Source organism: Streptomyces sp. P3 (genome assembly GCF_003032475.1).
Lineage (GTDB): Bacteria > Actinomycetota > Actinomycetes > Streptomycetales > Streptomycetaceae > Streptomyces.
The window spans coordinates 3,895,212-3,952,882 of record NZ_CP028369.1 but is presented as its reverse complement, the minus strand read 5'-3'; the positions used below and the strand labels follow the sequence as shown (position 1 = coordinate 3,952,882).

Sequence of the window (57,671 nt, the reverse complement as noted above, 5' to 3'; positions counted from 1 at the left end):
TCTCGGCGGGCGCCGACTCGGTGTTCTTCGCCGGACTGCCCGACCGGGGCGCGCTGATCGCCGCGGCCTTGCGGCAACGGTCCTTCCAGGGTGCGCGGGTGTCCGGCCCGGCGCTGCTCGACGCCCGGTTCCTGACCGCGGCTCAGCAGGCCGCCGAGGGCTGGACGATGGTGGCTCCGGTCATCGACGCCTCCCGCAAGTCCGAGGCGAAGAAGTTCGCGGCCGCCTACCGCGAGCACTTCAAGGAGGCCCCGCCCCGCTACGCGGCGGAGTCCTACGACGTGACCGGGATGCTGCTGAAGACTTTGTCCGGGCTGCCGGCGAAGAGCCGCACCCGGGAGAACCTCCATGAAGCCGTGCTGACGGGGAAGTACCAGGGCATCACCAAGCAGTTCGCCTTCGATCTGACCACCCCCCAGTTGGCCAGGTCCGGCCTGATGGCCGTCGACGGCACCGGCGGCTTCCTCTGGCGGGTCGAGAAGGGCGACTTCGTGTACGGCGGCCCCGCGCCGCTCACCGTCTGATGGAGCCGCTGCGCGCCGGCGACCCGTCCCGGCTCGGCCGCTACCGACTGCTGCGACGGCTGGGCGCCGGCGGCATGGGCGTCGTCTTCCTGGCCCGCGCGCCCGGCGGGGCGATCGCCGCGGTCAAGACGGTGCGTGCCGCATACGCGGAGGAGCCGGGCTTCCGGGTCCGGTTCCGCCGCGAGGCACAGGCCGCCCGGCAGGTGCACAGCCCCTGGGTGGTGCCGCTGCTGGACGCCGACGCGGACGCGGAGACGCCGTGGCTGGCGACGTCGTTCGTGCCGGGCCCGTCGCTCTCGGAGACGGTGGACGTCTTCGGACCGCTGTCCGTCGCCTCCGTGCGGGTGCTGGGGATCCGGCTCAGCGAAGCCCTGGAAGCGGTCCACGCGGCAGGGCTCGTGCACCGCGACGTGAAGCCGGGCAACGTCCTGCTGGCCCCGGACGGGCCGCGGCTCATCGACTTCGGCATCGCCCGCGCCCCGGAGGCCACGGCGCTCACGTCCAGCGGCGTCATCGTGGGCTCGCCCGGCTTCCTCTCGCCCGAGCAGGCGCGGGCCCGCGGCGGGGAGATCGGCCCGCCCAGCGACGTGTTCTCGCTGGCGTGCGTCCTCGCGTTCGCCGCGACCGGCGTGCGGCCCTTCGGCGAGGGCGGGGCGGCGGGCGTGCTGCTGCGCACGGTCTACGAGGAGCCGGACCCGGCAGCTTTCCCGGACGCGCTGGCGCCCCTGCTGAAAGCCTGCCTGCACAAGGACCCGGCCGCCCGCCCCGACCTCGCCCGACTGCGGGCGGAACTCGAGGCGGGCGTCGACCCCGGCCCTGGCGGCACGGCGGGCTGGCTTCCCGAGCCGGTCGCCCGCCTGATCAACGACCGGTCCGCCGCCGTGCTCGCCCTCGACGCCGTCGAGCCGACCCAGGTGTCCACGCCGGCCGGCACGGTGTCCCCGGACGCCGCGACGATGACGACCGTCACGGTGTCACCGTCCGCCTCGCCCGGAATTCGCCGTCGCAGCTTCCTGCGCCTCGGATCGACGGCCGGGGTCCTGGCGGCCGGCGGCGGCGGTGCCTGGTGGTGGAGCACCCGCCGCGGTACGCCGACGACGCCGCCCGGGGCGGCCCCACGTCCCGAACTGCTCGTCGCGTTCCAGGGTGATCTGACCGGGCCCGCGAAGGACAGCGGCAACGCCCAGCTCAACGGCGCCCGGCTGGCCGTCGAGCAGGTCAACGCCCAGAGCGGCCGTCCGCTTCGTCTGAAGCTGGTCCCGTACGACGACGGCGGCGACCCGGCCCGGGCCGCGAGCCTGGCCGGACGCCTGGTGAAGGACGCCGGTGTCCTCGCGGTGCTGGGGCCCACCAGCGACGCGTGCTTCCTGCGCACCGAGGCCGCGTACACCAAGGCGGCGATGCCGGAGGTCACCGTGTCGGTCGACGTCGGTCTCGAGGGCAGGTCGTTCGGCTACAGCCAGTTCCGCTCCCACGCGGCACTGCACGTCGAGAGGACGCTCCTCGCCGCCCCCTGCGTCCGCTACCTCAGCAACCACGTCGACGCGCGCAAGGTGTTCCTGGTGGACGACCGTGCGCAGGGCGACACTGTCTGGGAACTGTGCGACCGGACTCAGCAGGCACTGCGGAAAGCGGGCCGTGAGGCCACGCTGACCAGCGTTCCCGCCGGGAGGATCGACTACAGGGCGCTGGCCGCCTCGGTGATGTCCGCGGGCGCGGATGCGGTCGTGTGCACGGGCGACGCGGCGCGGACCGCGGGACTGGCCTCCGCCCTGAAGGCGGCCCGCTTCAACGGCACCTGCATGGCCACGGAACAGGCCTTCGGCCCCGGATTCCTCACCGCCGCCGGCGCCGCCGCGACCGGCTGGGTCTTCGCGACCTCGTTCACCGACCCGACCGTCCACCCGTCCGCCCGCGCCTTCGCCGCCGCCTACCGCGCCCGGTTCGGCGCCGCCCCCGGCCGGTACGCGGCCGAGGCCTACGACGCGGTGATGTTCCTGGCGGCGGTCTGCGCGAAGGACGGGACGGCCCTGCGGGAGCGGGGCGCGATCGCCCGCCGGCTGCCCGAAGTCGCGTACACCGGGATCACCCGTACCGTCCAGTTCCGCACGGGACTCGGCTACAACAACAACGCGATGTTCCTCTACCAGGTCGCCGACGGCACGTTCCACTACCTCGGCCAGTACATGGAGGCGGCGGTCTCCTGAGCGGAGGGCGTCTCCTCCCTTCCTTCAGGGAATCGCCGGGCAGGACGAGCGGCGGCCGCCGTCGCGGCGCTCACTCCGCGTCGGCGACGACCGAGCCGACCCGGTCGGCCAGGCCCGGGTCGCGTCGGACCAGGAGCGTCGCGTAGCAGACGGCCGCGACGAGGGTGGCCAGCGCCGCGTACGGGAACCAGCTGTACGGGGCGGGCTGTCCCGGCTTGGCGAGGTAGTACAGCGGGACCAGCACGGCGAGGGCGCCCGCCGCGGGCAGCACCACGTGCCGCACGATCCGGAACTCCTGCGGACGGTACCTGCGGTAGTACAGCGGCAGCGCGATGTTGGACGCGAGGTAGACCAGCAGGATCAGGATGGCGCCCAGGGTCGACGACTCGGCGAAGAACACCACCGGGTTCATCTGACCGCCCTCGGCCCCGAGCACATGCCCCAGGCCCCAGCCGAGGATGATCAGCAGCGCGGTCGCGGCGAAGGTGACGATCGCGTTGTTCGGCGTACGGCGCGTGGGGTGCACGTAGCCGAAGAAGGACGGGAGAAGCCCCTCGCGCCCCGCGTTGAAGACCAGCCTGGCCTGGGAGTTGATGCCGGCGATCAGCGCGCCGAGGGTGGAGGTCAGGCCGCCGACGTAGGCGAGGAGGGCGAGCGCCCCCAGCGTGTGCTGGGCGACGTCGATGAAGGGGATGCGGGAGTCGCCGAGCCGCTGCACGTCGTAGCCGAAGCCGGTGACGGTGGCGTAGGCGAAGAGGATGTAGCTCACCGTCATGATCGCGACGGACGAGAACACGGCGCGGCCGACGTTGCGCCGCGGGTTCTCCGTCTCCTCGGCCAGCGCCGCCGAGTTCTCCCAGCCGATGAACAGGTACACCGCCAGCGGGAAGCCCGCCGCGAGACCCTTGACGCCGTGGGTGAGATGGGAGGGCAGGAACGGTGCCGCGGAGAGATCGCCGCGGTGCTCGAAGACCGCCGCGACCGACACCACGACCAGGACGAGCATCTCGACGACGAAGAAGTAGCCCGCCCACTTGGTGGAGACCACGATCCCGCGCAGCATCAGCACCACCGACAGGCCGGTCAGCAGCACCGTCCAGATGATCCACGGCAGGTCGACGCCGGTGTAGTGGTTCAGGGTGATCTGCATGAACCCGCCGGAGATCGCGATGACGGAGGCCATGGCGATGATGTAGCCGAGTCCCGCGAGCAACGCCGTGGTCACCGCGCTGACCGGCCCGAAGGTCTTGCCCACGAAGGTGGTGAAGCTGCCCGCCGAGGGGTGCGCCCGGGAGAACTCGGCCAGCGTGTTGCCGAACAGCGCGACCGCCGCGCCCGCCGCCATGATGGTCAGCGGGGAGGCCACGCCCGCCGTGGTGGCGAGGAAGGCGAAGCCGAAGAAGAAGCTCATGGCCGGGCCGACGTTGGCCATCGTGGCCGCGGCGATGTCCGCCATGCCGAGGACGCCGCCGCGCAGGCGCTGGGGCGTGCCGTCGGCGCGGCCCGAAGCCGGCGACGGTCCGGCGGTTCCGGACTCGGCCATGGCGCCAACTCCCTTCCGAGAAGTCGGTTCGGTTCGGTTCGGCTCTGCAAGGTCAGTTCGGTGCGGCTGCGGGGTACGAGCGGTTCGGGTCTATGGGGGTCCCTGCGGCTCGGGTCTGCGAGGGTCCCTGCGGTTCGGGTCTGTGGGGTCAGTCCGGTTCGGTTCTGAGGGGCGAAGCCGGTTCGGTTCTGAGAGGCGAAGCCGGTTCGGCGTGCCGGTGTGCCTTCACCGCCCCTACCGCCGGGGCCATCGCGCCGCGGCCGAGTTCGTCGAGCAGGTCCAGGTGGCAGCGGTTGCGGGCCCGTACGACCGCGGGGTCCGGCGCGGGCCCCAGCAGGCACTGCTTGCCGAGCAGGTCAGCGGCGAACTCCCTGATCCCGGCGCCGCCGAGGGTCTCCGCGAGGTCGAGGTGGAAGCGGGTCTCGAGTTCGAGCAGCCGGGCCGGGTCGTCGGCCAGGTCCATCTCCTCGACGAGTGCCCGCAGCCCGTCGAGCCGGCCGTCGGGCAGCTCGCCCGCGGTGTGCGCGACGAGCCCGCATTCGAGCAGCAGCTGGAAGGAGTCCAGGGCGGCCGCCTCGTCGGCGTCGTACATCACGGCGACGACCGCGTCCCAGTCGGCGGCGATGAAGGTCCCGCCGGCCCGGCCGCGACGGCGGTCGAGCAGGCCGTCCTGGCACATGACCTCCAGCGCGCGTCGCACGGTGATCTCACTGATCCCGAGCTCCTCGGCGAGGACCCCCGCGTCCGGCAGCCGGTCCCCCGGCGAGACGGACCGCAGCCGCACCCGCAGGGCGATCCGGGACCGGACGAGCTCCGCTCCTGTGGGACCCCGGCCGGCCAGGACGCGCGTGTCCCAGCCGCTGTAGGGGCCGAACTTGCCCGGTGCATTCACCACGGCGCCACCTTAACGGCCTGGCGAGCGGGGTCACGGTGTGGTCCACAGAGGCTCCCGGAAGAGAGGGTTCCGCGCTGCACGAAAAATAGAGCAAGGTGAACAGTTAAACAAGTCTTGTTTTTTTCGATCGTACTGAACTAATTTCCAGACGCTCCTGGTCCGTCCTCCCTGTCCGTTCTCCCTCCATGGATGTCGAGATGACCACAACCGTCCCCAAAACCCCTCCCGCCGAGTCCGGCGAGCCCGGCGGCTCCGGCGGCTCCGGCGGCCTTCAGGCCGGGCTCAAGAACCGCCACCTGTCGATGATCGCGATCGGCGGTGTCATCGGCGCCGGTCTGTTCGTCGGCTCGGGCTCCGGCATCGCCGCCGCCGGCCCCGGCATCCTCGTCTCCTACGCGCTCGTCGGCGTCCTCGTCGTCCTCGTGATGCGCATGCTCGGCGAGATGGCCGCGGCCAATCCCACCTCCGGTTCGTTCTCCGCCTACGCGGACCGCGCGCTGGGCCGCTGGGCCGGGTTCACCATCGGCTGGCTGTACTGGTTCTTCTGGGTCGTGGTGCTCGCCGTCGAGGCGACCGCCGGCGCGAAGATCCTGGCCGGCTGGATCCCCGCGGTGCCGCAGTGGGGCTGGGCCCTGATCGTCATGATCGTCCTGACCGCCACCAACCTGGTCTCGGTCAGCTCCTACGGCGAGTTCGAGTTCTGGTTCGCCGGCATCAAGGTCGTCGCCATCGCCGCGTTCATCGTGCTCGGCGGCCTGGCGATCTTCGGACTGCTGCCCGGCTCCGACCACCCGGCGAGCGGCTTCTCCAACCTCACCGCACACGGCGGCTTCCTCCCCAACGGCCCCGGCGCGATCCTCACCGGCGTCCTGATGGTCGTCTTCTCCTTCATGGGCAGCGAGATCGTCACCCTGGCCGCGGGCGAGACCGCCGACCCGCGGGCCGCCGTCACCAAGGCCACCAACAGCGTGATCTGGCGGATCGCGGTGTTCTACCTGGGCTCCATCCTGATCGTGGTGTCGCTGCTGCGCTGGGACGACCCGGCGATCCTCAAGGACGGGTCGTACGTCGCCGCCCTCAGCTCCATCGGCATCCCGCACGCCGCCCAGATCATGAACACCATCGTGCTGACCTCGGTGCTGTCCTGCCTCAACTCGGGCCTCTACACCGCCTCGCGCATGGCGTTCTCGCTCGGCCGCCGCAACGACGCCCCGGCCGCCTTCGGACAGACCACGGACCGCGGCGTGCCCCGCACGGCCATCCTCGCCTCGGTGGTCTTCGGCTTCGTCGCCGTCGCCTTCAACTACCTCTGGCCCGACACGGTCTTCCAGTTCCTGCTCAACGCCTCCGGCGCGATCGCCCTGTTCGTCTGGCTGGTGATCTGCTTCTCCCAGCTGCGGATGCGCAAGATCATCGAGCGGGAGTCACCGGAGAAGCTGGTCGTCCGTATGTGGCTCTACCCCTACCTGACCTGGGCGACCATCGCCCTGATCACCTTCGTCCTCGGCTACATGCTCACCGACACGGCCGACGGCGGCGGCCGCGACCAGGTGGTCCTGTCCACGGCGGTGGCCGCGGGCGTGGTGCTCTTCGCGGTGGTGCGCGGTCGCCTGTCGGCGAAGACGAAAGCGCGGGAAACCGCCGACCAGGCTCCCCCGGCCTGACACACCGAATACCGAACAGGGGGACTCCTCCCGTCCGGTTCAGGCCCCCGGCGGACTGCCGTCCGCCGGGGGCCTGCTCCGTCTGTTGTCGACGACTTCCCGAGGACCGACACGAACGCGACGGGCCACGCGACCGATCGTGCAACCGACCCTGCGATCCAGCGCTGCGACCGATCCCGCAACCGTTCCCGCAAGCGGTCGACCCCGGTTGTGCGCGACTGGTCAGGACCCTGTGCCAACCGGGCCACGGGCGGAGCGGCGAGGTTCCGGCGCACAGCCCACCAGCGGCATGATCGACTGGCTGTTCGAGATGACGGACCAAGGGGGAACAGGTTGTCTTTCGAAGAGGAACGGGCCCAGTTGAAGGCCGACGCCCTGGCGCGTCAGCAGAGCGGCACGCACCCCGGCATGCAGATCGACCAGATCCCGGCGGACGGTGGCGGCGGAGCCGGCTCCCCGGCCGCCGATTCAAGCGCCTCCACGACATGCTGGTGGCGGTCGACCCGTCCGCCGAGCGGGCCGAGAAGCACACCCGGTGGAAGAGCGAGGGCAGTCAGCACTACGAGGCCCGGCTCACCGAGGGGCGCAAGCTGCTCGCACAGCTCGCCGAGGGCTACGACAAGGCCGCCGGCGCACTGCGCGGTTACGCGTTCGTGCTCCAGGTCGCCAAAGCCCACTACTCCAACAGCAAGGCGAACGAGCAGTCCCTCGCGGACCTGATCCACACCAAGGGCACGGTGATCACCCGGGACGCCCATGAGGCGGAGCCGATGCGCCAGTGGGAGGACATGGCGGAGAGCGAGTTCGCCGACGTGCCTGCCGAGGAGATGACACCGGCCCAGTACCAGGAGCTCGCCGCCCGCTACGACGGCGGACCGTACTGGCGGACCGAGGACGCCCAGGCCTACGGGCGCGGATTCGCGAACGACCTGACCGACGCAAGGAACGCACTGCGCTGATGACCACTCCTTCCCCCGTGGACGACGACCGCGGCTGCCTCCGCGCGGTCCTCGCCGTCCCCCTCACCCTGCTCACCCTGATCGCCGCGTACTTCTGCCGGACGGCGCTGACCATCACGCCGTCCGGCCCCTGGGACGACGACGCCTACGCCGGGATCACCCTGTCGTGCGTCCTCACCCTCGCGTCCGCCGCAACCGCGGCGGCACTGTGGCTGGCGCCGTCGATACGCAGAACCCTGCCCTGGTGGTGGCTGCTCCCAGCCCTGCTCCTGGGCACGGTGGCGGCAGCGCGGTGGGCGACGGGCGGCTAGAGGCCGACCGCACTTCGGCTCGGGGGCTTGCGAATCTGCCGTCGCACTGACAGCGCGACGGCAAGTTTCCACCACGTCACTTGTCCACGAAGGGGACGGTTTCCTGCACGACGCGGTCCGTCGTCAGAAGATGATGGTGCGCTTCCTGGAGGACGCCCAGGCGTACGCGCACACGGCCGACCGCGCTCATTCCGGGGAGGCCGCGGACGCGTTCCGCGCCTACTTCCGAGGATTCGTCGGCTTCGCCGAACCACCCGAACGGGCCCAGCCCGACGAGACGTTGGTCGCCAACCTCGTGGCGGCGTGCAACCAGCTCGCCAAGGCCTGCGACCGGTATGCGGATCACGTCGAAGCGGCGAAGCGGAAGATCACCCGGAACAACCTGGACCCCTTCCACGTCGAGATGACCTGGAACCAGCCGATGTTCGGCGGCAACGGCGACGACGGAGGGCTCCTCGACACGGTGCTCGGCGATCCCTGGATCCACCAGCTCGGCGATATCGCCCATGCCCTGGACTCGTCCGAGAAGCGTGTCAAACTCCCCCAGGGGTCGGATGCTCCTCCTGGACTTCACGTGCCGCCGCTTCTTCCGGTGCCCGTTCCCATACCTGTGCCGCTGGTCGTCGCCTCCTTCCACGTCCAGCCGCCGGCCATCCTTCCTGCGATCAACAGGGTCGATCCATCCATTCCCGGGCAGGACCCCATCTTTCCGGTGCCCGGCACGACCCGTCTGCTCACACCGGGACAGCAGCCGGCGTTCCGTACCTGGCTGAACTCGCTCAACACGGGGGGATTCGCCGGCGGCGGCGGCACCACGAACCCCGACAACGCCTATCAACTGCGCGTCTCGGGCTACCCGGAGCGCGAGGTGCCGCTGGTCGGTCGCAAACAGGGGCTCATGGTGGACGGGATACGCCCCGTCGACGGCTACCTCGTCGAGGCGAAACACGTCCGCGACCCGGACTGCGCGAAGCGCAGCTTTCGCAGCATTGAGCGCGTCAACGAGACACTCGCAAAGCCCGTGAAGGTCGATGACAAGGGGAACCCGAAGTGGGACCCGCTGATCGACGGCATGTACCGGGGTGACGAGTCGGAGCTGCGCCGGTACAAGAGCGCGATGGCCAACCCGGCGAACTCGGAGATCCGCGGCCTTGAGATCGTGACCAACGGCAAGGACAACGCGGCCTACTGGGAGTCGATGATCGCCATGAACGGCGTCACCGGTTCCGCACGGTACGTGCCCTGAGAGTGAAGGACTTCTGTGGCAGTCGAGCACACGTTGCGGTCGAACTTCGTCTTCGCACCTCCCGAGGACACCCCAGCCGCATGGCAGACGAGTCTGGAGACGTTCAGGGACGCGCTGGAGCGGGCTTTCCCCGATGCCTTTCTGGAGACGAACACCTCCGGCCTCCGTGATGTGCCTGTCCTGGACTTCGAGATCGAGGTGGCGCCGGAGGTCTTCGTCACGGGTACGGCTGCCATGCCTGCCTCGGACTACGCCCACGTCAGCATCATCGACGTGACCGCCGACACGGCCGCCTTGTTCGCCCACTGGCTCCGCGACTCGTACGTCCCGTCCCCCGCGAGTGTGCGATTCCTGAGCAGTTTCGTGATGGAGAACGGTGACGAGACACCCTGGGCAGTCCCGTCGACGGGCAACGCCGCAGAGATCGCGGCTGTACTGCGCAGCCACCTGGCCGCGGCCGACGCTTGACAGCCTTTCCCAGGCAAAGCCCCGGACGGCCTGAGATCGGTCCGAAGATCGGTAGCGTGATGTGAGACGCGAGCCATGTAGGGCCATGAGAGGGAGACCGCCGGCCTTCGGCGCAACTTTCGCAGCGAGTACGGCCTCCCTCGACTGGCGAAAGCGAAAGCGTCACTCGTTGTCATCCCCGTCATCGTCCGCCAACCGCGAGAGATGCAGGATGAGGGGCATGCCCAGGCCATCGCGGGCCTCTCGGTAGTCCTCGCTGAAACGCTGCTGGTGCACGAACGCCGCCCAGGCCCATCCGCGGCCATCTCCGGTTCCGTACCCGCGCTGTTCGCCGTCCTACAGCCGACGACACCCAGCGTGACGCATGAACCGTCACACCGTCCTCGGAATGTGCTCGTATGCTGACGCAGCGTACGGACCGCACCTCTGGAACGCGCCCACGCGCACCCGACACCGTGGCCCCATGAACGCGACTGAACGCGACTACACCCGAACTCGCCGCCACCGTAGACACGTTCGCCCAGCTCCTTTCATCCACCCGTCGCGGAGCCCGGCTCGCTCGTCTCCTCGCCGCCGAGCAGCTCCGCGCGTGGCCGGTGCCACCCGGCGTCACCGAGCGTGGCGAGCAGATCGTGGCCGAACTCGCCGCCAACGCCGCCCTGCACGGTCGCGTCAACAGCCGCGACTTCCGGCTCACCCTCACCCTCGACACCACAGCCGGCCTGCTCCGTATCGCCGTCACCGACGCCCGGGGCGAGCAACTCCCATCGCCGCCTGCGGAATGCGGTACGCCCCTGGACGCCGGGTCCGACCGCGGCCGCTTCCTGGTCACCGCCCCCGCCGACCGCTGAGGCGTCGAGCCCTACCCGCCAGGCGGCAAGACGGTCTGGGCCGAATGCGCCTGCGAGACCCCCGGCCCGGACACACACAGCGGGCGGCGCTGACCACGACACAGCTGGGCGTGGGGGTCGGTCAGGGCGTGACGAGACGGTATGCGCCGATACGGCGCCCCTGGGAGGTGCTGACAGTGATCTCGCAGTCGATGAGGCGGACCGCAGCGCCGAGTCTCGACAGATAGGAGCTGTGGAAAACGCTCCAGAACTGGCTGCCTGAGTGGGAGACTTGGGACCGAACGACCCAAGGAGCCCAAGGCATGACAACAGCCGCCCCCGACGAGCCGGATCCGGCAGCAGCCGTACGTGGGCAGCGAGTCCTCGCCCTCCTGGACAAGGCAATCGACAGCCAGAGCCTGCTGGTGCGCAAGAACATAGCCCGGGCCCGTCAGCGGAACCCAGAGGCGACACCAGCACAGGTAATCCGCAATCTGGAGCGGATGTACGTCAGCGCCTTGACCGGCACTGGTGCCGCAGTGGGAGGAACCGCGGCCGCGCCCGGCGTCGGTACGGGAGTCGCACTGGCGCTGTCGGCAGGCGAGGCTCTGTCATCTCTTGAGCTGAGCGCCCTCTTCGCGCTTTCGCTCGCCGAAGTCCACGGAGTCCCCATCGACGAGGTCGAGCGCCGCCGAACGATCGTGATGGGGATCATGCTCGGCGGGAGCGGCTCCACCACCATCACCAAGGTCGCCGAGCGTACGGGGCAGCACTGGGGACGTCAGGTGGTCGCCAAGGTGCCAGTCGAGACGTTGCGTCAGATCAACAAGGTCCTGGGGAGGAACTTCGTCACGAAGTACGGGACCAAGCAGGGAATCATCGTTCTCGGTCGCGTGGCACCGTTCGGTATCGGCGCTGTGATCGGTGGTGGCGCCAACGCTGCCATGGCCACTCTGGCTGTGCGGGCCGGTCGTCGCGCCTTCGGCCCACCTCCGACGTCCTGGGATGACTGACGCGCAGCACACCGCCGACGTCCGAGAACTCGCCTGGCTGACCCTCGGTGCACTGAAGGGCGTCCTGCACCCTGCCTCCGCCACCGAAGTCGACCACGGCACCTGCACCCCGCCGCGCGACACCTGATGGAGCTCCGACCAAGGGGGTGCTTGTGGGCGGCGGAAGGTTCAACCGCACGTGTTTGAAGTGCCGCAACTCCATCAAGGTCGACCAGGACGGCCGCGTGGTCGCCCATGACAGGCCACTGAGTCGTCTCCCCTGCTACGCCTCCGGTCGGCTCGCCACGCTCGTGTCGGTCGAGTGGGGGCCCGGGCCACGACGCAGCCGACAGATTTCGGGTGGGAGCAAAGGACGCAGGCGTGACCGGCGGGAAAAGACCGAGTACATCAAGCCCCCTGAGTGGATACCGAACTATCGGGGTGAGCACCTGCCGACCATCGGCTTGCCCGCCAAGGGGTGGTTCGGCGTCTGGTTCCCGGCTCACACGATGTGGGAGCACGAGCGGAAACTCTCCAGCTGGGTCGGAAACGATCGATCGTTCCGGTGGGACGGCCGCGAGGGGTGTTGGACGGTCGCCAGCGCTCACTTCCCCGGCGTGAGCCGGGAGCTGCTCCGCAGGCACCCGAGCGTCCTCATCGGCCGTGAGTACAACCCGCGTGAAAGCTGCAACTCGTCCTGCCAGAACGCCCAAGGCTTTCTGTGCACCTGCTCCTGCCGTGCCAACTACCACGGCCGTGGCAAATGGCGAAGCGGGTGGAGGACGCTCGGCGAGTTCAACGGTCGGCGCGCGGGGAAGCCGTGGCACTGGATGGCCGTCAGCGTTTCCGGCTGATCGTTTCGGCACGGCTCGCGGAGCGAGCCTGCGAAGTACCGAGCCCCGAGCGCCCCGCCCTACCGACGACTCGTTCACCGCCTGCGCGACCAGCTGGGTGGGGCGGAGCGCAGCTCCAGAGCCTCAGACGGCAACCACGTGCACGTCCGTCGGCGCGAGGACCGTCAGGTAGGCGTGGATGTCCCCCGGGTCGGTGGTGAAGATCACCGCGCTGCCGTGTCGGGCCGCGGCCAGGGCCACCCAGGCGTCCACCGCGTCCGGGCGCTTCTTCGTCGGCAGGGCCGCCCGTCCCAGAGCGGTGCCGATGCGCCGCCAGTCCGCGAGATCCGGGCCCGTTGCGCAGGCCAGACACTCCGGACGGCCCGCCTTCGTCTCCCGCATGGGCGGCTCGGACGTACGGGCCTGAGGGACCGTGCAGTCTTTCAGGACGCCGGACAGGGCGTGCACCAGCGCCGGTTGGGGGCGCCACACCTGGGCGAGGACCGGTCCGAGCACCAGTGCCCGGTGCGGGACCGTGCGCAGTCCCCCGTGGAGAGCCACCGCCTTCGCCTTGCGGTCCGCGAGTGCGATGAGCATGCCGGTGTCGTAGACCGGCACCCGTGCGCTCACGCGGCGTGTCCCGGACGGCGGCCTTGCCTGTCCCGGCCCTGGACGAGGCCAAGGGCCTCCTCGACCTCGCGGCGTTCCCGCTCCGTCAGTTCCGCGGCCGGTTCCGGGGTGGCTTCGGCGGACAGTCCGTCCGCTGCCCGCTCCGCGCGGGCGATGAGTTCGTCCACCTCGGCGAACTGTTCCTCTATGGCATCGCTCTCGGCCATCTGGCGCGTCGCGGCATGCACCAGGTAGGCCGAGACGTCCATGCCCGCCCGCTCCGCATGCTGCCTGATGCGTTCGGCCTGGTCCTGCTCCAAGCTGATACTGATGCGCGTCTTTGCCACGAAGGCATCGTAATACGCGTATGACGGCGGTGCGAGTGCGGTCGAGGTGGGGAACCGCGCATGCCTCCTATCCCCGGCGCCCCGTCCCGTACCGCCCCGCCCGCGTCTGCCGACGTCCGTTCCGCGCGGCTGACCCGCGGTCCGCCCGGGATCCGTCACCGCGTCCGGGGTGCCAAGGCTTCGATCACCCGCTCGACGTCCTCCCACCATGCACACAACTCCGCCTGCGTGCGGGCCAGTTCGTACCCGTGATAGTGGCAGGCCCGGCTGAGGCCGGCCCAGGTCACCGACCAGCGGCGGGCCGTGTCGGGGTCGGCGTAGGACTCCAGGCACAGGGCCTGGGCGGGCAGCGGGCCAGCTGCGGCGCAGGGCCTCTTCGAGGGCGTGGCGCAGCAGGAGTGCCACGGCGCGCGGCCAGACGCCGGTGGTGGAGGCGGTGGCCGTGGCGAGCAGCCGGTCCGCGCCCTCGAGCAGTTCCTCGGGCGTCGAGGTGGACGGCGGCGGAGGCGGGAGGGCCGCGGGGAGCCGGGGCGGGCGGACGGGCCGGGTGTGGCCGGGCGAATCGTGGTCACAGGGATCGCACCGCCTTCGCGAGGTCCGCGGTGCGGCGGATGATCTCCTCCACGTCGTCCACGGGCACGGCTCCGTGGGAGCCCCTGTTGCACCACCGGATGTGGTCGGTGGCCTGCTGGCCGTAAGCCCGGGTGAGGTCGGTCAGGGCCTCGCCCACCCGGTCGGTCTCACCGTAGAGGGCGAGGGAGACCAGCTCGGTGAGCTTGTGCGCCTTGGCGATGCGTCGCTCGATCTCGTCGTGGGGCAGGCCCGTGCCGAGGAGCCGGCGGCGGGCCGGTTCGAGGAAGGCTGCCTCCAGGGCTGTGCGGCACAGGCCGGCCAGGACCCGCGCCACGACGTCGCCGGGCAGGTCGCGGGTCGGGCGAGCGCCTTCGCGTCGTGCAGCCTAACGCGGCAAGCTCCTGAAAGACCGGAAAGGACCCTCCGACGCAGTTCAGAGGTCCTTCCCAGGCAGAGCTACGGAAGCGGCACACGAGTCGGGCTGTACGCCGGGTTCTGTTCCGCTCAGAAAGCGATCACGCTCTGACCTGCATGTTTGCGGGTATCCGGCGGCTGATCCAACCCTCTGGGACTTCTCAGGGACTTTCGGCCGAGTCCGTGAACCACGCCTCGATGGCGGACAGCCCCCGGGCGCCGGCCTGCGGCATGAAGTGCGTGTACGTCCGGAGCGTGAACGCTGGGTCGGAGTGCCCCATCCACTTCGCGAGCGAGACGATCGACTCACCGGCTTCGAGCATCACCGAGGCGTACGTATGGCGCAAGACGTGGAAGCCGTGCTCGCGACTCGGCTCCCACACGCGCGACGGCTTCTCCCCCGGCTGCCGCTCGGGCAGCGGCGGGATGACTCCCACGTCGGCGAGCGCGGGCTTCCACGCCTTGGTGTTCCAGGTGGTGCGGTTGATCGCGCCGCGCCGGCCGGTGTACACGAGCAACGGGACGGTGACCTTCCGCCGGTCCTCGCGCGCGAGGTCAGGCTCCTCGGGGTCCAGCCACGGCAGGGTGACGTCGATTGGTTCGAAGCGTTCTTGGTGAGTGAGGAGTCGCTTCGCGAGCGTCTTCGGCAGCGGCACATCGCGTTCCTTACCGCCTTTGGGCGGACCGAAGTACAGCCGTGACTTGTACATGAGAATCTGCCGCTCCACGTGGACGAAGTCGCCACGGATATCACCTGGGCTGAAGCCGAACGTCTCACCCTGTCGAAGTCCGCATCCGACGCCGAGGTCGAGCGCGATCTGGTAGCGGTCGGCCAGCGCCTCCCGCACCGCGTCGACACGGTCCTGCTCCCAGGCGCGAGCCTTGCGCTCCGGCTTCTTCGGCGGCTTGATCGAGCTGTTCCCCTTGCACGGGTTGCGGTACAGCCGCTTGTCCTCGACCGCGGCCTGCATGATCGCCTTGAGGTACACCCACGCGACATAGGCAGTGCTCGATGCCACCGCCCTCTGCACGTCGGCCGACCACTTGCGCAGCTCCGCGACGCCGATGTCCCTGAGCGCCAGATCTCCGAGCTGCGGCAGCACCTGCCCCCAGATCCGGTGCCTCATGCTTTCCAACGTCTGAGCGGGGTGCACCTGGGAGGGCCACCAGTGCTTCTCGACGTACTCACGGAGACTGATCGCGCCGTCCCGCGCGTCGACGAAATCTCCTCGACGTGTGTCGGTCTGCGCCTCGGCCAGCCACGCCTTGGCGTCCGCGACCGTATCGAAGGACCGGTCACGGACCCCTGGTATCCCTTTGACGCGGTAACGCGTGCACTTGCCCCATAGTGCAGTGCGTTCGCGCTTGCCCGTCTCCTTGTTCGGCCGCTTCTTGAGCCATCGGTCCTCGATGTAGCCCGCCATGCGCGTCTTCTCCTTGGCCTGGTCATGGTTCTCTCGGCACGACCTGCGTCGCGATCAGACACACAGACGATCTCCGTGCGCATGAAATTCCGAGTGCTGCCGAACTCCTCGGAACCGTTCTCCCAGGTCAAACAGCCCGGCGCCGTTCGCGCTGCTGCGGCGCTTTGCTCAGCGGATTGAGAGCGGGGTTCGACCGGGAGTCCGCCTGCTGCTGTTCGTTGAGCCACGCATCAAGCAGGTCCCGGCGGTACATGACCCTCCCGCCGGGCCCCATCCGGAAGCTGGGCGGCCCTTGCCGGCGGTGTCGCCAGACGTAGAGGGTGTTCACCGAGATGCCCATGTACTTCGCAGTGTCCTGAACGCTAAGGAAGGCAGCCTCAACAGCAGGCTTGGACTGTTTACGCATCACGTGTCTCCGGGATAAGCGCTGCCAAAGCAGCGGACGGTCCGTCTTCCCGCCTACCGCGCGGCGAAGCCGCACGGAAATTGCTGGCGAGCAGGATCAGAATCCGGAGGATCAGCGATTTGGTGCAGCTGTCCCGTGGTGATAGAGCAAGGTATGCGGCCGTCATCTGCTGATTCCGCCCCTGCCCACTCACACATCGTCGGCCTCCGGTCACTCGTCTCCCGACCGATGCCGGCCGACGCACGAGGAGCGCTGGTCCACGACCGACCCACCCTCACCGGGGCCTTCGCCTTCGCTCAATGACCACCGACCAACCCGACCGCGTACCCCGGCAAGTCCTGCTGAGGCTGGAAACCCACCAACGACGCGCTCATGGACGTCACCGCGCACCTCGGCCTGAACAGGGGCCGCAGCAAGCACGGAGGCATCACGAGGACTCTGTCTCTCCTGCCCCTTCGCCTTCGATGAGCGTGGTGACCCGACTAGGGCGCCCGTGATGCACAACCCTCATGGTCACATCGAGCACTTCCACTGCAGCAGGACTTCACAGAGAGTCAGATAGGTCACACGGAACGACCCATTCCGCACCGAAGGGGTACAACCGGCGCCACTGACCTGCCCCTTCGGGAGAACTGGGGCGCGCGCACCGAATCGCACGCCCCATGCTTGCGCCCTGGGCGCCGGCTCTTTGATTACTGAGTGTCGCAACTAGGGGGTAGGCTCAGCGGCTATCTCATCGGCACTCAGCCGATCGGCAGGGACAACTGTGCCCTCGCACGGATATACGGTCCGTCGAGGGCAATGGACTCAAGGAGCAAGCCTTGACTCTGTTCCACCCTATCGCCTCCTACTCGCCGGTCAACAACCGAGGGTTGTCTTTCTCAGTAGGACGTCTTCGGTGACGGCCAGCCCGCCACGCCGCCGCTTCAACGCCACCGAGCGGACCGTGCTCTTCCTCGCAGCTGACGGCCGCTGTTCCCACTGCGGTGCCGAGCTACAGCCGAGCTGGCACGGCGACCACGTCAACCCGTACTCGGCGGGGGGACCCACCGACATCATCAACGGGCAGGCCCTCTGCCCCACCTGCAACCTCAAGAAAGGCCGCTCCGTGGTCAAAGGCGCCCGCGAATGGCAGAACCAAGCACACGACAAGTTCTTTGCCAACGCGACGAAGGACTATCTCGTCTCGGCTACCCCCGGAGCGGGAAAGACCTACTTCGCGCTGAAGCTGGCAAAGCGCCTCCTACAGGAGCACACCGCAGAGCGCATCATCGTCGTCGTCCCCACCGACGCGCTGCGTCTCCAGTGGGCTGACTCCGCAGGAAACGTCGGACTGAACCTCATGCCGGTTACCGACCCAGAGGACTACGGCAAGCCTGGCTACCAGGGTTACGTCGTAACCTACGCCCAGGTCGCGAGGGGAATCGGATCCGAGAAAGTGCGGTACCTGACGAGGCGTCCCACGGTCGCGCTCCTTGACGAGATCCACCACGCAGGCGAGAACAAGTCGTGGGGTGAAGGTCTGACCCAGGCGCTCGAGCACGCTGTCCACCGGATCGCGCTCACGGGCACGCCGTGGCGCAAAGATGGCGCGAGCCCGATCCCGTTCGTGCGCTATGACCGAGACGGCAAGGTCGAGGTCGACTACGCCTACGAGTACGGAACTGCCGTCGCCGACGGCGTATGCCGGCGCATCGAATTTCACGCCTACGACGGCGAGGCCAAGTGGACCGACTGCGGGAAGGTCAGCACCGCCGCTCTGGGTGGTGAGCTCGCCGACGATGACATAGCAGCAGCGCTCGACGCCGTATTGGAGCCCACCCACAAGTGGATCCCGGCGCTGCTGGCTCAGGCGAACACCGCGCTCGACGAGCTGCGCACCGAGGTGCCAGATGCGGGCGGCTTGGTGGTCGCGCATGAAAAGTGGCACGCCCGGGCATACGCGAACCTCCTCCGTCAACTCACCGGTGAGCCGCCGATTGTGGTGCTCTCAGACGACCCAGAGGCGAAGGACAACATCGACCGGTTCCGGGAAGCGCGAAGCAAGTGGTTGGTCGCTGTGCGGATGGTTTCTGAAGGCGTTGACATCCCGCGCCTGGCGGTCGGCGTATACGCCACAAAGATCCGCACGCCCCTGTTCTTCCGCCAGGTTGTCGGACGCTTCGTGCGTATCCGTGAAGACGAGGAGTTCAACGCCCGCCTGTTCATCCCCGCTATTCCGTCGATCATGGAGCATGGACGAGCCATCGAGGAGGAGCTCCGTCACCAATTGGAGATCGAGGCCGAGCGTGTCGAGCGTGTGCGCGATAATGGCGATTCTGGGGGAGGGATGCTCGACCTCCGCATCCCGCTTGACGCGACCGAGGCGGTCTTCGATAGGGCAATCGTCGATGGCGATGAGGTGACACCCGTTGAGGTCGCCAAGGCAGCGGCGTGGCTGCGAGCGAACGGCATCCCCTCGACCTACGCGGTGAACGCTGCCCGCGGTCTGCGGTCCGCGCCCGTCGGCGCGGTAGCCGTGGTGGAGAACCCAAAGCCGACCCCTGCGCCCGCCCCGCCCCGTCACCGTGCGGAGCGCATGCTCCGCGGGGAGATTGACACTCTGGTGGGCAAGTTGGCCTACAGGCGGGGAACGCCGAAGAAGGATGTCAACCTGCAGCTGATCCGTGAAGGCTGGCCCACCCGCTCGAAGGCGACAGTGGAGCAGCTTCGCCGCCAGAAGAGTCACCTGATGCGGATTCTGGGAGAGTCCTAACCGATCCGCTGACGCAGGGGCGCGCGGCCGGTGGCGCGCGGCCCCTGGGCGGTGCAGGGTGACCCGGCTCAGTCGATGTTGGTGTCCGTCTCCTGAGCCCTTCGGGCGTTGTTCCTGAGGTTGGCGAAGGGCAGAGCTCCTCCGTGGAGTTCTTTGAACTCGTCGATCAGGTCCTGCTCAGCCTCGCCCGCGTCGTCCTCGGCCATCGGCCGCCAGGCGACGAGCAGTGCGTCCGAGTCGGCCAGCTGCCAGATGTAGCGACCGCCCCAATGGCCGGCCAGCAGACCAGTGCCGTGGCGGCGGTAGTCGGCAAGCCGCTGATTGAGTCCGTGCTGGCCCGCGGCCTTGCCGATGTACACGACCGTTGTCCCGTCCACCCAGGCATCGCCGAGCTTGTCGGCTGTCACGGATGGGTCGCGGCCTTTGAGGTGTCCGGCAGGGCTGGTGGGGAGGAACGACGGGGGCGAGGTGTCCGTGCGGATCACCACGTAGATTCCGTGCCCGGTGGGGACGTTGCTGTCGGGCAGTTCACGGAACGGCACGAAGCCGCGGAAGCCGCGTGCGGTCAGGCTCCTCTGCGTCAGCTCTGGTGTCGGGCTCATGCCAGGCATCGTGCCAGAAGCATCTGACAGTCCTGACCCGCCGCTCGTATTGCTACGGCAGGGGGACATGTAGCGCTGCGAACCCGAGGGCCCATCTCCGGTCGAGGTGCGCGGGGAACGGCGTGGCGCTCCGGGACCGCGGCACAGCGGTGCGACCGCAGTCAGGCGGTTGAGGACCGCGGCAAGCCCCGCCCCCGTGAAGAGCGGGGGCGCTTCGCGCAGTACCAGCCTGACGCAGCAGCAGCCCAGCGGTGCTGAGCAGGCTTCTGTGGGAGGAGACTTCACGGCTACCCCGCCACGGGCGACCCGTCAGGTCCACCCTGCCGCGCGCATCATGCTCACCAATGCGCGCTCGGCTGCCTGCTCCTCGTCCTGATCCACCTCGACGCTCTCCCAGCCCTGGGCATACCGCAGCACGTTGGACAGCGTCTCGTGGTCGGCAGCGCCGCGCGGGCCCTCAAAGGGCGAGTGCAGGACCGTCGACAGTGCCTGCCGCACCCAGCGGGCGACGGTGGCCTCGTCCCCCTCGGGCATCCACGGGTAGTAGGGCACTCGCCCGATTTCGCGCAGCGCCTCCGTGAGCCCTTCGAACTCCGGGCCGGGGCGCGGGCCAGCCGCGCGGTCGAGTGCGTCGGCGAATTCGGCGAGCAGCGCGAGGTCGGCTTCGGCCACTTCAATGGTGGTCAGGTACACCACGTTCCCACCGTCGGGCTCGATCAGCAGCAGCACGTTGGGCGTGGGCGGGAGGATCTCGTCCACCATCCTGTCCGCAAACTCCTCCGTCCCCTCGGGCAGCGCGTCGCGCACCCGGTAGTACGCGTCTTCGACGTCCTCGATCGGCGCGCCCGGGATCGGCGCCCTCCGGCTGTCCCGGTAGCCCATCAGCACCCCCGCACGGTCAAAGACCATGTCCATTCGGAGCCTCAGGAGCAGCCCGGCCAGCTCGTATAGGCCGGGCAGGGCGTCCTGTACGAGGGGCAACAGCAAGGTGCGGGTGGGGGTGAGGCGTGGCGGCGACTGATGGCCGCCAGCTCGGGCCCGGTCATTCGCCCGCATCGCCTCGGTGTACCGCGTGCCGGTGGCCCGGCTCTGCTCCCGGATCTCCCGCGTGCGCTTCCGCGACTTCCTGGGCTGGCTCGTAGGCATGTCTGACTCCGTACAGCAGCGCGCCCCACGCACACGCCGCTCTGAAGGCAGGCGGTTCCAGGTGCACGATGCGTCGAAGGACGGCTTGGCCTACCAACGAGGGCTCCGGCGTGAGCGGCAGACCCCTTCAGCGGTCGGCGGTCGTGGCCGCCTGCCGGGGAGCATACCGGACCGGCCGCAGCGGCACCAAAGGTCAGGTGACGACCTTGGACCGCTGCGGCTCCCGGTTACGGAGTGCCACACGCCCCTGGCCCCAGCGGACCGCGAGCTGGTCGCCGGCCGGAGGGTGTGTTTCGACGTCACCCGGGACGCCGATGGTGTCCGGGCCGACAACAGCCGCCGCCTGACCCCGTGTCCTTGAGGAACTGTGTCTGCCAAGCCGTTCGAGGTGATCAAGCTGGTTGGGCCATATCGCTCTTCCTCGGGCTTCCTCCTCCTCACGGTCACGGCGACGTCGCCCACTTCTGGCCGCATGCGCTCCAACTGGTGGACTGTCCACCGCGCCCATGCGACCTCAAGCCACGCGTACGTCCCGGCTGCCTACCGCTGCCATGGACGGGATGATCAAGGCCGTCTCAGCGGCTACGAGAGCGAGGTACTCGTACTCAGGCTCGTCGACTGCGGGAGACTCGTGTAGGCACAGAGGTTTCGCGAGATGCGCACGCAGCAGGGCGGCGGCAACCGGAGCGGGAGTTGCTGGCAGTACCGGCACTCCCAGTTCCTCTGCAACAGCCGACTGTTCCGCTGTCGGTCCCGCGTACAGATAGCGAAGTCCATCCGCGACCAACTGCCAGTCCGTCTCAGTCACTGGGCGATTTCTCCTGCCTCTCGGAAGGGATCGGTGTCGTCCTGCTTGTTGTCGCCGCTGTAATGCCAGAGTGCCCGACCCCGGCCAGTGGGCGCCCAGGACCGGGGCCGTCAGGAGATCTGTTCGTATAGGGCCCCCTCTGCCTCCCGTAGCTCGCGCTCGACGGCTTCGGTGAGGTTCGGGTTGTCGATGAGGACGCCGAACTCGACGTTGTTGTTCTCTGCGCTCCAGGAGAAGTTCGCGCTGGTGACCAGGAGGAGGTGGTGGTCGATGGCGAGGAACTTGGCGTGATTGCGGACGTATCCGCCGTCGAATTCCTTGGTCCGCCATACCTCGGCCGGAGCAAGGTGGGCGGCTACCTCTGTGGTCGACGGGGACCCGTGTTGTCCGCTGCCGTCGGCGGCCCGGGTGTCCATGTAGACGCGGACGGCGACGCCGTCGCGCTGTGCGGCCGTCCGTAGTGACACCCAGAGTGCCGAGCTGCGCTGGAAGTTGAAGGTGGAGCAGGTGATCGCGTGGCGGGCGCTGTCCACGAGGCGGGTGACTGAGGTGGTGAGCGGCCCGCTCTGGGCGAGGTGTCCGGGCATGGTCCACAGCGGTGACAGTGTGGTCGGAAGTGCCCGTGCCCCCTCGATCGCCCGCAGGACCAGAACCTGCTGATACGTCGCTCTAGCTTCTCGGGCCACCGCCTCCAGTAGCCGCCGGACCTCTGCTCGCTGGCCGACCGCGACGACCTTGAGTGCGGTGGTCAAGGTGTCGCCGTCGGCCAGGCGGTCCGCTATGTCCTTGGCCTCGGTTCCGGTCAGGAGCCGGCCGAGCTGGCGTGGCGCGTCCGCGTCACTCATGGGCCTGGAAGAAGCCGAGGTCGCTGCCGGGCAGGTCGAGCAAGAAGCGGCGGTCGAGGAAGCGGTTGGCGCGCTCGCAGGAGGTCTCCGAGGCCATTACGCAGCAGTGGCACGCGGCGCCGTGGAGGAAGTCCTCGGGATCCTGTGGGGTGCGCTTGGAGCAGATGGGGTCGGAGGAGCAACGTGTGGCCTTGCGCAGTGCGCTGCTGACGACCCGTTGGAGGCGCGTTGGCTCGCTGAGCTGTACGAGGCCGCCGAGGGTGCCGTCACTGTCGGAGGCGGTGGTGCAGATGAGAAGGCCGGCCGCGGGGTCGCGGCCTTCCGCGGCGGGCCATGCGTAAAGGCGTTCGCTGAGGCTGGCGGCCGAGTAGCCGCAGGTCAGGGCGAGTTCGCGGATGAGGATGTGGGCGAGGGTGTGGACGAGCCAGTAGCGCGGAGGCTTCAGGCGGCTGTCGGGATCGACCTGGCCCGCCGTGTCGGAGAAGCGGCGCTCGAAGTTCCTGCGGTGTGCCTCTCGGTGGAGCTTCCACAGGTCGGTGTCCAGGACGCGCTTCTCCCATGCGGCGACGGCGTTCTCGGCGAGCTGGAGGAAGATGCCTTCGCCCCGGTCCTCAGTGGCCACGGTCCAGCTCGGCCGGGATGTACGCGTCAGTGGGGCCAAGCGGCGTGGGAGGTCGCCGACGCGGTCCATGTCGTCGATGCGGGTGAAGCCGACCAAGGCATTCACCTTGCGGAGGCGTTCGACCGCGAGCACACGGGTGATCTCAGACTGCAAGGCGTCACCCCGATCACGAGTGGCGAGGGTGAGCCCGCTCTTGGGGTCCTCGACGCGGGTGCCGACGATGTCCCGCAGCAGGTAACGCCATTCGGGAACGAGGAGGTCGACCGGGTCCCAGTCGCGGAGCTTCTCCTCCTGCTCCTCGGGGGTGTCGGTGGGGGCGGAGGCCACCTGAAGGACCTGCTCCAGGTCGTGGTCGGACAGGCCCGTGACGTCGACGCCGACGTCCATGCCGAGAAGGTCCCGGATCAGGTCCAGTTTGTCGCGGTACTTGGCCAGCTTGTCGCCCAGCGCGGTGCGGACCCGGTCGGCCAGGTCGCTGGCCTCCTCCTCCTGGGACTCCGGCATCACGATGATCGACTGGGTGGCCGGGAACCACAGGTTGGAGGCGCCGACAAGCATCAGCCGGGTCTCGTTGCGGCAGCCCTTGGGCTCGAAGGCGTCCAAGTGGGGGTGGCGTCCGCGGCACTGCGGGAGTTTCGCCCTGCCAGCCTCGCCCTGAGCCTCATTCATGGGCCGTCGCATGTCGCAGGACGCGCAGTGGATGACGGCCGAGGCGCCCTTGCCGGCGGTCCGGTCGACCATCTTCAGGGCGGGTAGCTCCGCCTGGGTGCACGGTTGTCCGCGGTGCACCCACAGGTCGTACGGGAACTCGTCCAGGTGTCCGTCGACGCAGGCCAGTAGATATCGGGCCGGGATGGCTGTGCGGCGCATCGGCTTGCGGGTGCCGGCGCCCGCGCGGCCCGTGCACTTGGCGTGCTCGAAGACGGCCAGGTCGGTGCGGAAGGGGTGCGTGTTGCGGTAGTCGAACTGAGCGAGCAGTCCGAGCATGTCGCAGCCCGTGCACCGCAGCCATTGCGGGAAGACTCGGGAGGGGACTCCGAGGTCGTTGCCTTCGGCGGAGCGGCTGTGTTTCTTCGGCTGCCAGGGATACGGCCGCAGCTGCACGTCGGGCGAACGCAGCATCATCCGGACCACATCACGGAGGCGCGGGGCGTGGATCTGCGGGGGCGCGGAGTCTCGGCGCCGCCAGATGCGGTCCCATTCGTCTAGGCCCGTGGGCATGATCGTGAACTGCGGCAGGTCCATAATCGCGCCCGGGCCGTAGGTGTAGAGCAGGGAGGAGGGGCGGGCCGAGCCGACCTTGGCACGGTTGTGCTTGGTGGCTTTCTCCGCCTCCTGCTCCAGGTCGCCCAGCGGGTCGACGGCGTGGGCGACGTCGTAGACGAAGCGCGTCTCGTCACTCACGAGTTGTCCTCCGGCATCTTCCACTGAGGGGCATGGTCGGGTGCGCGGTACACCAGTCGCTCCTTGATCGGACTCACCAGGAGGTTGATCTCCGGCTGCACCTCGCGCATGGAGTTCGCCACGATGAACGGCGCGGCGTCGCGAGTGTCGATGCCCGCCTTGGCGTTCTCCGCGCTCATCATCAGCGCGTCGTGCCGGCCGTCGTCCAGAACCCTCTCGTACACCAGCGACTTGCGGTCCTCCATGAGGCTCTTGCGTCGCTTGCCCCATTGGTCGAGCCGGTTCTCCAGACGCAGGCGGGCGCGGTCAGCGGCGTCCTCGTCGCCGGCCCGCGCGACGCGACGGACGAGGGCGTCGACGAGTTCGCCCGCGAAGTGCTGCTCGGCTTCGATACGGGCCGCCCCGTCCTCCGGGGACAGCCCTTGGCCGTGTCCGGCCTTGGCAGCCTGCAGGACGCGGGCGGCGCTGACCAGGACGCCGTCCAGGCCGCGCTCCAGGGAGGTCACCGAGAACGGGGTCACGGACAGCGCCTCCACCTGGGCGTAGAACGTCTCGTGGTAGTGGCGGAACTGCTCGTAGTGGGCAAGGTCCCTGGGCCGTGCCCAGTTCCCGAGCGCGACCACCAGACCCGGCCGGTCCGCGGTACGGCCGACTCGGGAGGACGCCTGGATGTACTCGGCAGTGTTCTTCGGCTGCCCGACCACGAGCATCAGGCCAAGGCGGGTCACGTCCACACCCACCTGGAGCATGGAGGTGGCCAGGACCACGTCGTACGGATTGACCTCACGCGTGGGTTCCGGCTTCTTCGCCTCTCGCAATGCGCGCCGGTTCCGCTTCCCTGCGGTGGAGTCGAAGCCCGGGTCGAACGCCGTCGCCATCTGGTCCAGGGTGGCGGTGATGTCTGCGCTGGCCACGCGCGAGGTCAGCTCGGCGACGTGCAGCGAACCGTAGTCGGTGCCGGTGCGGCGGGGGAGCTTCGACCAGGGGCGCCCCTTGGCGAGCGCGGTCTGGATGTCGTCGCTCATGTATCGAGCCATGCCGGCGAGTTCACGGGTGGCGCTGAAGTAGCCGACCAGGCTCATGTACGGATCGGCCACGCGGCCGGAGCGGTCAATAAGCAGTTGCCCGCCGGCCAGGAGCACCTCGGCGACCCGAATCTCCGCTGTGGTCAAGCGCACTCCGGTCGTGCTGATCCCGACGTACCGGCGTCCCGGGTGCTTCTCGGAGACCGGGATCTCCTTGGAGAAGTAGGTGTTCCCGGCGTCGAGGACCTGCGGCGGGAAGATGGTGACGTCGCGACCGTACAGCGCACGCACCTGCTCCGACGCGTTACGGGCGGTGGCTGTCGAGGCGACGAGCAGCGGACGCACCGGGCGCCCGTCCTTTGTCCGCCAGTCGGTCATCACGTCGATGGCCACCTCGAACAGGCCCACCGTCGTGCCGAGCGCTCCGGTGATCAGGTGCAACTCGTCCTGGATGACCAGATCCGGGGGCCGCAGCCGCATTGCCGGGTGAACGGGGGCCGCCGCCAAGCCGTCCTTCTTGGGATGCTTGCTGCCGTCCTTGATGTCGCACTGCTGATAGTCGGGATGCACAAAGTCGTGCCGTTCACAGCGCCGCGAGACGTGCCCGAACAGCGAGGCGGCCTCGCCCTCTCGCGCCAGGCGGGCGAACTTGTCCACGGTGGCGATGACGAATGCCGGCGCGAGCCGATAGATCTCCTCGTCCACCGTGAGCACCGGCAGCCCGTCCGGGACCTCACCGCCGTCGGCGAACGGGCAGTCGGCCAGCTCGTCCCCGCAGTACACGTACACTCGGCGCCGCGCAGGCTCCGTGCGCACATCCCGTGCCTCGACCCGCGTCCCGCACCAAGGGCAGCGCTGGATCTGCAGCACCGTCAGCCGATAGCCACGGCCCCCGTGAGCCTTCTGCAACTGCTCGGCGGCCTCGTCGTACCGCTTCGGGCTCACATCGGTGCCGACCCACAGCCCGATCCGGAACGGCTCCTCCCCCCACGTCCCCATATCATCGCGCCGCGCCAGCTCCGCCGCGCACACCAGGGCTGTGGCGCGCTGGAACTGCTGGGCGGTGAGCAGGCGCAGCGTGTACCGCATGAGGACGGCCACCCCGGACCGCCCGTCCAGCGGACCGTCGAAGGCGTCCACAACGCCCTGGCGGCGACGGATCGCGAACGTGTAGGCGGCCAGACCCAAATACGCCTCCGTCTTGCCACCACCAGTCGGGAAGAACAGCAGCTGTGCCTTGGCCAGATCCCCCGACCGCTTCTCGGCCGCAGGGTCGGACAGCAACGGCAACTGCATGAGCACGAAGGCGAGCTGGAAGGTACGCCACGAATGCGCCAGGGCTCCCTTCTCCGCGAGGATTGCCTCGCGAGCCTCGTCGATGCTCTCCTCCGGCCGGCTCGCTCGCCGCTCCGCGACCTGGGACTGCACACGCTGATCGGCCATCACCCGGTTCATGAACCGGAAGCAGCGCAACGCCTCCTCGTCCCCGAGGAGATGCTTCAGACCCTCCTCAAGCTGGCGCTGCACCCGACGCGCCTCGGTGACCGCGTCCAAACCCTCGGACCGCAGATGCTCCGGAAGAGCCTTGGCCCGCTGCTCCTCGCCGTCCAGCCAGGCTGTGTAACCCGCGACGATCGGCTCAAGGCCCGTACGCAGCTCGTCGGTCGACGCCTCCTGGAGCTTGCGCATGTCCAGCAGGGCCGCGCCGATCTCCTCGGCGGCCGTCTGAGGCGTCTCACTCGCCGGCAGCCATGTCGTCCAGACCTCGCTGGCCCTGCGCGCTCCCTCGGCTACCTTCCAGTCCACCGAGCAGGTCCGGCCATGGGCGAACTCCAGACGGTTGCGGTACTGAAGCCGCAGCCGCCGCAGTTCGTCGTCCGGCTCCTCACGGGTGTCGAGGAGTACGTCATTGACCGGCAGGAACACGTCAGCGCCACCGGCCGACACCGACAGCTCGGTCTGGTACAGCCACGCCTCGACCGGGATCTTGCGAGGCGTCTCCCGGTCGTTGCACAGCGCCACCTCGATCAGCCGGCAGCCACGCTCGGAGTCGTCGTAACGATCCACCCGAAGCAGGATCTTGTCCTTGAGCACGATCTCGGTCGTACGGGACTGCTTCAGGTCGGCAACCTTGATCGCCTTCGCAATAGCGTGCGGGGTGCGCTGGAAACGACGGAGAGCCGGCGCGGGTGCCGCGCCCTCGCCCCCGCCGCCTTCGGTGCCCTCGCCACGCTTCTCCTTCACTGGCTCGTACGTGCCCCACGAGGCGGTCACCGTGAACTCGTCGAGATGGTCAGGGATCTGGAAGCGCAGCCCCATCGATGCCGGGATCATCAGCCCACGCTTCTGCGGCTGGTCCTCGACCTCGTCCTCGTCCGAGCTCGCGCTGCTGTCGTCGACGGCGGTGAGCGGCACGCCCCGGCTCTCGACAGCGTCCACGGCGTCGCCCACATCGGTCGCAGCGTCATCCGATCCAGCCTCGCCGGGGTCGTCCTGGCCGGCGGTGAGCCGCACGGGCGCGATCCGGCCGATCAGGTACGCCGAGTCAGGGACCCCGTCGAGGACCTCGTCCGGGCCGTTGGCTGGGCCGAGGAGCTCACGCTTCAGGATGTCGACCAGGTTCTCGCGGGCCGTCCAGGAACGGCCGTCGGGTTCGAGGGCGAGACGGTAGGACGGGGCCTGGGGGGTGCCGGCTGCGGGCGGGGTGCTGCTGCGCCGCGGGGTGGTCATTCGTCGTCCTCCTCGTCCTCGATGCCCTCATTCTTGCCGGGGGGACTGACAACGCCCTGCGAGGCGGCGCGGCGATGGTTCTCTTCGAGGAGGCGGTCGAGGACCTCCACCCGGGCAGCGGGGCTCACCGTCCAGCGTTGCATCTGGCGGTATGTGTGGAAGCCATGGCCCAGAGGGACGTCGTCCCAGCCGTAGGCGGCCATGACGGCTCGGTCAAGCTCGACGTGGATCTCGCGGAGCCGGGCTACATCGGGATCGGCAGAGTCGGAGATAGCGGGATCGTTGACCAGGTTGTAGAGCTTGGTGAGGCCAATGTTGCGGCGGAGCATGATCTCACGTCGGTTGATGTCGAGAGTGCTTCCAACGTCAGTAAGCCGATCTGAAAGTCTCGGGCGAGGAAACGTACCGAACACATCTGACGGTGTGTAACGAGGGTCGTTCCGCATACCTGATCCGTACTTGATGGCCCAGGTTTGATGGAGCGACGAAGACAGCACCGCTTGATCGGCGAATGAGTCCGTAGCGAAGACTCCCAGCATGTGACTGAATACCTGCCCCGCGGGCACTTGAAGTGGCACCACGGATTTACTCGTCAAAGCGATCACAAGCACCTTGTCGAGGTGGCGGATCGCCTCCCGCATCCCAGGAGCCTGCTCTGCAAACAACCACCAACGCTCGCGTCGAACCTTACGATTGTTTGTCGCTCGTACCGGCTTTACGCGCTCGAGCACCCGTTGGTATGGCAACTCGTACATTTTTGCCTGCTCCTCAGACATGCCGGTGAAGTCGATGATCCAGCGCGCAGGCGAGGCATCTGGCCGTGAATTGAGGTTCTCACCATTGAGGTACGGATATAGAACTCTTGCGTTCGCAGGGGATGCCTCGATCCAGGCTTTTGCCTCCTCGGGATCCAGCACGAATCCCAGCCCATCGACCTTGCAGCCGTTGTACGCAATCCCTTCGTTCTCCGCAAGTGGATATGGGGTGCCGTCTACACGTCCGCCCGCCTCCAACAGAGTGGAAATTCGGGCGACCTCGACGTCCTCCTCACCCTCCGCGACCACCCGTGTCGCAGCCGAGTCAACGACGGCCCGCGTACCCCACACTGCCGCGTACTCCAGGTTTGCGCTGGCTGCAGGCCAGGATCGACTCTGGATGGCGCGGGTGATCGTGAACTTAGCCATCGCTAGCTGGTCGAGGCCGACCTGTCGAGTGTCGCCCTGCGCGATCGTGTTCGTCGCGATTAGCCCCAGCCCTCCACGGCGGGTGAGCATGGCGTATGCCCGCAGAAAGAAGTACGCAGCCAGATCTCCGTTGCCCTTCTTCCCGTTGGCAAGGACGCTGACGAGCCAATCCCGGATGTTAGTCCCCATGGATCCAGTGATTTTTGATCCGCCCAGGAACGGCGGGTTCCCGATCACCGCATCGAACCCGCCCCGCTCCATGACATCCGGCACAGCCAGAATCCAGTGCAGCGGCTTCCATCGCTCGTAGTCCGTCGTCACCGTCGGTGTGAGCCCGGCTTCCTTGATGTCGTCGAGCATCACCCGGTCTGTCTCCCCGCCCCCGGCGGGGTACGCGCTCTCCACCGCGATCCGCAGATCCTCGTACGCCGCCTTCAGCTGCTTGCTGGGCTTTCCACCCCATCGCAGCGCGGCCGCTACTACCCCATCCGCGACGTCGGCGAGCTGCGCCGTCAGCTCCTGGTACCTGCGCCACTGCCGCCGCTTGGTAGCGGCCGAGCGCTGCGGGTCGCTGTCGTCGACCTCGGTGGCGAGCTGGCGGCGCAGACGGCTGGCCTGGTCCAGGATGGCATCCACGTCCAGGGCGAAGATGCTGAACTGGTTGCCGGCCGCGGTGGGGTCGATGTGGAGGCGGCGCAGCTGGTCGGCGTCGGTCAGGCCGAGCAGGGCATTGCCGTGCAGCACCTTGTCGTCGACAAATGAGAACGGGAGCTTCGGGTCCAGTGACACCAGCCAGAGCGACAGTTTGCACATCTCCACGGCCATGCCGTTGATGTCGGCGCCGTACAGACAGGTCGCGACGACGGTCCTTATGGCATGGACGTACAGGTCGTGCGGTGTCCTTCCGTACGCCACGCCCTCACGCTGCCATGCCTCCACAAGCCGGTCGGCGAGGTACCGTGCCGCGGCGACGAGGAAGGCGCCCGAGCCGCAGGCGATGTCGGCGATGCGCAGGTCGAGGATCTGGTCGGAGTCAATCGGTCGCCACGCGTCCTGGTCGGCGGTCTGGTGTGGTCCGGGCGAGTAGACGAGAGGTTCCAGCGCGTAGCGGACAACGTCCTCAGCCAACGAGCGGGGCGTGTAGTGCGCGCCGGCCGAGGCGCGCGAGGGGGTCTCCACCAGCAGAACGCCGCCGGGCTCGACCACCAGCGGCCGGTTGCGCAGGTCGCGGCGGATGATTCCGATGAACGGGCGCAACCGGTCGCGCAGTTCGGGGTCGTCGGTGACGTCGCGCAGGGCGATCTCGGTGTCGTCAAGGGTGTCGGGGGCCTTCAGTGCCTTGGTGAGGGCGGCTTTGCTGGACGGCTTCGCGGCCGGCTGGTGCTGCTTGATCCAGGCGAGGATCGCGTCGGCCAGCGCGGTCTCGGTGCGCTTGGCCTGGCTGAGTTCTTCGAGGGCGGCGAGGGGGATCTCGGGTTCGCATCCCGCGCTGCCGGCCAGGCCGACGACGATCTCTTTGGCCGGTTCGCAGGAGTAGCCGAGCAGACCTTCGTAGATGTAGCCGATCTGTTCGACGTCGATGTCGCGGAAGGAGATCCGTCGTGCTCCGCCGGGCAGTTGGGCGATCTGCACGGCGCGCAGGACTTCGAGCATGACGCGGTCGCTGACCGTGATGGCCAGGGTTTCCTGGGAGTCGCAGGCGGTGAGGAAGGGGAAGCGGGCCGGGTCGAAGAGGGAGCCGCCGTACTCGGGAAGGCGCAGGTCCTCGAAGCTCGCGCCCCGGTACAGGGCCTGGGAGGTGGCCAGGAGACGGTGCCATGTCAGGAACGTTGCGTCCAGGGCCTGTTCGCCCTCTTCCTTCTCGCGGGCATCGAGGAGGTCGAGTTCGTCACTGATGCCGTATCCCATGGCGAAGAGACGGCTCTGGGGCAGCAGCCCGCGTTCTTCGGCGAAGAGGAGGAAGACGACGCGCATCATGACGGTGACGGCGGCCTCGTACACCTCGCCCCGTGCCGCCGGCAGCGGGTCGGGCTCGCCGCGTCGCTGCGCGTCCAGGGCGCCTTCGGACAGAGCCTGGACGATGAGTTCGACGGCGCGGCGGACCTGGGTGCCCAGCGCTTCGGTGATCTTCTCGGCGGCGGTGACGGACTCGCCGAAGAGTTCCGTCAGCCGGTCCTGCTGCTTGCCGCCTACCAGGCGGCGGCGCTGGAGGAGTTCGATGAACGCGTTGCGGGTCTGGGGCTCTTCGATCCACGTCTGGGCGTCGACGATGCCGGAGGCGACCATGGTCTGCGGGCGGGCGCTGACGATCGCCCACCAGCGGCCGTCGGTGACGACGCCGATGGGGACGCCGGAGACGCGCAGCAGCTCTTCCATGCGGTCGATGGGGCTGGCCGACCAGCCGTCGGTGAGCGGGTCGCGCAGGGAGTCCGTGGGGTCGGTGACCAGGACGAGGGCCCCGACGGTGTCGCCGTGGACGAGGGCGCCGTCGGCGCGGACGGTGACGGCGTAGTCGGGCGAGCGGACCTCGGCGGCGGCTGGGGCGGGCACGGGGTAGGAGGCACCCCAGCGCAGTCCCTGGCGCAGGACGAGATCGACCCAGGTGTCGCGGGCCTCGCGGTACACGTCGAGGGCGGCTTCGTCACCGGGGTGCTCGTCCCAGTTCTCCCATGCCTTCTCGAAGGCTGGCTTGGCGTCCTTGATGGCGTCGAGCGCCCGGGAGTCGGGCTGGGGGATGCCTTCGCGGTAGACGCGTTCCAGGGCGGGGACAGCGAGGAACGGGCCGTCGGCGTCGACGAGTTCGAGCCAGGCGCGGTGCAGGTCGGCGGCGGTCGGGGGGTAGCGGCGGCTCATGCCTTGACCATTCCGTTCTTCGCGTCTTCGGGGGTAAGGGCGAACACGACCGCGGCGGCGGATACGTAGGGCCTGATGTCGCTGTAGCGCTCCTGGATCGAGGCGATCTCGCGCGTCTCCTCGTCGTCCAGGCTGTCCAGGCGCTCGTTCATGTGGTGCAGGTCCCGACGTCGCTGCTTCTGCTGGTCGTCGGTGAACAGCAGTTCTTCCTCGGCGCGGATGGCCTGCTCCAGGCGGTCGCGGGACTCGCGCAGGTTGAGCCGGAAGGCATCGAAGATCTCATGGGCACGCTTGATGTCGGAGTCCCGGCGCTGTGTGAGCGCCTCGGTGACCTTCTCCTGACGGCTGGCGCTCTTGCGTTCCATCGCGGTCAGCAGGCGTGTACGCAGCCGGGAACCATCGTCGTTCCACTGCTCGGCGAGGTGAGCACGCACCTTCTCATCAGCCAGGAGCAGATCCGCGGAGTCGAGGGTTTCGTCGAGGACCTGCTCGACCTTGGACTCGGCGAGTGCCTGACCGCGTAGCCGGACGCCGGTGAGGAACACCTCCTCGTGGAGTCGCAGCCCGCCGCGTCCGACCAGAACAAGCCGGGAGACGGCGGCCACACAGGACTCGGGAAGGCCAGGGGCAATGACGGCGGTGACCCGGTGTACCGGGGAGTCCGTGCTGAACAGCGCGGAGCGCAAGGTGCGGGTAGCGCGCTGCATGAGGGCGTGCCCGAGGTGGATGTGCACCAGATCGGTGCGCTGCTGAGCGGCCTGGTCATCGAAGGTGATGGGACGCGGGACACCCGGCTCCAGGCGGGTGTCCAGGCCGCGCAGGGCCGGCTGCCAGGAGCGGCCGAGGCTCGGGACCTCGAAGACCTGCGCCTCGGTGCGGTCGTCGCCGATCTCTACGAGCGGGGGCTGAGAGGTCAGGGTGAGCGCGGTGTCCACCACCCGACGGGCGTTCGCGGGCGTGAGATGCATGGCGGCCTTGCGCTCGTCGTACGTGTCCGACAGCCGGGTGAGCTGGCGGTTCAGCTCCATCCCGCCGGCCAACACGCGGGTGATCACCTCATTGCCGTCGTCCGGCGCAGTCAGCCGGGCCTTGCGCGCCGTACGGGTGGGGGCGAAGTGCTCCTGCACCTCGGCGTCGATGACCTGGTTGACCTTGCCGAGGTCCTCGGTGGCCCGCCCGACCTTGGTCGCGATGATCCCCATGAACTTCATGTCCGCGTCGTACGTCGTGGAGCCGGAGACCGGCACGAAGTGGAAGATCTCCGGGTTCTTCGTCTGCCCGTACCGGTCGATCCGGCCGATGCGCTGCTCCAAGCGGGACGGGTTGAAGGGAATGTCGAAGTTGACCAAGCGGTGGCAGTGGGTCTGCAGGTCGATGCCCTCGCCGGCGGAGTCAGTGGCGAGCAGGACTCGGACGGGGTGCTTGTCCGGGCTCTCGGTGAAACGCGCGCGGATCTTCTCCCGCTCCTCGGTCGGGGTCGAGCCCTGGATGACCTCCAGTACGTCGTTGTAGCCGCGCTGCCGCAGGACGCGCTCGATCCATTCAAGGGTGGCTGCGTACTCCGTGAACACCACGACACGTTCGTTGGTCCAGTGGGTACCGTCCGGCCGGCAGACCGCGGCGAGGAAGGTCAGCAGTTCTTCCAGCCGGGAGTCCGGCTTGTGCTCATACCGGCGCCCCCACTCGATGAGCGAGGCAATCTCGCTTCTTGTGGCCGCCACCAGGGGGTCCGAGCCCTTGGTGTGACGCAGCGCGGTGAACTCGGGGTGCTCGGCCGCGCCCTCCTCCTCGTCCGACTGACCGCTGCCCAACACCTCCGTGTAGTACTGGTCCTCGTCGTCCATCCGAAGCTGCCGGTCGCCCCCGTCCGCACCGTCGTACAGCTCAAGGGTGCGGGCGAACGACCACGGGCTGGACAGGAAACGCTTCTTCAGCAGCATCGCGACGATGTCGCCGCCCGAGCCCTTGCCGTTCGCCCGGGCACTCTCCGCCAGCAGCCACTCCAACCTCGCGAACTGCTGCTGCTCGTCCTCCGACGGTGTGAACGGAAGGGGCTTCACCTGCCGGGTCTTGAACCCCTTGTCCGGCAGATCGGTCTTCAGCCACCGCACCATCACCTCCTTCAGCGCCTGCTCGTCGATGCTCGCGCCGCGGGTGAACCGGCGACCGTCGATCATCTCCAACAGGGCGGTGAAGGACTCCGAATAGCCGTTGTGCGGGGTAGCGCTCAAAAACAGCCGGTGCTCGCACGCCTCGGCGAGCCGCATCGTCGCAGTCGTCCGCTTGCTGTCCACCGCGTAGCCACGCTGCCCCGGAGCCGTCGTCGGGCTGGCCGGCGCCACGTGGTGCGCCTCGTCGACCACCAGCACATCAAACGCGTACCGCCTGGCCGTGCCCGCGCTGCGCACATCGGCCAGCACGTCACGCAGCAAACGCTGCGCTCTCAGCGACGGCAGCCACGCCATGCTCACGATCACGCGAGGGAAGAGTCGGAACGGGTTGGCGTTGAGCCCGTGGCTCCGCCGTACCTTCGCCATCAGCTCACTGTTGACGATGACGAAGTCGAGGCCGAACTTCTCCCGCATCTCGTCCTGCCACTTCAGCGACAGGCTCGGCGGGCACACGATCACCACGGATCGTGCACGGTGCCTCAGTAGCAGCTCCTGCACGACGAGGCCGGCCTCGATGGTCTTGCCCAGACCGACATCGTCCGCGAGTAGCAGGTTCGTGCGCGACGACTGCAGGGCACGGCTGAGCGGCACCAGCTGGTACGCCTCCACGTTGGCGCCGCTGCGGAAGGGAGCCTGGTAGGAGTTCGCGTCCGCTGAGGTGACCGCGCCCCAGCGCACCGCGTCCACGAACGCGGCGAGCGTATTCGGGTCGTCGAACGCCTCCGCCCGTACAGTCTCTGGAAGGCCCTGGTTCGGGGCGACGGTGTGCCCGACCTCCAGCTCCCAGACCACCGACAGCTCCTGCCCGAGCCGGTCCTCATCCAGTGACTGCAGGCTGACCACATGCGTCAGCCCCGCCACGCCCTCGTCGGCGGGGCTGCGGGGGAGACCTTGCTTACGGACATCGGATACGGCCCAGGTAGAGCCTCGGACCTTGACAACCTGCCCCGGCTCTGGGACCGGAGGAAGGCCCGCCGCGTTCGGGGTAGTGCTCGCTGATCCCTCTGGATACTCCGTCGCGGTCGCCACCTGGGCAGACTCCTTCACCAATGCCGTCATCGTCGAACTGTGATCCTCTCAGCGCTTCGCGCCGCAACGAAGGGTGTGAAGGATCACGAAAGCGCCAGTATCTCCGACCCCGGGTACGGTCCGCCCCAGGTCGCCAGAACTCGTTCACATCGCTGGTTAGGCGTGAGCAGGACATGCCATCCCGGACGCCCGGATGGTGTCAAACCCCGGGCATTCCCGGTATCGCACTCCGCTTGATCTCTCGCTCACGAGGACCCGGTCCTCGTGTCGGAGCCGGTGTCTCCCGGCTGGCCAGCTGTGCGGCTTCGCCATCGCCAGCTGGGTTCGGCGCCGAGTTCGTTCCGGTTGGTTGCCTCCTGCGCGAGGCCGTCCGAGTCAGGACCCATCACCCAGCCCAGCATGGTCGCGCGATGCCCCTGCCGCACGATGACGTCGGCACGCACAACCCTCGTCAGAAGATGATCTCCCGTCCGTGATGCTCTTCTCGATCACGCCAACAGCAGGCGGATCCCAACAGTTGAACGGCGCCCCTCCATCCCGGACGATGCAGAATAGACCCGGAAAACACGTGAAACGGCCGCTTGAATGGGGGAAGTTGCGCATACTGAGGCACGGCAGGCTCGTGGCTGCGCCCGTAGCGACCAAGGGGGAGGTCGGCATGCCCATGTCCGGACAGCAACGCGCACAGGTGTGGCGCGCGGCCATAGCCGCGGTCGTTGCGATAGTTGGCACGCTGGTCGCGCTGTTCGCCACGGATACCATCGGCGGCGATCGGAATGAGTGCAGTAACCAAGCTGTCTGCGGTCACGACAACGACACCAACTTCGGCAATCCACCTGGGCCGACCGCCGATCGGACCGCCGGCCAGGAGTCGACCAGATGAAGCTCCCGATCGGCCTAAGCGCCGCCTTGCTGGTGTGTGCTGGCGGCCTGCTGCTGGGATGCTCCAGCAATGAGTGTTCGGGGGGCTCCGTCTGTGGTGGAGGAAACTCGGTCAATGCGCCCTCACAGAAGGCGCAGTCGCCATCGGCTCCGACGCCAGGAGGACCCCTGCTGGTGACCCACAAGTGGCCCACGGCCAAGGTCTGCGATGGATCCACCTCCGTTGCAATGCCGGCTGGCGGCAAACCTCTGGCCCAGTTCGATCCCTCTCAGCAGGACTTCCGATCGGAAGTGACCACGCCAGGCAACGAGGGTGGCACGTGGGGCAGCGGTTTTCTCTATCTGGACCTGAGCGCTGAGGGCACGGAGTCCGTCACCGTCGACGAGCTTCACCTAACCACCCGTGTCCCCAAGAAAATCGGCCCGCCCGAATGGGTAGCTCTGACGCAGGGCGGCTGCGGCGACATCAAGGATCGAGTCTTCGACCTGGATCTGGACACACCCAAACTTGTCGACCGCGGCGTTATCGGTGGCGGGGAGAGCGATCCAAGTGAGCCGCCAGCGCGAACAAACCCGCTCGGATCTGGATTCACCGTCAGCTCTACGGACCCGGCGATCATCCGCGTCGACGTATCCGCCTGTCATGGCAACTACGAATGGTCCCTGCAGGTCGATTACAGTTACCACGGTAAACCCCTGCACAAGGTAGTCGGGCCCTTCCGGTCATTCGGCGCTGCCGACCAGAACACTGCTGTGTTCACCCCAGACCCCAGCACCGGAAAGGTCGGAACGCCCAGCCCGCCAACGGATGTGCCTATCGGTTGCAGGGGGAAGCAGTAGATCAGCCGGAATTGCCGGCGTCCGACAGATCAATCTCGGCGAGGTGACCGCCGCCGACGGGACCGCACTGCCCACGGCGGGGATGCTCTGTCTTTCTGCATCTACGAGGGCGACCGGGCATACAGGTAGGAGATCGACGAGACGACCGCGGAGACCGTCCACATACCCCAACCGGGTCCGTTGACGACAGGGAGCCGCCCGAAGTGCTGGACGAGGACGGAATCTTTGCAGAGCGTCGGCTCAGGCTCGCTCCGTCGCTTGTCTGCGAGGAACTGAGTCGCCGACGGCAAGCCGTACTCCGCGGTTTTCGACCACTCCGTCGTGGAGGCTATCGAGGAGACCGTGCTGGCTGGCAGGGCTTGCTCGGCGGACTTCCTGAGGTTGCTCGGCAACCCGCATCTGCGGGACCCGGCGGCTGGTCCCGTGCTGCATGCTTCCTCGACCCGACACTCTGGAATACCCGCAAGATCGTTTCAATTGCTCTTCCTGTAGTGATCGCGGAGAGGGACGCTGGTGACCGACCTGAAGCTGTTCCGGCTGGATGCCGACGGCCAGGACGTCGAGCTGCGGGGCTCCACGGTGACGCTGGAGGTGGAGCTGCAGCGGCGGGTCGAGGCGGGCATGGAGGGCATGCTCGGTATCCGCTTCCTGGCGTCGGAGTATCCGACCGGGCCTTGGCACCGGGGCCGGATCGACTCGCTTGGCCTGGACGAGGACGGCACACCTGCGCTGATCGAGTACAAGAAAGGCGCTGACAGCGGTGTCCTGTCGCAGGCGGTCTCCTACCTGTCGTGGTTGGACTCCGCGCGTCACGAGTTCGAGGCGCTGGTCAAGGAGAAGCTGGGCTCCGAGGCCGCCGATTCGATCGACTGGCGGAACCCTCGGATGGTCTGCATCGCTGCTGGCTTCTCGCACCACGACCGAGTCGCGGTGCACCGTCTGCGCGAGCGGGTCGACCTGGTGCGCTACCGCGTCTTCGAGGATGGGCTGCTGAGCCTGCTGCTGATCGAGTCCACTCCCGGATCCACGAGACCGGTCTCGGACCGGCGCCAGAACCGCGAGCGGGAGTTCACGTCTGGTGCCGTTGGCAAAGGCAGGAAGACGTCCGCTCAGGCAACTGCCGCCGCCGCGGGTGCGGTTCCTGGCTGCCTGCAGGACCTGTACGCCGAGCTGGATGAGGCCCTCACCGCCTGGGGCGAGGTCGAGGTGGCTCAGCTCCGGCACTACATCGCCTACCGCCGGATGGTGAACGTCGCCTCCGTCATCTTCCGCCCGAAGCACGAGGCGATCCTGGTCTACCTAAAGGTCGACCCGGACACGGTCGAGTTGGAGGAGGGCTTCTTGCGCGACATGCGTGGTATCGGCCACCTCGGCACGGGTGAACTGGAGGTGCGTATCGCCTCGGCAGCCGACCTGGAGAAGGCTGGACCGCTGATCCGGCGGGCGTTCGAGGCGGCCTGACGCAAGAGGAAGGGCGGCTGGTGCATCGGTTTCTCGATGCACCAGCCGCCCTTGTCCGTCTGCCGTCCGCTGGCCCCGGTCCGGTCGCTCTCATACTCATGCCTCCGGTCCTGCCAGGACGAAGTCCCCCTGGGTCAGCTCCGCTCGGAGCCTCGCCTCAGCGACTTCGGCGTAATGCGCGGACAGCTCGACCCCCACGAACTGCCGGCCCTCACGCAAGGCGGCGACGCCTGTGGAACCGCTGCCGGTGAAGGGATCCAGGACGGTGCCGCCTTCGGGGCAGATCTGCACGAGCTGCTGCATGATCTCGACCGGCTTCTGGGTGATGTGGACACGGTCCTTGCGGGGCTGGGAGGCGATGAAGTGGCCGGGCAGGTAGAGGTCCCGGTCCTTTTCGAGGCTGCCCTTGACGCCCCAAACGATGAACTCGGCCGACTGCTTGAACCCGCCCTTGCGGGGCCGGCTGGCGGGCTTGATCCAGGGGATCGTGCCGCTCCAGGTCCAGCCCGCCATCTGCAGGGCGTCGGACGTGGTCGGCTCCTGACGCCAGTCGGAGAAGACCATGGCGACGGAGTGCTCGGTCGCGGCCCGGTACGCCTCGGTGAGCAGCGCGGTCAGCCAGCTTCGATAGCTGCGCTGGTCGCGGTTCTCGCCGGGGAAGTTCTGCAGGTCGTGCGCCGATCCGGCCGTGACGTACTTGGCGCGGGCGGTACGCCCGGTGCGGTCCGAGCTGGTGCGTCCGCCGGAGTTGTACGGGGGGTCCGTGATGACGGCGTTGACGCTCTCGTCCGGGACGGTCTTCAGCACGGTGAGGGCGTCGCCTCGGTGCAGCGTGTAGCTCATATGCAGGGCCTCTTTCAGGGCACGACGGGACTGGACCAGCTCCGGACGACGGTCAACAGCGGCCGTTCGGAGCGGGGTTGCGCCGGAGGGTAGCCGCGATTTCCGGCCGCACCTAACGAGCCCGTGCAGTGCTTCGGGCCCGGGTTCGGGGGTCGTTTGGTGCGGCCGGAATCCCGGTCTACTGTCTCGCCAAGTCACCGAGGCGGAGCCCGGTTTCACCATCGCTGACCTGTGCTGATCCGTGTTGCCGTGTCCAAGGGCATGGGCCGGAAGGCGCGTTGACACCCCGTTCCCGAAGCCCGTGAGGAGACCCGGTGCACCACCTGAGATTACGAGCGCGGCTGACTGCCGCGCGTGGCCTGAACCCGGCGCCCGGGAGCTACCAACTCCCCTGACCCGGGCCCGCCCTGAGAGGCGGATTCACATCGGCGCGGTGCCGACGGCTTTGCACGAGAAGTCGGCACCGCGCCTCCTACGAACAGCGAGGAGCCGCTGCGATGCAGCACGCCCTGGTACGCCCACGTCCTGATCCAACACAGTTGCCCGGCCGGGGTGTCCGCCCCAGCGAACGGCGGCGGCGATGAAGAAATCCACCGGAGCGGTCGTCGGTCTCTTCGCCTCCGGTCCGCTTCTGCTGGCCGTTCCGATCCTCGCAGTCGGGGCCGGGACCGCTTCGGCCTCCTGCTCGACCGGCAGTCCGCAGGCTGTGGATACCTCGGCCGTTGCCGCTCAGGTGAAGGCGATCCTGGACGGCGGCGGCAAGGGCACGGTCTCCGTGCCGGGCCTCGACGACCCGGCGGAGCAGATCCCCAACGCCAAGACCATCCAGGCCACCGGCGTCGCGATGAACATCCCGGCCCGGGGCCAGATCGTGGCCCTGGCGACCGCCCTGCAGGAGAGCGGCTTGCGGAACCTGACCTACGGCGACCGCGATTCACTGGGCCTGTTCCAGCAGCGACCGTCGAAGGGCTGGGGCACCGCGAACGAGATCCTTGACCCGGTGCACGCCTCGACGATGTTCTACGAGGCACTGGAGAAGGTCTCGGGCTGGCAGTCCCTGTCCGTCACCCAGGCCGCCCAGGCGGTGCAGAAGTCCGGCTTCCCCGAGGCTTACGCGAAGTGGGAGCCCCTGGCCACCGCCTTGCAGCAGGCGATCGAGCCGCTGTTGTCGAAGGCCGGCGACACGTCGCCGAGTCCCTCGCCATCCGGCTCGGACAGCACGGCCAGTGCTCCGCCGAGTGCCGCGGGCGGCTGTACGGCCGATGGGGACGGCACCGACTTCGGAACCATCCCGCCCGGCGCAGTGCCGGCCGGATACAAGATTCCGGCTGACGCTCCGCCCAAGGTCCAGACGGCGATCCGCTGGGCGCTCGGCCAACTCGGCACCCCGTACCAGTGGGGTGGGAGCTGCACCGACTCCCACGGGAGCGACCCCATGGGCCGATGCGACTGCTCCTCCCTGATGCAGCAGTCGTACAAGGCCGCCGGGGTTGTCCTCTCGCGGACGACGTACACGCAGGTCAAGGAGGGCAAGCCGGTATCGGTCGACGCTCTCCAGCCCGGTGACCTCGTCTTCACCGAGGGGACTGCCAAAGTCCCGGAACACGTCGGGATGGTCATCGGCCAGGGGTTGATCGTCAACGCCCCGCACACCGGCGACGTGGTCCGCCTCGCGACCCTCGCGTCCTGGAAGCCGCAGATTCTCGCGGCCCGCCGAATCGTCTGACCGGCACTTCTCTCCCTCCCTCTTCCTGCCCCCTCTTCCTGCGCCGGCTTCGCCCATCGGGCTTTGGCCTGCGTTTAATCGAACTGGAGTTCACAACCATGTTTCTCGCCGACAAAGTCGTCCAGCTCGCCTACGACCCCGGGATCAATCCGAACGGGGGCGGGCTCCCGGGCCTGGCGGTCCTCAAGCAGGTGATGGGCTCGATCAACCTCTTCGGGATCATCGTCGTGGTCGGCGCTCTCGCCGTCAGCGCGGGCGTGTGGGCCTGGGGCCACCACTCCGGCGGCCACCAGGCCGAGGCGAATGGCAAGAAGGGAGTGCTGGTCAGCGCCGGCGCGGCCCTCCTGCTGGGCGCCGCCAACGGTGTGGTGGCGTTCTTCAGCACGCTGGGGAGCCAGGTCCACTGATGTCTCCCCGTTCCACAAATCCCGGCGGCGCGTCTCGCGTGCGCCGCCGGGCGTTGCTCGGCACCGCTGTCCTGGTGGTGCTCGTCGCCCTCGCCGGCCTGGCCGCCTACCTCACCCGCGACGGCAGGACCTCACTCAAGGTCCCTACGGAGCATGCGAGTTCGGATTTCCTGTCCTCCCCGACCGCTCCTGCTTCCGCTTCGTCACCTCCGCATGACAGCCGTGGGAACCTGCCCGTTCCCCCGTCCACGCACGACCCGATCGCCTTCGGTAAGGCGGCAGCCGCGGCGCTGTGGTCGTACGACACGCGCGCCTACTCCCAGCACGAGCTGCTGGCTGCCCTGCGGGGGTGGCTGACCAGCGAGAAGAAGTACGCCGACACCGCCTCGGTCGACGCGCTCGTCCCCTCGCGCGTGCTGTGGAAGGAGATGGCCGCCAACGGTCAGTTCGCCACCGCCAAGGTGAACGAGGCGCACTTCCCCGACTCGTTCACCCAGGCCCTCCAAGCGGACCCCGGGGCGATCACCACCGCGTACGTCTACGCCGTGACGGTCTCCGGCAAACAGTCGATCGCCTGGAACGGCTCGCCACACGGCGGCACCGAGAACCGCGTCACCACCCTCGCGGTCCAGTGCCGCCCCTCCCATCCCTGCGCCCTGGCCGGTGTCCTGTCGGCCGTCGCTCCCTGACCCCCACCCGAGAAAGGAGGTATCACCATGGGAGTCTGCGACTTTCCGCTGATGGACAAGGTCTGCGTCGCCGTCGACTTCGCCACCAACCCCGCCGGGACGGTCACCGACGGCATCGGGGCGTGGATCGCGAAGTCAGCGGGTGAGCTGGCCGCCAGCGCGGCCGATCTCGCCGCCAAAGCCGTCAACGAGACCACCGCCATCGATCTCAACGCCGGCTGGTTCCGGGACAACTACGAGCTGCTGTTGCCCATCGGTCTCGCCCTGACCGTCGGCACGTTCTGCATCCAGTTGATGCTCGCGGCCTGGCGACGCGACGAACGCGCCCTCGCTCAAGCAGCGATCGGCACGATGACCGGCGTCCTCTTCTCCTTCTGCGCCGTCGCCTTCACCTCCGTGGCCATCACGGTGGTCGACGCCCTGTCCGACGGGCTGTTCCAAGCAGCCAACAGCTCAGTGGACGACGCGATCCGACGCGTCATCAAGGTCAACGAACTCGGGCCGATGTACGCCCTCGGCTGGACCATCCCAGCCTTGGTCGGCCTCGGCTGTGCGATCGGCGCCTTCATGTACTGGGGCGTGATGGTCGCCCGCAAGGTCGGCGTCCTGATCATGGTCGCCCTCGCGGTCTTCGCCGGATCCGGCGGCGGCTGGGAGGTCGCCAAACGCTGGCGGAGGGGTTGGATCGAGGCCACCGCCACCCTCGTCGTGTCGAAACTGCTGATGACCGTGGTCTTCCTGATCGGCGTCTCGGCCATGGGCAAGTCCGACGCCAAGGACGGAATGGCCGCCCTGTCCGACGCGATGGCCGGCATCGTCGTGATGGTCCTGGTCCTGCTCTGCCCCTACGCCACCTACAAGTTCGTCCACTGGGCGAGTGACGGCGGCGGACACGACGACCTGCACCGTACCGGCGTCGCCGGCATGGCGGTCGCTGCGGGCGCCGCCAAGACCGCGGGGAGCCTCGCGATGCAGGCCAGCACGGGCACTCCGGCTCCGCAGGGGCCGAACAAGGTCCCCGGCGCGGGCAGTGACGGTGTCGCCTCCGGCTTCAACCCCACAGGCGGCAACCTGAGCAAAGAGGGCATCGCCGCCGGTCCCCCGAAGCCGCAGACCCGCTTCCGGTATGGCGAGGACCCGAACGCCTCCGGCGACAAGGGCCGTGCCCTGATCCAGCGCCCTGGCATCCCCGCGCTGATCACACGGCCTGCCGACACCGCAGCAGAAGGCTCCGAGGGGGGCGCTCCCTCCGCCGGCCAGCCCGCTGGAGCGTCGATTCCCGGCAGCAGCCTGACCCGCGTAGGTGCTGTGCCGCCCGCTGGTCCCGCTGCCTCGCCGCCGCCCTCCACCGGTCCGTCGGCTACCGGCTCCCCGACTCTGACGAGCTGGGTCTACCCCAACCAGCCGCCGTCCGGGTCCTGACCCACCATCGCCGGGGGCGGGCTGCTTCCCTCCAGCCCGCCCCCTTCCCCGACCACTGTCTGGAACCGCCATGTCTGACAACCCCCAGGCCGAAGCCACCACGGCCACCGTGAAGTTCCCGCACCGCAGCAGGCGCGGCATCCTGCTCGGCCTAACCGCGCCGCAGCTGATCGTCGTGAGCCTCACCGGGCTGCTCCTGCTCGCCGTGATCCTCGCCCGTGGCATGGTCGGCGCTCTCGAACTCGTGCCGCTGTGGGCCGGCATCGCCCTGCTCGTCTTCGTCCGCTACCGAGGCCGGGCCCTCGCCGACTGGGCACCGATCGTCGTTCGGTACGCGCTCCGCCGCATGCGGGGCCAGTTGGTCTGGCTGTGCCGACCCTCCCGCCGTCCGGTCCGCGAAGGACTGCTCCACCTGCCCGGGACCGCCTCCAGCCTGCGCGTGGTCAGCGCACCCGACCGCCGGTACGGCGCCGTCCACGACCCCCACACCGGCACGTTGACCGCCGTCGTCAAGGTGTCCTCCCGCGCCTACGCGCTGCTCGACCCGGGCACCCAGAACGCCAACGTCAACGGCTGGGGCCGTGCGCTCGCCGCACTGGCCCGCACCGGTCAGGTCGCCCGGATCCAGGTGATCGAGCGTACTGTGCCGGACTCCGGCGACGCCCTGCGCCGGTACTGGGAAGAGCATGGCCAGCCCGACGCCCCGGTGGCCGGCCAGGTCTACAGCGAGCTGATCCAGAGCGCCGGCCCGGCCGCGGCTCCGCACGAGGCGTACGTCGCGGTCTCGCTGGACGCCAAGGCCGCCAGGCGCCTGATCAACCAGGCCGGTGGTGGTCTGACCGGGTCATTCAGCGTCCTGGCACAGTTGACCTCGACCTTCGACCAGGCCGCGCGTACCGCCGGGCTCAACCCCACCGGCTGGCTCACCGCCCGCGAGATCGCGGCAGTCGTACGAACGGCGTACGACCCCAAGGCACTCGCCCCGCTGGACCGTTGGTCCTCCTCCGGGCGCCCCGAGGCCGACGCCGCTGCCGCAGGCCCGGTCGTGGTCGTCGAGAAGTCGGACCACATCGCGACCGACTCCGCCGTCCACTGCACGTACTGGGTGGAGAACTGGCCCCGCACCGAGGCGTCGGCGGGCTTCCTGCACCAGCTGTTGTTCACCGCCGGGGTGCGGCGGACCCTGTCGCTGTCGTACGAGCCGAAGGGCTTGGACGCCGCCCTGCGTGATGTCCAGCGCAGGAAGGCCAGCGTGATCGCGGACGCCGCCGAGCGGGCTCGTCGCGGCCAGGTCGACTCCGAAGCGGACTCTATCGAGTACCAGGACATCAAGTCCCGGGAGCGCCAGCTCATCGCGGGCCACGCGGATGTCGCCCTGACCGGCCTGCTGACCGTCTCGGCCGACTCCGAGGAGGAACTTCGTTCCGCTTGCGCGGTCGTGGAGACCGCGGCGGTCGGCGCCCAGCTCGACCTCAGGCCGCTCACCTGGCAGCAGGCCGAGGCGTTCACCGCCGCCGCCATGCCGCTCGCCCTCGCCGCCTGATGCCGGCCCTCCTCCCTTCCGAAAGAGCGCCCCCATGTCCCGCACCGCCAGCCCGACCGCGCAGGACTTCGTGCCCTTCGCCACCGCCGCGCTCGACTTCCACCGCGCGCTCAACGTGCCAGGCGGTCCCCTCGTCACCACCCGCCCCGAGCTGGACGCCCTGCACGCCCACCTCGTCTCACTGCACGGCCTACTCGACGCTCACGCCGTCCGCACAGGCCGGCTCGTGCCGATCGAGGGTGACCAGCTCAGCGCCGCCCGCATCCGGATCTGGCAGGCCGCCGACCACGTCCACGCCGCCTACCACGCGGCCCCCCACCCCGGTTCCGGCGAGGTCCCCGACCGCGATGCGTGCCAGGTCGGCCTGCCAGAAGGCGCACCTGAGCTGACCATCTGCCAGCGCCACCAGCGCACCGCGCACCTGGTCCGACGCCGTACCACCCCGGCTGACCTCCACGCTCCGTTCACCGGCCTCGTCCGCCACTGACTCTGCCTCCCGTCTGGAGAATCGTTCATGCCCCGCACCCGCGCCAGCGCCTCTCCCCTGTTCGTCCCCCGCAAGGCATCGCGGGCCGATCAGCGCGCCGCCCGCGCCGGTTTCGCCGAGGCCCGGCGCCAGGCCCGCCTCGCCGGAGCCCCGCCCAGGCGCCGCGACGAGGAGACCCTCGACCCGGAGCTGCGGCCGACGTATCCGCCGTCCGGTCGCCCCGGCTCCTCCTCGGCACGCGGCGGCAAGCTCAGCCTGCCCGCCCACCGGATGACCACCGCCACCGTGTCCGGGGCCTACCCGTTCCTCGCCGAGGGCGGCCTGGGCGCGGAGGGCATCTTCATCGGCCGCGACGTCCACGCGGAGGCCGCGTTCTGCTACGACCCGTTCTCGCTGTACAGCAGCGGCCGGATCGAGGGCTTCACCAACCCCAACGCGGTCCTGGCCGGGATCATCGGCATGGGCAAGTCCGCGCTCGCCAAGTCCATCGCCACCCGAGCGATCGCCCACGGTTACCGGGTCTACGTGCCCTGCGACCCCAAGGGCGAGTGGACGGCCGTCGCGCAGACTCTCGGCGGCTACAGCATCGCGCTGGGGCCAGGGCTCCCGGGCAGGCTGAACCCCCTTGACGCCCCGGCCCGGCCCGCCTCGGTGAGCAAGGACGACTGGTCGACCGAGGTCCGCAAGCGCCGTCTCCTGCTCCTGGCCGGCCTCGCGCGCACTGTGCTGAAGCGCGATCTCCAGCCGATGGAGCACACGGCCCTCGATCTGGCGCTGGACCTGGTCGTCACCGAAGCCGAGGCAGGCGGCACCGTGCCCCTGCTCGGCGAGATCGCGCACACCCTCGGCTCACCCGAGCTCCTCGACCGCGCCCTCGGCGACCAGGCCGGGCGCATGGGGGCCGCCGCGCAGGACCTCGCCCACGCCCTACGCCGTCTGGTCCACGGCGACTTGAGCGGCATGTTCGACGCGCCCTCGACCGTGGCCTTCGACCCGACCACCCCGATGCTGTCCATCGACCTCTCCCGCCTGGGCGGCTCAGGCGACGACACCGCTCTGGTCCTCGCGATGACCTGCGCGAGCGCCTGGATGGAGTCCGCGCTCGCCGACCCCGACGGCGGCCGACGCTGGGTGATCTACGACGAGGCATGGCGCGTGATGAGGCACGTCGGCCTGCTGGAGCGCATGCAGAGCCAGTGGAAGCTCAGCCGAGGGCTCGGCATCGCCAACCTGATGGTCATCCACCGCCTCAGCGATCTACTGAGCGCGGGCGACGCCGGCTCACGCGGCCGGGTACTGGCCGAGGGCCTCCTCGCCGACTGCAGCACCCGCATCATCTACCGCCAGGAGCCCGACCAACTCGCCGCCGCCGCGTCGCTGCTCGGCCTGACCGGAATCGAAACCCAGGCCGTGTCCGCCCTGACCAAGGGCCGGGGCCTGTGGAAAGTCGCAGGTCGGAGCTTCATCACGCAGCACATCCTGCATCCGGCCGAGCGCGAACTGTTCGACACGGACGCCCGGATGCATGCAGACCCCCGTGAGTTCACCGTAACTGACAAGTCCTCAGTTCTTGGACCGAGCAGGGAGGCGCGGCCGTGAGCCCCCGTGGGGTCTCGGGTTCCCGGTCCGGGCTCGCCCCCGGTCTCCGGTTCGGTGCGGTCGAGGACGCCGCCCCGCTCCAGCGCCACCCGACGACCGGCCCGGCCGCGAGTCCGGACAACGGCGCACCGGCAACTGACGGGAACGACCGCCTCGCCGCAGCCCGGACCGAGGAGTTCACCGACCTATTCCGCGAGGCCGTCACGGAGGACTTCGGCGCGGTGGCCCGCCTGCACCAGATGCTCGAAACCGCCTCCGAGTGATGTCGCACCCACGGTGCCCGACGCAGCGCGTCCGAGTTGGACACCATCGCCTCCCGGTTGACCGACATTGGCGAGGAGCTGCATCTCGTCGCGGAGAACCTCGACCACGAGATCCGCTCCCGGGCGCACCAAGCGGCAGCAGCAGCCCGCTTCTCGCCAGCGGCGTCGGCCCGGGGAACTTCCCCCGGCCAGCGTAACGACGCTCCATCTCCTGTCCCACCATCCGTCACGCGCTCGCTGCCGCGTTCGCGGTGAGGCACCCGTACAGAAACGAGTAACGACCATGCCCACCTCTCCCGACTCCTCCGCCACCCCTGATCGCCAGCCGCAAGATGCCAACGAACGGGCAGCATGGCGGGCGCGTGTCCAGGCCCTGGCCTCCGCTGCTGATGGCATCAGGCAGGCCTCGGACCAGTGGGACGCGGTCTCCGACTCGTACTGCGACGAGGACGGGTGGCCCGTCGATGAGACCGGCTACGCCGACGGCAAGGTGGCCCGGGACGCTACCGCCTGGGAGCACGTCGAGACCTTCCTGGCCCACGGCCCCGAAGTCCTCGCCGGTGTTCGGGCCGCCGCGCAACCGGCCGACTACCTTGACGGCCCGATCAGCGCCGACCTGCTGCGCCTGCGCGGGATCGACTCCGTACTGGAGCGAGCGGGCGAGATCCGCCGCGAGTGGGATCAGGTCATCGCGCTCATGGAGGGGTCCATGCCCGGGTCGCGGGAGCTCTACGAGGAACGAGCCCGCGAGATCCGCAACTCCGAAGGCTGGCACTACGCCGACGAACTCAGCTACAGCGAAGCGGCGTTGGCCAGGGCTGCCGATCACCTGACCGACCGGATCGCGGTCGACCAGTCCGCGCACACGGGGCGTGTCCAGGCGGCCCTGGCCCGATCCACCTCCGGTCGGCACGATGCCTCTGCCGCTTCGCCGTCCGCCTCGGCAGCGTCAGAGCCCCCTGCCGTGCGGCGCTCGCGCTGACGCCTCTAGCACCGACTTCCGGCGAGGCCAAACCGCACGATCGCCGGATCCTCAACGAACGCCACTACCCCCTACCGGCCCCCGCCCGGCTGCGGCTTCCCACCGCCGTCGCCCCCTGGGGACGGCCGGCTACGGAGAAGCCCACATGCGCCCCGATCAGACCCTGGTCACCCTCCAGCGGGAGGGCACACGCATCACGGCGCGCACCAGCGAACCCTTCATCCAGGAAGCCGCCGCTGGCACGTCGGAGCATGACCACCCGTACGGCCACCTGACCACGCCGCTTCGGCAGCGCGGACTGTCCTGCACCGTCGAGTACGGCCTCAGCGACCACATCGTCCACGCCGAACTTCCCGACGGCAGCGCCCTGATCATCTCTCCGCCCCAGGAACCGCCCACCGACCACCCACCCGGGTATCCGGAGAGCTGGTTGGTGACCCGCGGTCATCCCGACGATTCCACGCTCCACGAAGTGATCTACGACTCGGAGCCCCACGATCCCCACGCCCGACACGGCGGCAGCATCCCCCGCCTGTTCGCCGCCATCGACACTCGCCTGGACCAGCTCGGCCTGCCGCCCCGGCCGGAACCGCGGCGACCTGCCCACGAGAGCGGCGCCGACGCGGTGCTCCACCGTGCGGGCTTCGTCCCCGTCGTGCTGTTCCGCGAGCGTTTCCACCGGCTGCCCTCCGCCATGACCGACCCGGTCGAGCAGCGGCAGATGGTGACCCGGGCCGTCGACATGCTTCAGGCCGAGGGCTTCGACGTCTCGTGCGATCCCGGCCTGCTCGACCCCAGCCTGCCGCCCCCTGGTGATCAGGGGCTCAGCCTCGGCGACCGGCTCGGCCACCTGCCCCAGTCCATCCGGTCGGCGGCGCACACGGGCGAAGTCGTCGCCGCGCTGAGCGAGCTGACCGCTCCCGGTGACGGCGTTCTCCAGCGCGTCGTGGAGTCCCTCAACACGACGGCCGACTGGTGGGGAGGCCTGGACGAACCCGCCGATCCCCACTACGCGAACCGGCTGCGTTACATCGCCCAGAAGCTCGACTCCTACGCCTTGGACATTCGGTCCATGCGCGGCGTCCTGGCCGACCGGCACACCGACCACCCCGGCAGGCTCCAGACCCGGGTGGACCAAGTCGCCCCGGAGGAACCGGCGGCGTCCCGGGTCGCCGCCGCTCTCGCGGTCTCGCCGACCGCACGGCCCACAACCCCGGTCGCGCCGCCGTCCGCTTCAGCCGCACCTGCCTCCCTGCCACCCGCCCGGCCCTCGTCCGCGCCCGGTCGCTGACCGCTGCCCAGCTTGGAGCCCGCCATGTCCCGCACCAGCAGAACCGTCCCCGCCCTCGACCGCCCCGCTCCCCCTGCGCCCATCGGACGGATCCGCCATGCCCACCCCCGAGCACGACCCGCTTCCCGACATCGCGGTCGGCCGCCACCCCGACCTCGGCATCGTCGCCGCCAACCCCAAGCAACTGGCGGCAAGCACCTGGATGTTGAAGGGATTCGACTTCCACCCCGTCCCCGACCACCCCAACCTGTACGCACTGGCCAACCAGCAGCGTGACGGGCAGGGCCGCACCACCCGGGCCGTCGCGCTACTGCGCAAGGCCGGCTACCGGGTCGACGTGGACACCGCGTTCGACCCCTCGCCGACCTTCGGACCAGCGCCCGCCCCCGACCGGCCCCCGCGCGTCGAGCCGGACGTCGCGTTCGCCGAACACCCGCAGCTCGGCGTGGTCGCCGCCACCGCCGACGGTTCCTCCGCTCTCGACGGCCCGCTCATCCTGGAAGAGCACGGCTGGCGACACAAACCGAGCCTGGACATCTACACGCTGCCCATCACCACGCACCGCAGCGAGGCGCTCGACAAGGTCGCCACTGCCACGCTGGCGATGCATCGTGCCAACCTCCAGGTGGCCGTGCAGCCCTTCCTCGCCCAGGACGTAGCCGCGCGCCGCTCACCCGCGCCTACGACGGCAGCGCGCCCCCAGCGCGATCAGGGCTTCACCACTCACAAGTTCCCCATGAGCGCCGCCGCGCTCGCCGCCAGTCCCGCCCGCGCCGGCCTGCCGGGTAAGGCGCCGGTGGCCGTGCCCGCCGCCTCCGGCCCGGCGGCCCGCCCGGTGGACCCGCGCATCGCGTTCTCCCGTAACCGCTGATCCAACTCCCGTAAGGAGCAGTTCCCATGGCTGTGAAGACCTTTTGGCAGATCACCCACTCCTGTGGGCACCAGGCTGAGCGAGACCTGTCCGACCGTGCGGCCGACCGTCGCGCAGGGTTCGCCGAGTGGCTCGCCAAGCAGGAGTGCACCGATTGCTGGCGGGCCGCGAGGGAGGGCGACGAGCAGGACAAGGCCGCCTGGCTGGAGACCAAGCGCGCCGAAGAGCAGGCCGCGTCCGAAGCCTGGTCGGAACAGTACCGAATGCCACCCCTCGAAGGCCGCGAGCGCGCCGTCGCCTGGGGCGTGCGCTGCCGCCACCAGGTCCTGGCCGCCGCCTACACCGTTCTGGTCCTCGAAGGCGAGACCAGCGAGGCGGAGTGGGAGGAGATCGAAGAAGCGGCTCGCACGATCACCCGCGCCGGCTGGTGGATTGATCAACGCTCCTCCGAGCCCGGCGACCTGACCGAGCTGCTCGAAGCGGCCACCGGCGCCGAACGGCCCACCGAGAACCCCCACTTCTGACCGCCCGTGCCCCGCCCCTACGGGGCAGCGAGACAAACGGAAGAACTACGCCCTTCTCTCCTGCCGCCAGACGGAGTTCATGCCCACCCCGTCCAAACCAAACGGTCACGTTTGGGAAGCGGATGGCGTCTCTCAGACATGCATCGGCAGCTCGGCCCACACGAAGGTGACATGACAGCCCATCACGGGTCGATCTCACTAAACCGGCGACCTCGCAAAGTACCCGCAGTCCGACTAGCCTTCCGAAGGCGTAGGGGACGCGGATCAGGAAGCGACGGGTGGGGCTCGTGGGGTTCTGGCACACCGGCTACATGGAGTTCCATGAGCCGACCGGAATTGAATGGGTCGGGCTACCAGCCCCGCCAAAGCCCCCTGAGTTTCCCTGCACTGAGTGTGGGCTCATCTTCTCGTCCGAGCGCGCCCTCCGAGCGCACCGCTTCGACGGTCATGCGACTAAGCGGCCGACCCTCCTCTTCAGGGGACGAGAGTGCGGGCGCACGCGCTTGATGGTCACGAGCCCCAGTGTCTCCGCCGATTGGGTGACCTCGGATGTCGAATCCATCGCCATCAACGGCCGCGAAACCTCACCGTCTGAGGCCGCCGGCTTCCTTGCGTCGGTGAAGGTTGGCGTCCAGACGGTGGCTGTTTCCAATGGCCCGCTGGAGCGGACGTTTGAGTTCGATTTCTGCCTTGCAGAAGAAGACGACCTCTGCCTCGTCGACCAGGCCTTGGAGAAGCTCATCTCCAGTCGCGAGTTGAGTCGCAACGCAATCGACACCTTCATCATGCGTGCCGGCGGCGGGGTGACGGCCCGCCGTTACCGCGAAGGTGTGGCGGCATACCTGTACGGCGTACTCGCGCGTGAAGCGGTCGAGGACCCCGGCCGGGTAGATGCGTCGGGCGCGCCGATCTACGAGCAGCGGTACAACAGTGCGGTCTCTCTGCTGTCGACCTTCGACCGCCCCGCAGCGGAGGCGATCTGCGGGTTGGTCGCGTTGCACTACAACCAGTTCGAACTTGCGGTACGCAAGACCAACAGCCACCGCGTCTCCGATGTCGCGGCGCGGTTCCGATCCCTCCTCGCAGGCGGCGCATTCGTCACGACAAGCCTGGCCGACCGGTCGCACGGAAGCTTCGATCGGGCCTTGAGCGACTCCGTTACCGAGGACCTCCTGGACCTCGGTGCGACGGCTTTGGACGGGACACAGTCATCCATGGTCACCCAACTACTGCCCTCGCTGGGCGAGCTCCGGCCCCAGGACCAATTCAAGGTCCGACTCATCGCGGCTGAGGCGCTGCTCGCTGTGGGAGACATCGATGGTGCATCACGACATGGCGAGGCGCTCAGGCACTCCAAGGAGACCGGCGCCTGGTACGCAGGATTTCGGACCCGATTGCAAGAGGTAGGACGTTGAGCAACGAGACCATTCCAGAGCCCGGCGCGGAGTCGGGGCCGAGCGACCCCGCATCGGCTACCGCTACCGGCGATGGCACTGCCTCGGCCGCGCCTACTGACAATGCGTCAGCGGCACCCGCTGCGGAGAAGGGGACACAGCGGGCCAAGTCCAAGACGAAACCGAAGCCGATCATTACCTCGATCGAGGAGTTGCTGACGTTCGCCTACGAGTCGAACGCTCGACTGCTTGAGTTCTCGAAGGAGGACCTCAAGAAGCTGGCGATTACCGATGAGGGCATCGCGTCACAGAGCGCGCTGGTTGAGTCTCTCGCGCCGACAGACCCAACGTTGTCGGCCCCGTTCAAGCTGCTTCAGTTCGCGGCGCGCCAAGGGGTCCCGCTCAAGCGCGCCGAGGACGGTGGCCTCGCACCGGCGTTGAACCGGCTCGTTGACCTCGCGGTAGTCGCACTGGGCCACAGCCCGGTGTTCGGGGGCAGGGTGGACCAGCTGGTCGATCCCCGCAAGGATCCGCAGCTCTCGATCGAACACGTGCGTGCCGCGGCTCAGCGGGTCGCCGACGAACTTGGAGCGGCCCCGAAGCAATTCAAAGCCGCAGACAGTGAGCGCCTCGTCAGGCATGCGATCGCGTGCTACGGACTCCTCCGCGCGCTCCAACGTGATTGGACCCTGGATCAGTTCATCGATGCGTCGTACGACTCTCTCTGGAGGTACGAGGCCCCGGAGGCAGCAGGGCTGGAGCGAGCCGCCAGCCAGGTCGGGGCAAGCAGCGATCACAAGGTGCTCGGGATCGTCGGCGCGAACTACCTCGCCCGGATCGCCCGCTTGGAACGGCAGGTCACACATCTCGAGAGTGAGGCTGCGGCTGCTCGGAATCGCGAGACTCGGCTCCGCAATGAGCTTTCGACCGTCGAGGAGCGTGAGCAATCTGCGCTGGCTCGCGCCGACGCGTTCTCTGCCGACGTGGTGCGACTGCAGAAGGAGCTCGTGGCTGAGCGCGATAACAGAGTGGTCGACAAGAGCCATATGGCGGACGACTACGAAACGCTGCGAACGCGCATCATCCGGCGTCTCGGGGGTGAGATCGATCTGCTTACCGATGGTCTGCACGCACTCCGGAACGGTGCGCCCGACGTCGCGGAGGAGTTCCTCGACCGTTCTCTGCTTGCCCTCACGCGTGAGGTCAAGCAGCTGAAGGACGCGTCTGGAGGCTTCGCGTGATCGTCGGGTTCGACTTCGGAACGACCAACAGCCTTGTTTCGGTGGTAGTTGGTGACCGCGTGATCGACGTGATGGACGTCGAGACTGGCCGGCCACATCCCTCGATCGTCCGGTACGAGGGCGAGCAGGTAGTCGTCGGTCGCGAGGCCAAGGACGCGTTGGGTGCCGCGGGCATTGGGGTGCACGGCAACACGGTGAAATCGCCGAAGTTCCTCCTCGGCGAGGAGGTAATCGCCGTCGGAGGCGTCGACCGGAGCCCGGTGGACATCGTTGCGGACGTCGTGCGGCACGTCCGGTCGGAGTCCCTGCGCAGTCCGCAACGGAAGGTGCTCGGCGGCCTCGACAATGCTGTGGTCACGATCCCCGTGACCATGAATGGGCACCGACGCGCGGCGCTGCGAGAGGCGTTCGCCGGGGCCGGGATGGGTGTAGCGCAGTTCGTCCACGAGCCGCTCGCCGCCCTGTACGGATTCATCCGGGGAGCAGACGATCCAGAAGAGATGGCCCGGCGGCTTGCACGACGAAACGTCCTGGTTGTCGACTGGGGCGGCGGAACGCTGGACCTGACTCTCTGTCGAGTCGACGAAGACCAGGTTCGACAACTTCGTAATGGTGGCTCGGCCCAGGTCGGCGGCGACGAGTTCGACAAGGTAATTCGCGACGAGGTCGTGAAGCGCGCTCGGGCTCGCGGAAGTGCCACTGACGACGACCTCGCGATCCCTGAGGCTGAACTCCGGCTCCTCCAAGACGCGGAACGCAACAAGATCGAGCTCTCGGCTGACCGCGCCAACGTGACGTTCTACCGGCCAAGTTACTTCCAATCAGGTGCCACGTTGCAGTACCGGCTCACGCGTCAGGAGCTGGAGGAGATCACACGGCCGCTCGTCACGGCAGGTATCGATGAGATCGAGTCGCTGCTCGGCAGCCTGTCGATGGCGCCCGGCCAGGTCTCGCTGGTCGTCGTGGTCGGTGGCATGGCGGCCATGCCCGCGATTCGGAGCCGACTGCACGAGTTGTTTGGCCCGGACCGAGTTGAGGTGCCGACGAACAGTGCCACGTTGATCTCACAAGGAGCTGCGTGGATCGCGCATGACAGGCAGAGACTCCGACTGGCAAAGCCCATCGAACTCGAGCTCGCCCGTGGGTCGTTGATGCCGCTCCTCGCTGCGGGCACCGAAATGCCTCTCGGTGGAGAGATCAAGCACGAAACCCTCCACCTGTACTGCGCGGATCCGACGGACGGGAAGGCGAAATTTCCGATTGCCACTCCGACCGCGTTGTCATCACACCCGCAGGCGAGCGAGCGGCGAACGTCGCTGGGAATGATCACACTCGCCGTCGACGAGACCGCCCCGCCACTGCACGAGCGCCTCGAGCTGAAGGTCGTTCTCGACGACGACTTGGTGTTGTCGGTCGAGGCGTCATCAAGCCAGAAGCACGATCGAGTCACAGCGTCGTACTACGACCTGGAGTTCGGTCTTGGCCTCCCTGCTTCAGCTATGCCCGGAGACGCAGCCGCAGCCCCAAAAGCACCTGAGGAGTCCACAGTCGTGCCACAGGCGGGACTGGTCGTCCGTGCGAATGTGGCGAGGGACAAGGACCAGGCAACCGTTCCGGGCGACGTGCTGTATCGGCACAATTCAAGGGCCTTCACCCGGCACGTGCGCGACGGAGCGACAGAAGCCCAGGTGCTGGAACACCTGTACTACAAGCCGTGCGCCGCCTGCAAGCGCCAGTGGGGGCACCCGGATTGTCGATGCGGAACGGCGTGACATGGCGAGCGCCAAGGTACTCGTGCGAGTGCTCGACCACGGAACGGAAGTCGAGTCCGGAGTCCGCCGTCCGATTCGTCTGACTCCCGATGGATATGCGGGCGTCGCCTATGCGGGCTCCGTCTACCCACTCCGGCAGGGCGATCTCATCGACTTGGACGGAACGAGCTGGGAACTCGCGGACTGCGATCGTTTCCTGTTCACCGGAGCAGAGGTTCCGTACGCTCCCATTGCCGGTGAACCGCTGGAGAAGGCCAGCGGTTTCGACGTCGAGTGGCACCTCGAAACCAACCAGTACGGGCATAACGTCGTCTTCAACGCGTCGGAGCACGTTGCCAGCAGCTTGGTGTCAGCGCTTGAGGACGCGGGTCTCAACGTCCAGCGCTGGGACGTCAGCCATCGTCCAGCAGATGACGGAAACTTCTACGACTGGTTCGCGCGCCTTCGGTTCAAGGGCAGCCAGGCCGAAGCACTTGCGCTCGTCGGGGCTGTCATCGCACCGCCGTCGTCCTCCGCGCCGACGGTGCCAGTCACGGATCCGACCACCTCTCGCCTTGCTGATGCCGAGGGTCGGATCGAGGAGCTGCTCAACCAACTGTACGTCGCGACACGCAAGGGCGAGGCGGCTGAACGTGAGGTCGCGCAGCTCCGTCACGATCTTGCGAACGCGGAGGCGAGCGAGCATCGATACCGGGAATCCGTTGTCCTCGCAGAACGCCGTCATTCAGATCTGCAAGAGCAACTCGCCGTGCTCCGACAAGGCCTCGGAGGCATGGCTGACACGGCGGAACTGTTGAAGAACCTCGCTGACGCCGAGGAGCTTCGAGAACTCGCTCTTGCCGAGAACTCCTTGCTGCTGGAGCGTGTGCGAGCGGCCGACTCGGAAGCCGCAGAAAGCGGAGCACGCGCTGACAACTTGGCGGTGCAGGTAGACGCACTCCTTGGGAGAGTGTCGGAACTTGAGGCTCTGGAGACGGAGCGACTTCGCGCCGCGACCGCGCAACGGCCTCGGCGCGGGGGTGTCATTGAGTTCCTGCCTCGGGCGTTCAGTCGCCTCGAGTTCGTTCTCGATGCAGTCGATGTGATCGCCAACCTCGATTCGCCAGCATCCACGATGAGAGCACTTGCTGAGATCGACTCTGGGCGCCTTGTAGGGAAGGACCTTGAGGGAATGCGTGGTTGGTTTGAGGTGACGAAATTGGCAACGGGCATCGCGGGAAGCGAGCGACTTGGCCGCATCTACTACAAGCCGGGCGGCCAAAGAGTGCTTGTCAGTGTGCACATCAAACAGGACGACCAACAGCAGAGACGCCACATCGAGAGGCTGCGAGCCTTCTGACCCCCGGTTACCGGTGCCTGAGGCGGCCTCGATGTCGGAGCGTTCGACGCGCAGTTCCTTGGCGTCGGGCCTGGCGGTCTTATGCCGGATGTCGTCCCGCTGAGTGGTGCAGTCGATCAAGCTGACGGAATTCCCAGGTCGCGGCCCGAATCGCCCTCGCCGGAGGCCCTGGTGAGGCTCGCTGGGCCGGGACCAGCCGTGATCGCACGGCGGCTGGCAGCGGCATGTACCGGACGGCTCCAAAGCGGAAGCGGCGGACCGTGATCGGCTACACGACGACCGGGGACCGGCCACACCGCGTGCCAGCGGCTCCCCTGTCACTGCACGACCCCAACACCACCGATGTGGACCGACGACGACTGGCTCGAGCTAACGCGCGAGGTCCTCGTCGCCACCGTCATCCGCCACGACGGCCGCTGGGCCCGCATGTACAACGGCGCCCGCTCCATCTGCACGGCCTTCGCCCACGACGAGCCGGGTGACCACAGCCATCTATCACCCATCTCCGGCCGGGCCAAATCGCGGATTCCGCGGATCCTCTGTCCCCAACGGCCCGACCACCCGGGCTCCCGTTCACCACTCCCCTTCGAGGTAGACGCCGTGATCGCCCACCTGCAGCGTGCCAGCCATACCGCCGGCCTCCTTGCGTACCTGTACGGGCCAGGCGAGCGCGGCA

General features: G+C 68.5%; 45 protein-coding genes and 2 pseudogenes (2 of these 47 cut by a window edge). 30 read left to right on the top strand and 17 right to left on the bottom strand.

Annotated elements, in window-relative coordinates; genetic code table 11:
* Together C6376_RS17745 and C6376_RS17740 are read left to right on the top strand one after the other, a co-directional pair.
* Window positions 1–524: the 3' portion of a bifunctional serine/threonine-protein kinase/ABC transporter substrate-binding protein gene (locus C6376_RS17745; RefSeq protein WP_107444306.1), read on the top strand. The gene continues 1,894 nt to the left of window position 1, outside the view; 524 of the gene's 2,418 nt are visible here — the last part of the coding sequence; the start codon falls outside the window, past its left edge; it ends in the stop codon at window positions 522–524.
* Window positions 524–2,731 carry a bifunctional serine/threonine-protein kinase/ABC transporter substrate-binding protein gene (locus C6376_RS17740; protein WP_107444305.1) on the top strand — a complete coding sequence of 736 codons (2,208 nt, stop codon included), beginning with the start codon at window positions 524–526 and terminating at the stop codon, window positions 2,729–2,731. Before C6376_RS17745 ends, C6376_RS17740 begins: the two co-directional genes overlap by 1 nt.
* 70 nt (window positions 2,732–2,801) lie before the next feature.
* Here the strand turns inward: C6376_RS17740 and C6376_RS17735 are convergent, their stop codons facing one another.
* Together C6376_RS17735 and C6376_RS17730 are read right to left on the bottom strand one after the other, a co-directional pair.
* The gene (locus C6376_RS17735) at window positions 2,802–4,274 is read right to left on the bottom strand and encodes an APC family permease (protein WP_107444304.1); all 1,473 of its coding nucleotides are present in this window, start codon (window positions 4,272–4,274) and stop codon (window positions 2,802–2,804) included.
* 148 nt (window positions 4,275–4,422) lie between these two features.
* Window positions 4,423–5,115, bottom strand: coding sequence for a GntR family transcriptional regulator (locus C6376_RS17730; RefSeq protein WP_319595700.1), 693 nt, complete (start codon window positions 5,113–5,115; stop codon window positions 4,423–4,425).
* A gap of 251 nt (window positions 5,116–5,366) precedes the next feature.
* Here C6376_RS17730 and C6376_RS17725 point away from each other — a divergent pair, with 251 nt between their 5' ends.
* The 5 genes from C6376_RS17725 (at window position 5,367) to C6376_RS17705 (ending at window position 9,817) form a co-directional block, all read left to right on the top strand.
* Window positions 5,367–6,833 carry an amino acid permease gene (locus C6376_RS17725; RefSeq protein ID WP_107444302.1) on the top strand — a complete coding sequence of 489 codons (1,467 nt, stop codon included), beginning with the start codon at window positions 5,367–5,369 and terminating at the stop codon, window positions 6,831–6,833.
* A gap of 485 nt (window positions 6,834–7,318) precedes the next feature.
* A complete protein-coding gene (locus tag C6376_RS45295; RefSeq protein ID WP_254075987.1) occupies window positions 7,319–7,792 on the top strand; it encodes a hypothetical protein in 474 nt (157 codons plus the stop codon).
* Window positions 7,792–8,103, top strand: a complete 312-nt coding sequence (locus tag C6376_RS17715; protein WP_107444301.1) for a hypothetical protein — start codon at window positions 7,792–7,794, stop codon at window positions 8,101–8,103. The genes C6376_RS45295 and C6376_RS17715 overlap by 1 nt, the downstream gene beginning before the upstream one ends.
* 130 nt (window positions 8,104–8,233) lie before the next feature.
* Window positions 8,234–9,349 carry a restriction endonuclease fold toxin-2 domain-containing protein gene (locus tag C6376_RS17710; RefSeq protein WP_107444300.1) on the top strand — a complete coding sequence of 372 codons (1,116 nt, stop codon included), beginning with the start codon at window positions 8,234–8,236 and terminating at the stop codon, window positions 9,347–9,349.
* A 15-nt stretch (window positions 9,350–9,364) separates the two neighbouring features.
* Window positions 9,365–9,817: a hypothetical protein gene (locus C6376_RS17705; protein WP_107444299.1), complete on the top strand. Its 453-nt coding sequence runs from the start codon at window positions 9,365–9,367 to the stop codon at window positions 9,815–9,817.
* A gap of 162 nt (window positions 9,818–9,979) precedes the next feature.
* On the opposite strand, the pseudogene C6376_RS46410 reads toward C6376_RS17705, so the two are convergent.
* Window positions 9,980–10,096 (bottom strand): annotated as a pseudogene (locus C6376_RS46410) (hypothetical protein); the annotation flags it as partial.
* 194 nt (window positions 10,097–10,290) lie between these two features.
* Between C6376_RS46410 and C6376_RS17700 the strand changes: the two are divergent.
* From C6376_RS17700 to C6376_RS46150, 3 genes and pseudogenes are all read left to right on the top strand, one after another.
* Window positions 10,291–10,665 (top strand): annotated as a pseudogene (locus C6376_RS17700) (ATP-binding protein); the annotation flags it as partial.
* A gap of 305 nt (window positions 10,666–10,970) precedes the next feature.
* Window positions 10,971–11,660, top strand: coding sequence for a hypothetical protein (locus C6376_RS17695; protein ID WP_107444298.1), 690 nt, complete (start codon window positions 10,971–10,973; stop codon window positions 11,658–11,660).
* Window positions 11,653–11,787, top strand: coding sequence for a hypothetical protein (locus C6376_RS46150; protein ID WP_301554699.1), 135 nt, complete (start codon window positions 11,653–11,655; stop codon window positions 11,785–11,787). Before C6376_RS17695 ends, C6376_RS46150 begins: the two co-directional genes overlap by 8 nt.
* 829 nt (window positions 11,788–12,616) lie before the next feature.
* Here C6376_RS46150 and C6376_RS17690 read toward each other — a convergent pair.
* The 5 genes from C6376_RS17690 to C6376_RS17665 all read right to left on the bottom strand — a co-directional run bounded on the left by C6376_RS17690 (window position 12,617) and on the right by C6376_RS17665 (window position 16,245).
* Entirely contained in the window at window positions 12,617–13,102 is a 486-nt protein-coding gene (locus C6376_RS17690) for a hypothetical protein (RefSeq protein ID WP_173985669.1), read from the bottom strand.
* A complete protein-coding gene (locus C6376_RS17685; RefSeq protein ID WP_107444297.1) occupies window positions 13,099–13,428 on the bottom strand; it encodes a ribbon-helix-helix protein, CopG family in 330 nt (109 codons plus the stop codon). Before C6376_RS17685 ends, C6376_RS17690 begins: the two co-directional genes overlap by 4 nt.
* A gap of 568 nt (window positions 13,429–13,996) precedes the next feature.
* Entirely contained in the window at window positions 13,997–14,335 is a 339-nt protein-coding gene (locus tag C6376_RS17675; protein ID WP_107444296.1) for a hypothetical protein, read from the bottom strand.
* Between the two features lie 241 nt (window positions 14,336–14,576).
* Window positions 14,577–15,839, bottom strand: a complete 1,263-nt coding sequence (locus C6376_RS17670) for a site-specific integrase (protein WP_107444295.1) — start codon at window positions 15,837–15,839, stop codon at window positions 14,577–14,579.
* Window positions 15,840–15,966: 127 nt separating this feature from the next.
* Window positions 15,967–16,245 (bottom strand): helix-turn-helix domain-containing protein, encoded by a 279-nt coding sequence (locus C6376_RS17665; RefSeq protein ID WP_067020103.1) that lies wholly within the window; start codon window positions 16,243–16,245, stop codon window positions 15,967–15,969.
* Window positions 16,246–17,143: 898 nt separating this feature from the next.
* Between C6376_RS17665 and C6376_RS17660 the strand changes: the two genes are divergently transcribed.
* A complete protein-coding gene (locus tag C6376_RS17660; RefSeq protein ID WP_159083227.1) occupies window positions 17,144–19,000 on the top strand; it encodes a DEAD/DEAH box helicase family protein in 1,857 nt (618 codons plus the stop codon).
* Window positions 19,001–19,068: 68 nt separating this feature from the next.
* On the opposite strand, the gene C6376_RS17655 is transcribed toward C6376_RS17660, so the two are convergent.
* The 8 genes from C6376_RS17655 to C6376_RS43865 all read right to left on the bottom strand — a co-directional run bounded on the left by C6376_RS17655 (window position 19,069) and on the right by C6376_RS43865 (window position 36,227).
* Window positions 19,069–19,602 (bottom strand): hypothetical protein, encoded by a 534-nt coding sequence (locus C6376_RS17655; RefSeq protein ID WP_254075986.1) that lies wholly within the window; start codon window positions 19,600–19,602, stop codon window positions 19,069–19,071.
* Between the two features lie 309 nt (window positions 19,603–19,911).
* Window positions 19,912–20,748, bottom strand: coding sequence for a hypothetical protein (locus tag C6376_RS45290; RefSeq protein ID WP_254075985.1), 837 nt, complete (start codon window positions 20,746–20,748; stop codon window positions 19,912–19,914).
* Between the two features lie 918 nt (window positions 20,749–21,666).
* Window positions 21,667–22,401, bottom strand: a complete 735-nt coding sequence (drmC, locus tag C6376_RS17645; RefSeq protein ID WP_107444292.1) for a DISARM system phospholipase D-like protein DrmC — start codon at window positions 22,399–22,401, stop codon at window positions 21,667–21,669.
* On the bottom strand, window positions 22,394–24,427 hold the full coding sequence (gene drmB, locus C6376_RS17640; protein WP_107444291.1) for a DUF1998 domain-containing protein: 2,034 nt from the start codon (window positions 24,425–24,427) through the stop codon (window positions 22,394–22,396). The genes drmC and drmB overlap by 8 nt, the downstream gene beginning before the upstream one ends.
* Window positions 24,424–28,182 carry a DISARM system helicase DrmA gene (gene drmA / locus C6376_RS17635; RefSeq protein WP_107444290.1) on the bottom strand — a complete coding sequence of 1,253 codons (3,759 nt, stop codon included), beginning with the start codon at window positions 28,180–28,182 and terminating at the stop codon, window positions 24,424–24,426. The genes drmB and drmA overlap by 4 nt, the downstream gene beginning before the upstream one ends.
* On the bottom strand, window positions 28,179–32,219 hold the full coding sequence (locus C6376_RS17630) for a DNA methyltransferase (RefSeq protein ID WP_107444289.1): 4,041 nt from the start codon (window positions 32,217–32,219) through the stop codon (window positions 28,179–28,181). Before C6376_RS17630 ends, drmA begins: the two co-directional genes overlap by 4 nt.
* Window positions 32,216–35,449: a DISARM system SNF2-like helicase DrmD gene (drmD, locus tag C6376_RS17625; RefSeq protein WP_254075984.1), complete on the bottom strand. Its 3,234-nt coding sequence runs from the start codon at window positions 35,447–35,449 to the stop codon at window positions 32,216–32,218. Before drmD ends, C6376_RS17630 begins: the two co-directional genes overlap by 4 nt.
* Window positions 35,450–35,870: 421 nt before the next feature.
* Complete coding sequence (locus C6376_RS43865; protein ID WP_159083226.1) at window positions 35,871–36,227, bottom strand: hypothetical protein; 357 nt, start codon at window positions 36,225–36,227, stop codon at window positions 35,871–35,873.
* 248 nt (window positions 36,228–36,475) lie between these two features.
* Here C6376_RS43865 and C6376_RS43860 point away from each other — a divergent pair, with 248 nt between their 5' ends.
* Both C6376_RS43860 and C6376_RS17610 read left to right on the top strand, forming a co-directional pair.
* Entirely contained in the window at window positions 36,476–37,141 is a 666-nt protein-coding gene (locus C6376_RS43860; protein ID WP_159083225.1) for a hypothetical protein, read from the top strand.
* A 513-nt stretch (window positions 37,142–37,654) separates the two neighbouring features.
* Window positions 37,655–38,602, top strand: coding sequence for a DUF5655 domain-containing protein (locus tag C6376_RS17610; protein ID WP_107444285.1), 948 nt, complete (start codon window positions 37,655–37,657; stop codon window positions 38,600–38,602).
* Between the two features lie 96 nt (window positions 38,603–38,698).
* Here C6376_RS17610 and C6376_RS17605 read toward each other — a convergent pair whose 3' ends face one another.
* Window positions 38,699–39,445: a DNA methyltransferase gene (locus C6376_RS17605; protein ID WP_107444284.1), complete on the bottom strand. Its 747-nt coding sequence runs from the start codon at window positions 39,443–39,445 to the stop codon at window positions 38,699–38,701.
* Between the two features lie 580 nt (window positions 39,446–40,025).
* Between C6376_RS17605 and C6376_RS17600 the strand changes: the two genes are divergently transcribed.
* The 17 genes from C6376_RS17600 to C6376_RS45275 all read left to right on the top strand — a co-directional run.
* Window positions 40,026–41,171, top strand: a complete 1,146-nt coding sequence (locus C6376_RS17600; RefSeq protein WP_107444283.1) for a C40 family peptidase — start codon at window positions 40,026–40,028, stop codon at window positions 41,169–41,171.
* Window positions 41,172–41,269: 98 nt separating this feature from the next.
* Window positions 41,270–41,578 (top strand): DUF6112 family protein, encoded by a 309-nt coding sequence (locus C6376_RS17595; RefSeq protein ID WP_107444282.1) that lies wholly within the window; start codon window positions 41,270–41,272, stop codon window positions 41,576–41,578.
* The gene (locus tag C6376_RS17590; RefSeq protein WP_173985668.1) at window positions 41,578–42,267 is read left to right on the top strand and encodes a hypothetical protein; all 690 of its coding nucleotides are present in this window, start codon (window positions 41,578–41,580) and stop codon (window positions 42,265–42,267) included. Before C6376_RS17595 ends, C6376_RS17590 begins: the two co-directional genes overlap by 1 nt.
* Window positions 42,268–42,294: 27 nt before the next feature.
* Complete coding sequence (locus C6376_RS17585; RefSeq protein WP_107444280.1) at window positions 42,295–43,689, top strand: ATP-binding protein; 1,395 nt, start codon at window positions 42,295–42,297, stop codon at window positions 43,687–43,689.
* A 70-nt stretch (window positions 43,690–43,759) separates the two neighbouring features.
* Window positions 43,760–45,232 (top strand): SCO6880 family protein, encoded by a 1,473-nt coding sequence (locus tag C6376_RS17580; protein ID WP_107444279.1) that lies wholly within the window; start codon window positions 43,760–43,762, stop codon window positions 45,230–45,232.
* A 34-nt stretch (window positions 45,233–45,266) separates the two neighbouring features.
* Window positions 45,267–45,719: a DUF6238 family protein gene (locus C6376_RS17575; protein ID WP_107444278.1), complete on the top strand. Its 453-nt coding sequence runs from the start codon at window positions 45,267–45,269 to the stop codon at window positions 45,717–45,719.
* A 27-nt stretch (window positions 45,720–45,746) separates the two neighbouring features.
* Window positions 45,747–47,318 carry an ATP-binding protein gene (locus tag C6376_RS17570; protein WP_107444277.1) on the top strand — a complete coding sequence of 524 codons (1,572 nt, stop codon included), beginning with the start codon at window positions 45,747–45,749 and terminating at the stop codon, window positions 47,316–47,318.
* Window positions 47,315–47,581: a hypothetical protein gene (locus tag C6376_RS44710; RefSeq protein ID WP_216825591.1), complete on the top strand. Its 267-nt coding sequence runs from the start codon at window positions 47,315–47,317 to the stop codon at window positions 47,579–47,581. The genes C6376_RS17570 and C6376_RS44710 overlap by 4 nt, the downstream gene beginning before the upstream one ends.
* Before the next feature lie 283 nt (window positions 47,582–47,864).
* Complete coding sequence (locus C6376_RS17560) at window positions 47,865–48,563, top strand: hypothetical protein (RefSeq protein WP_254075983.1); 699 nt, start codon at window positions 47,865–47,867, stop codon at window positions 48,561–48,563.
* Between the two features lie 145 nt (window positions 48,564–48,708).
* On the top strand, window positions 48,709–49,854 hold the full coding sequence (locus C6376_RS45285; protein WP_254075982.1) for a hypothetical protein: 1,146 nt from the start codon (window positions 48,709–48,711) through the stop codon (window positions 49,852–49,854).
* Window positions 49,855–49,951: 97 nt separating this feature from the next.
* Complete coding sequence (locus C6376_RS17545; protein ID WP_107444275.1) at window positions 49,952–50,725, top strand: hypothetical protein; 774 nt, start codon at window positions 49,952–49,954, stop codon at window positions 50,723–50,725.
* A gap of 26 nt (window positions 50,726–50,751) precedes the next feature.
* Entirely contained in the window at window positions 50,752–51,249 is a 498-nt protein-coding gene (locus C6376_RS17540; RefSeq protein WP_107444274.1) for a hypothetical protein, read from the top strand.
* A gap of 539 nt (window positions 51,250–51,788) precedes the next feature.
* Window positions 51,789–52,664, top strand: coding sequence for a hypothetical protein (locus tag C6376_RS17535; RefSeq protein ID WP_159083223.1), 876 nt, complete (start codon window positions 51,789–51,791; stop codon window positions 52,662–52,664).
* The gene (locus C6376_RS17530) at window positions 52,661–53,884 is read left to right on the top strand and encodes a hypothetical protein (protein ID WP_159083222.1); all 1,224 of its coding nucleotides are present in this window, start codon (window positions 52,661–52,663) and stop codon (window positions 53,882–53,884) included. The genes C6376_RS17535 and C6376_RS17530 overlap by 4 nt, the downstream gene beginning before the upstream one ends.
* Entirely contained in the window at window positions 53,881–55,656 is a 1,776-nt protein-coding gene (locus C6376_RS17525; RefSeq protein ID WP_107444271.1) for an Hsp70 family protein, read from the top strand. The genes C6376_RS17530 and C6376_RS17525 overlap by 4 nt, the downstream gene beginning before the upstream one ends.
* Window position 55,657: 1 nt before the next feature.
* Window positions 55,658–56,995, top strand: coding sequence for a hypothetical protein (locus C6376_RS17520; RefSeq protein ID WP_107444270.1), 1,338 nt, complete (start codon window positions 55,658–55,660; stop codon window positions 56,993–56,995).
* A 342-nt stretch (window positions 56,996–57,337) separates the two neighbouring features.
* A protein-coding gene (locus C6376_RS45275; protein WP_254075981.1) for a hypothetical protein crosses the window boundary here: on the top strand, window positions 57,338–57,671 show its 5' end (the start). It continues 1,193 nt past the right edge of the window; only the first 334 of its 1,527 coding nucleotides appear in the window; its start codon is at window positions 57,338–57,340; its stop codon lies off the right edge, out of view.

What these genes read in the sequence shown, in the direction of transcription:
- C6376_RS17605 (WP_107444284.1), bottom strand. Translation starts at nt 39,445, where the DNA reads ATGAGCTACACGCTGCACCGAGGCGACGCCCTCACCGTGCTGAAGACC.
- C6376_RS17575 (WP_107444278.1), top strand. Translation starts at nt 45,267, where the DNA reads ATGTCCCGCACCGCCAGCCCGACCGCGCAGGACTTCGTGCCCTTCGCC.
- C6376_RS17580 (WP_107444279.1), top strand. Translation starts at nt 43,760, where the DNA reads ATGTCTGACAACCCCCAGGCCGAAGCCACCACGGCCACCGTGAAGTTC.
- drmC (WP_107444292.1), bottom strand. Translation starts at nt 22,401, where the DNA reads ATGAGTGACGCGGACGCGCCACGCCAGCTCGGCCGGCTCCTGACCGGA.
- C6376_RS17710 (WP_107444300.1), top strand. Translation starts at nt 8,234, where the DNA reads ATGATGGTGCGCTTCCTGGAGGACGCCCAGGCGTACGCGCACACGGCC.
- C6376_RS17570 (WP_107444277.1), top strand. Translation starts at nt 45,747, where the DNA reads ATGCCCCGCACCCGCGCCAGCGCCTCTCCCCTGTTCGTCCCCCGCAAG.
- C6376_RS17600 (WP_107444283.1), top strand. Translation starts at nt 40,026, where the DNA reads ATGAAGAAATCCACCGGAGCGGTCGTCGGTCTCTTCGCCTCCGGTCCG.
- C6376_RS17665 (WP_067020103.1), bottom strand. Translation starts at nt 16,245, where the DNA reads ATGCGTAAACAGTCCAAGCCTGCTGTTGAGGCTGCCTTCCTTAGCGTT.
- C6376_RS17630 (WP_107444289.1), bottom strand. Translation starts at nt 32,219, where the DNA reads ATGAGCCGCCGCTACCCCCCGACCGCCGCCGACCTGCACCGCGCCTGG.
- C6376_RS17740 (WP_107444305.1), top strand. Translation starts at nt 524, where the DNA reads ATGGAGCCGCTGCGCGCCGGCGACCCGTCCCGGCTCGGCCGCTACCGA.
- C6376_RS17545 (WP_107444275.1), top strand. Translation starts at nt 49,952, where the DNA reads ATGCCCACCCCCGAGCACGACCCGCTTCCCGACATCGCGGTCGGCCGC.
- C6376_RS17590 (WP_173985668.1), top strand. Translation starts at nt 41,578, where the DNA reads ATGTCTCCCCGTTCCACAAATCCCGGCGGCGCGTCTCGCGTGCGCCGC.
- C6376_RS17715 (WP_107444301.1), top strand. Translation starts at nt 7,792, where the DNA reads ATGACCACTCCTTCCCCCGTGGACGACGACCGCGGCTGCCTCCGCGCG.
- C6376_RS17540 (WP_107444274.1), top strand. Translation starts at nt 50,752, where the DNA reads ATGGCTGTGAAGACCTTTTGGCAGATCACCCACTCCTGTGGGCACCAG.
- C6376_RS17595 (WP_107444282.1), top strand. Translation starts at nt 41,270, where the DNA reads ATGTTTCTCGCCGACAAAGTCGTCCAGCTCGCCTACGACCCCGGGATC.
- C6376_RS17670 (WP_107444295.1), bottom strand. Translation starts at nt 15,839, where the DNA reads ATGGCGGGCTACATCGAGGACCGATGGCTCAAGAAGCGGCCGAACAAG.
- C6376_RS46150 (WP_301554699.1), top strand. Translation starts at nt 11,653, where the DNA reads ATGACTGACGCGCAGCACACCGCCGACGTCCGAGAACTCGCCTGGCTG.
- C6376_RS17735 (WP_107444304.1), bottom strand. Translation starts at nt 4,274, where the DNA reads ATGGCCGAGTCCGGAACCGCCGGACCGTCGCCGGCTTCGGGCCGCGCC.
- drmD (WP_254075984.1), bottom strand. Translation starts at nt 35,449, where the DNA reads ATGACGGCATTGGTGAAGGAGTCTGCCCAGGTGGCGACCGCGACGGAG.
- C6376_RS45285 (WP_254075982.1), top strand. Translation starts at nt 48,709, where the DNA reads ATGCGCCCCGATCAGACCCTGGTCACCCTCCAGCGGGAGGGCACACGC.
- C6376_RS17560 (WP_254075983.1), top strand. Translation starts at nt 47,865, where the DNA reads ATGCCCACCTCTCCCGACTCCTCCGCCACCCCTGATCGCCAGCCGCAA.
- drmA (WP_107444290.1), bottom strand. Translation starts at nt 28,182, where the DNA reads ATGACCACCCCGCGGCGCAGCAGCACCCCGCCCGCAGCCGGCACCCCC.
- C6376_RS17725 (WP_107444302.1), top strand. Translation starts at nt 5,367, where the DNA reads ATGACCACAACCGTCCCCAAAACCCCTCCCGCCGAGTCCGGCGAGCCC.
- C6376_RS17655 (WP_254075986.1), bottom strand. Translation starts at nt 19,602, where the DNA reads ATGAGCCCGACACCAGAGCTGACGCAGAGGAGCCTGACCGCACGCGGC.
- C6376_RS17585 (WP_107444280.1), top strand. Translation starts at nt 42,295, where the DNA reads ATGGGAGTCTGCGACTTTCCGCTGATGGACAAGGTCTGCGTCGCCGTC.
- C6376_RS45290 (WP_254075985.1), bottom strand. Translation starts at nt 20,748, where the DNA reads ATGCCTACGAGCCAGCCCAGGAAGTCGCGGAAGCGCACGCGGGAGATC.
- C6376_RS45295 (WP_254075987.1), top strand. Translation starts at nt 7,319, where the DNA reads ATGCTGGTGGCGGTCGACCCGTCCGCCGAGCGGGCCGAGAAGCACACC.
- C6376_RS17695 (WP_107444298.1), top strand. Translation starts at nt 10,971, where the DNA reads ATGACAACAGCCGCCCCCGACGAGCCGGATCCGGCAGCAGCCGTACGT.
- C6376_RS17520 (WP_107444270.1), top strand. Translation starts at nt 55,658, where the DNA reads ATGGCGAGCGCCAAGGTACTCGTGCGAGTGCTCGACCACGGAACGGAA.